Origin of the sequence: Blautia sp. AM42-2 (assembly GCF_003480245.1) — a bacterium.
Taxonomy (GTDB): domain Bacteria; phylum Bacillota; class Clostridia; order Lachnospirales; family Lachnospiraceae; genus Fusicatenibacter; species Fusicatenibacter saccharivorans.
In genome coordinates, this window is the sequence record NZ_QUIM01000002.1 from 313466 (window position 1) to 371136 (window position 57671).

Consider the following 57671-nt stretch of genomic DNA (forward strand, 5'->3'; position numbering starts at 1 on the left):
CTGGCATCCAACTATGCAAATGTATTATTTATGGTTTATTACGGACTGGGAACAGGAGCAACACTTCTGTGTGCCCAGTACTTTGGAAAAGGCAATATGCGAGCAATTCAGACTGTCGAGGGAATCGCACTTCGATTCTCCGTCATCATCTCCGTCGTTGTGGCAGGAATTGCTTTTACCATGCCACAGATGATGATGCGTCTGTTTACAGATAATGCGGAACTGATCCGGATCGGTGCTTCGTATCTGCGCGTCATGGGTGTGACCTACCTGTGCTGGGGCATTACGGAGATCTATCTTGCGGTGCTTCGAAGCCTCGGCCGTGTGACGATCAGCATGGCAATGAATATGATGGCATTCGCACTGAACGTATTTTTCAACGCATGCTTCATTTTTGGCCTCTTCGGATTTCCGAAGCTTGGAGCAACCGGTGTTGCAATCGCAACGGCAATGTCGCGTGTCATTGAATTGATCGGTTGTGTGATTGTGTCGATTATGAGTAAGGATATCAAGCTCGATCTGCGGTACATGTTCATCCGCAACAAGCTGCTGTTTTCCGATTTTGTGAAGCTGTCACTTCCGGCGCTTGGAAATGATCTTTCCTGGGGCGTTGCATTTTCGATGTATTCTGTGATCCTGGGCCATCTGGGAAGCGATGCGGTAGCGGCAAACTCGCTCGTTGTCGTTGTAAGAAATATCGGAACCGTGCTGTGCTTTGGTGTGGCAAGTGCGGGCGGTATTCTGCTTGGAAATGTTATGGGAGAAGGAAATCTGGGAAAGGCGAAGGAATATGCATCGAAACTGCTGAAGCTGACGGTTGTTACCGGAGCTGTGGGCGGACTGGTTGTACTGGGTATCACGCCGTTTGTACTGAAGTTTGCTTCTTTAAATGAGACCGCGATGCATTATCTGAAATATATGCTGCTGATTAACACCTATTATATTATGGGGACTGCCGTCAATACAACGCTGATTGCCGGAGTATTCCGTGCCGGAGGTGACACAAAGTTCGGACTGGTCTGCGATACGATTGATATGTGGTGCTACGCGGTGCCGCTTGGATTTATTGCAGCGTTTGTCTTCAAGCTTCCTGTCCTTGTGGTTTATTTCCTGCTGTGTACAGATGAGTTTGTAAAATGGCCGTGGGTTCTGAAACGGTATAAGAGCGGACTGTGGGCAAAAAACATTACGCGGGATCATCTGTTTGAGGATGAAGAAAAAGAATAGATGATATAGAAAAAGACATCTGCAGAGGTGAAAAATCACTTCGCCAGATGTCTTTTTTCGTGCTTTTCAAACATGCTCTAGAGAACGGTATATCCCTTGCTCTTTAAGCTTGCTTCTGTCTCGTATACATCCGGTACATGAAACACCATGATCGGGCAGCCGGACTCGCGGTTGAAAGAGAGATAGATATAGTCGATGTCGATATTTGTCTCAAGCAGTGTTTTCAGAAGGGAATTTAAGTTACCCGGCTGATCAACTACCTCGACACCGAGTACATCCGTCTGGCGTGTCATGTAACCGGCAGCCTGAAGCGCCTGCTCTGCTTTATCCGGATCGGAAACGACCATGCGGACAATGCCGTACTCTGCGCTGTCATTGTTGACGGAACCTAAAATGTTGACGTCATTTTCAAACAGAATCTGTGTGATCTGCTGCATCGTGCCTTTTTTATTTTCTGCGAAAATAGAAAGTTGTTTTAACATAATTGGGGCCTCCTAAAATTGATCTCTGATTCCATTATACTGCCAAAATCAAACGCGTCAACGAATTTTGTGAAAGAAGACGAAAAAAGGTGGAAAAAGCGTATCGTTTACAGAAAAATCAATAGAATAAAAGCATCAATATAAAAAATAAAAAAAGAAATCAATGAGCGAAAAAAAGACAGAAAAGTCGGATAATAAGAGAAAATGCACAAAATACAAATAAAATATGAGAAAACGGGTGAAAAAACTTTTGCATAATGACGAAAAATGCGTTACAATAAAAGCGCTATATGTGAATTTATTATTGGGAGGTATTAGAATTATGGCAACATTTTATGCATCAAAAACAGGAGAAGTATCTGCTAGAGAAAAAGAACATTCCGCGCTGGTACGTGAACTGGCCGGTGAGTGCATGACACTTCTTGAAAACGACGGAACCCTGCCGCTTGCCGGTGCAGGAAAAGTCGCAGTTTATGGTAACGGCGTCCGCCACACGGTAAAAGGGGGTACCGGTTCCGGAGACGTTAACACAAGAACGGTTGTCACGATCGAACAGGGCTTAAAAGAGGCCGGCTTTGAAATTCTGACCGGTAAATGGCTTGACGAATATGACAAAGTGCTTGCAGATGCGCAGGCTGCATATCAGGCAGAGCTGGCAAAAAAAGCAGAGGAGCTTCACATTCCGATTTTTGCTGTCATGTTCTCGGAAGCATTTGCGCAGCCTGATGTACCTGCGATTACCGAAAAAGAGGACACTGATACCGCTATCTACGTTCTGTCAAGAAACTCCGGTGAAGGTGCAGACCGCTATAACAGAGCATGCGATTATCTGCTCGGCGAAAACGAGCTCGCTAACATTGCCTATCTGGCAGAGCATTATGAGAAGACAGTTTTAATTTTGAATATTGCGAACCTTGTAGACACCACAGAGTTAAAGAAAATCAAAGGACTAAATGCAATTCTTCTTGCAGGACAGGCCGGAAATGCAACCGGAAACATCGTTGCAGACGTTGTTCTCGGAAAGAGCATCCCATCCGGAAAGCTGACCGATACATGGGCTGCTTCCTATGAAGACTATCCGTCCTCAAAAAATTTCAGCCACAACAACGGTGACACCAACGATGAGTATTACAGCGATGGCATTTATGTCGGCTACCGTTATTTTGACACCTTCAACGTAACCCCGAACTACTGCTTCGGCTACGGCAAAGGCTATACCGATTTTGAGATGGAAGTAAAGGACGTGGAGGCAGATGATAAGAACGTTACCGTTACTGCATCCGTAAAGAACATTGGTGATACATTCGCCGGAAAAGAAGTCGTACAGGTTTACTATTCCGCACCGGATGGAACGATTGAGAAACCGTATCAGGAGCTTGGCGGCTTCGGAAAATCCGATCTGCTCTCGCCGGGTGAGTCCCAGACGATTACCATTTCCTTCCCGACGAGATCTATGGCTTCCTACGATGAGAAAAAAGCAGCATGGGTACTCGAAGCAGGAACGTATTACATCCGTGTCGGTAACAGCTCCAGAACAACGAAAGTGGCAGCAGCCCTGAATCTCAAAGAGACCGTTGTTACGGTTCAGGGAAAGAATCTCTTCCCGGCAGATGACGCTCCGCAGGAACTCTCCAAAGCAGGCGTAACACCGTACAGCTATGAAGGTGAGGCAGAAGAAAAAGCAGCTGCAAAACAGATTGAGATTTGCAGTAAATGCATCAAGACAGAGACCGTTATCTACAGTGGAACACCGGAAGCATTCCCAGTTTATGAGGGAGAGAAGCTGACTGCGGCAGATGTAAAGAGCGGAAAAGCAACATTAAAAGATCTCGTATCGCAGCTGACCGTAGAGGAGATGGCTACCGTTTGCAATGGTACGGCAGACGGCCTCGGACAGGAAGGCTTTATCGGATCTTCTTCCGATATGGCGCCTGGAGCAGCGGGAGATACGACTTCCATTCTTCTTGCGGACAGAGGTATTTACAATACGATTCTTGCAGACGGTCCGGCCGGTCTTCGTCTGATTCCGCACTTTGTCGTTGATGCAGACGGAAAGATGGTATCCTCCGGAAATCCTCTGGAAGATGCGTTTAATAAAAATGAAATCGAAGTTCCGGAAGGCGGCACGGAGTATTTCCAGTACTGCACCGCAATCCCGGTAGCAGCACTCCTTGCACAATCGTGGAACATGGATCTGATCCAGAAATGCGGTGATATCGTCGGAAAAGAGATGGAAGAATTCCACATTTCCGTATGGCTGGCGCCTGGCATGAATATTCACAGAAATCCGCTTTGCGGAAGAAATTTCGAGTACTACTCGGAAGATCCGCTGGTGGCAGGTATGTGCGCCGCAGCCGATACCAGAGGAATCCAGTCCCATGCCGGAATCGGAACCAGCATTAAGCACTTTGCAGCCAACAACCAGGAAGACAACCGTATGTACGTCAATGAGCATATCAGCGAGCGTGCAATGCGTGAAATCTATCTGAAGGGCTTTGAAATCGCAGTCAAGACAGCACAGCCGATGACAATCATGTCCTCGTATAACCTGGTAAACGGTGTACATACTGCCAACAGCCACGACCTTCTGACAGCAGCAGCAAGAGATGAGTGGGGCTTCGCAGGCTATGTCATGACCGACTGGGGAACCTCAGAGGATATGAGCGGATTGTTCGCTTACAAATATAACCTGAAATACGGACATTCCACTTCAAGAGAATGTGTTCTTGCAGGAAACGATCTGCAGATGCCTGGCCAGAAAGGAAACCGCCAGGAAATTATAGCATCTGTTGCAGACGGAACTCTGCCGCTTGGACAGCTTCAGACCTGTGCATACCGTATTCTGAATGTTGTTCTGCAGTCCCTCGCCTATGATGACTGTAAACCGTACGGTGACCAGTTCGATCTCGCGGAGGCGGTTACCGTTACAAAAGCATAAAGAATCAAAGAGTATAGAAGCAGCCCCGCAGACCTTTACCCTAAGGTTTTGCGGGGCTGCTTTTTGTATCGTCAAATGAGGCCCCCTTTTTTGATCGGATTGAGTTTCCATGTCAGGTGCTGGCAGAAAATGTAAAAAGCTCACGAAAGAACTGTAAAACTGGAGAAAAACACAGAATAAAATCGGTAAAAAAATAAAAAATAGTGAAAAATGCACAAAAAGATTGTCCCTAGAGCACATAGTGTGCTATAATGAATGCATCTATTAAAACAGGGGGATAGATTATGGCAAAAGAAATGATAGCAATGCTTCTTGCCGGAGGTCAGGGATCTCGCCTTTATGCGCTGACCGAGAAGCTTGCAAAACCGGCAGTTCCATTTGGTGGAAAATATAGAATCATCGATTTCCCGCTTTCTAACTGCGTAAATTCCGGAATTGATACCGTAGGTATTCTGACACAGTATCAGCCAATGGTGTTAAATGAGTACATAGGAAACGGCCAGCCGTGGGATCTGGACCGCCTCCATGGAGGTGTTCACGTGCTGCCTCCTTATCAGAAAGCCTCAGGTTCTGACTGGTATAAAGGAACTGCGAATGCCATCTACCAGAACATTCCATTCATCGAGAGCTACGATCCGGAGTACGTCATCATCCTTTCCGGAGACCAGATCTGCAAACAGGACTACAGTGATTTCCTACGCTTCCATAAGGAAAAGGGCGCAGAATTCAGCGTTGCGGTTATGGAAGTGCCGTGGGAGGAGGCATCCCGTTTCGGACTTATGGTGGCAGATGAAAATGACAAAATCACCGAGTTCCAGGAAAAACCAAAACAGCCGAAATCCAATCTGGCATCCATGGGTATCTACATTTTCAACTGGGATATCCTGAAAAAATATCTGATTGAGGACGAGGCAGACCCGAATTCTTCGAACGATTTCGGAAACAACATCATCCCGAATCTTTTAAAAGACGGACGCAATATGTACGCTTATCACTTCAGCGGATACTGGAAAGATGTAGGAACCATCTCCTCTTTGTGGGAGGCAAATATGGAAATCCTCGATCCGGAACACAGCGGAATTAACCTGTTTGACAATGACTGGAAGATTTACAGCCGAAACAGCGGAAAAACAGGCCATAAGATCACCGAAACCGCCGTTGTGGAAAACTGTATGATCACCGATGGCTGCCGTATTGCAGGTCATGTCAAACGTTCGATTCTGTTCTCCGGTGTAAAGGTTGCAGAGGGCGCAGAAGTAGAAGATGCCGTTATCATGGGAGGAACCGTGATCGAATCCGGAGCAGTCGTGAAACACTGTATCGTTGCGGAAAACGTTGTGATTGGCCAGAACGCCGTGGTAGGAGAAATGCCGCATGACGGTGAAAAAGGTGTTGCCACCATCGGATCCGGAATCCATATCGGTGAGCGTGCCAAAGTAGGACCAAATGCAATGGTAAATGCAAATGTAAAGGATGGTGAAGAAGAATGGTAAACGCAAATGCAGATGCACTGGGCATCATTTTCCCAAACAGCTATGATGATCAGGTACCGGATCTGGTAAACGAGCGTCTGATGGCCTCCATTCCTTTTGCCAGCCGTTACCGCATGGTGGACTTTATTTTATCCAGCATGGTAAACTGCGGAATCGGAAATGTATCCATTATCGTCCGCAAAAATTACCATTCGCTGATGGATCATCTCGGCTCCGGACGTGAGTGGGATCTTGCCAGAAAAAAAGGCGGCTTAAACATTGTTCCGCCTTATTCCGAGAAGAAAATTCAAGTGTATTCCGGAAGAGTGGAAGCACTGGCAAATGTTCTCGATTTCCTGAAATGGCAGAAAGAAAAATACGTTGTTATGGCGGACACCAACATTGCCTGCAATTTTGATTTCAAAGAGATGCTGAATCAGCATATCGAAAGCGGCGCAGATGTTACTGCTGCTTATACCAAACAGCCGATTCCGGAAGGCGTCAGAAGCTCTTACGAGAAAACCAATTATCTGCACTACACCTTCTCCATGGCAGGACAGAAGATCAGCAAGATCTTTGTAAACTCGGAGGAAAACGGAGTACAGAATGTATCGATGAATATTTACGTGATGGAGCGTCAGCTTCTGATCGACGAAATCAAAAAAGGCTTTGTCCTTGGAAATAAATTCTTTGAGCGTGATGTTCTGGCACCGCAAACGGAGAAACTGAACATTCAGGGATATGAGTTTACCGGCTATCAGGCAAGAATTGACGATATGAAGAGTTATTTCGATGAGAACATGAAGCTCTTAAAGGATGAAAATCTGGATAGCCTCTTCTTGGGAAACCCGATCTATACCAAAGTCCGCGACGACAATCCGACCCGTTATATCAACGGATCAAAAGCGAAAAACGTGATGGTAGCAGACGGCTGTGTGATCGAAGGCGAAATCGAAAACAGCATTTTGTTCCGTGGTGTCAAGGTAGCCAAGGGAGCAAAAGTAAAGAACTGCATTCTGATGCAGGATACCGTGATTGAAGCAGGCGCTCAGATTGAGTACGTTGTTTCTGATAAATACGTTACGGTATCTGAGGGAAAACAGCTCAAAGGAACCGATTCCTTCCCGGTATTTATTGCGAAGGATCAGGTGGTATAAAGAAAAGAATAGAATGAAATAGAAATACCGACTGCCAATGTAGAATATATCAATATTGATGGGCAGTCGGTATTTTTTGGAAAAATTCAGAGAAAAATAGTAGATTGAGTAATGCATCTGTGATATGGTAATAAAACAAAACAGTGACAGCCTAAGGAAGGGAAGATTCTTACCATAAAAATTCCCGGTTGTACAGCTTATGGTTACAGTACAGTCTGTTTTTAGGCTTTCAGCGTTGGCAGCTGATACTGTTTTTTCAGTTCTTTGTACTCTGACTCAAACTCTTCTTCTTTCTTCAGCGCATGCAGATATTCGTGTGTATCAAACGATCCGCTGTGGATCTGGCTGACGCAGACGGCAATGTTGGAGCAGTGGTCGGAAATCCGTTCGAAGTCGGTCATCACATCGGAAAGGATAAAACCAAGCTCGATCGTGCATTTTCCACTCTGGAGCCGTTCGATGTGGTGATTCTTCAGGCTGGAATTCAGGCTGTCAATCACCTGCTCGAGCGGTTCCACTTCATTTGCTTTTTTCACATCTTCATTATTGAAAACGGAGAAGGTCAGGCTGACGATATCTTTGACTGCTTTTCCATAAACAGCAAGCTCTGCGGCTCCGTCAGCGGAGAACTGCAGGTTCTTGTCATGCATTTCTCTTGCAGCTTTCATGATGTTGACGGTGTGATCGGAAATTCGTTCGAAATCGCCGATGCAGTGCAGGATCATGGAAAGTGTCTGGCTGTCCTTCGGGGAAAGCTTTTCACTGGAAAGCTTCACCAGATATGTGCCGAGGGCATCTTCAAAATGATCCACCTTTTTCTCAAGAATATCTACATTTTCCGCATTCGCCTCGTTGTAGGAGGCCATCAGATCAACAGAAGTAACAAGACCGGTTTCGGTCAGTTCTGCCATTTTTGCGGCTGCAACTTTACACTGCTGCAGAGCAAAAGCCGGGCTGTCGAGGAAACGGGTATCGAGCATCTGAACAGCTTCGTCTGCTTTTTCTTCCGGTCCGTCCGGAATGGTCAGTTTCGCAAGTTTGACCAGTCCGTCTGCAAACGGGAACAGGATCAGTGTTGCAAAAATATTGAAACCGGAGTGAACGATTGCGATGCCGGCTGCATTTGCGGAGGTTTCCAGGAATGGAAAATGCACAAAGGCATTGATTCCATAGAAGAGAACCAGGAAAAGAACAGTACCGATGATATTAAAATAAAGGTGAACCATTGCGGTACGGCGTGCATTGCGGCTTGTACCGATGGAGGAGAGCAATGCGGTGATACATGTACCGATATTCTGTCCCATGATGATCGGGATCGCTACGGCGTAGCTGACGGAACCGGTTGCGCAGAGTGCCTGAAGAATACCGACAGAAGCAGAGGAACTCTGGATCACGGCGGTCAGAATGGTTCCGGCGAGAACACCGAGCACCGGCATGGAGAATTTTACGAGAAGTCCCGTGAATTCCGGTACATCTGCAAGCGGTGATACAGCGCTGCTCATGGTGTGCATACCAAACATCAGAATGGAAAAACCGGTTAACAGGGTACCGACATTTTTCTTTTTATCGCTCTTTGCCAGCATCAGCATAAAAACGCCGATGATTGCAAGAATAGGGGAAAAGGACGACGGGTTCAGCATTTTAATGAATACATTGTCGCCCTGAATGCCGGTAAGACTTAAGATCCAGGAAGTGATGGTGGTACCGATATTGGCGCCCATGATAATACCGACTGCCTGGTTCAGCTTCATGATGCCGGAGTTTACGAATCCGACAACCATAACAGTAGTTGCAGAAGAGGACTGGATAACTGCGGTAACACCGGCACCTAAAAGAACTGCCATAATCCGCTTTGAGGTCAGCTTTTCCAGCAGGTATTCCAGTTTACCGCCGGAAAGTTTGGTCAGGCCATCGCCCATGGCACTCATGCCGTATAAGAACATGGCAAGGCCACCGACAAAGGATAACACTCCAAAAATGTCCATAATTTCTCCCTTTACGTAATTTTCTTTTTCTTTTCGTGGTTTTAACAATAGATACACGTTTTGCAGGTCTTACTCGAGAAAAAACCTACATTTAGAAGATAACACATCTAAAAACAGTTTTGTGTTAAATGTATGTAAAGTTTGTAAAACGGTCAAAACAACTCAAAATCCGGTGCGGCACTGTTTTGTGCCGGTACCGGATCGTTTCTCGATTCCTTTGCATCCGAAAGAAGCTGCTACTAGAGCGTGTCTGCAGATGCGGGTAGTTTGGCTGAATATGATTTTCATAAGAAATCTTTTAATTTTTCCATGTTGTGTTCTTCAAATTTTCGCAGCTTATCCATCAGATCCCGGATTTTGGGATCCGCGTCCTCATACTGGCGGTACTTCTGGATTGCCTCGACGATGCCCATGCTGCTTCCGGTAATCAGCATGCTGGCAATGTGTGAGGCGGACGGATCCGTCATAGTCTGCAGGTTTATCATAAAATACGTGCGTGCTTTTTCCACTATACCAAGGCCTTTTTCATCGTAGCCGTGCTCATTCAGCAGCTCCTTTGCCGCCTGATGAAATTCTTCATAGCCCTGAAACTGGGTTTTCAGATGTTCTTTTAAGTCTTTGTCCTCAACGACTCCAATGAGCTGCCGGATCGTGTCGACACCCATCTGGGAGTTCTGGTAAATAAAGTTTAAAAGCTCTGCATCTCCACTCATCGTGCATCTTCCTTTCTTACTTTCTTTGGTGGTTTCATGAAAAAGTATTGCCGGAAATCGGGGCAAATATACCTGATTTGAATTGTAATTTTACCTGAAATCCATATTTCGTCAGCGACAGGAAAGGCGGCTGGCATTTGCTGACCACAAAAGATATGGTGCATTACGGGCCGGAGTCGGCGATTGGGATTCTGGGAGAAACGGGATCTGTCATCTGGGCAGATGGTCTCTTTTGAGAGAGTTATTCATTTGTGAACTTTTGCTTGCAGTTTTGCCGGAGTGTGGTAAAGTAGTAGAGGAGTTATATGAATTTCAGCGGGGGACAGAAAATCGGATCTGTCGTTCCGCGTTCAGAAAGAGGATAGAACATTATGCTGAAAAAAATTGGAAGAAATGATCCCTGCTGGTGCGGCAGCGGGAAGAAGTACAAAGACTGCCATCTGGCGCTGGATGAGAAAATCAATTCTTATAAATTAAAGGGATGGAAAATTCCGCCGAAGAAAATTATCAAAAGACCTGATCAGATCGATGGAATTCGTGAAAGCGGTCTTGTCAATATTGCAGTTCTGGATTATGTGGCCGAAAACATTCATGCAGGCATGAGTACGGAAGACATCGACCGTCTGGTCGCAGAAAAGACAAAAGAACTCGGCGGAATTGCAGCACCGCTGAATTATGAAGGATTTCCGAAGAGCGTGTGTACCTCCATCAACGATGCGGTATGCCATGGAATTCCGAATGAGGAGGAAATTCTGCAGGACGGAGACATCATCAACGTCGATGTTTCTACTATTTATAAGGGATATTTTTCCGACTCTTCCCGTATGTTCTGCATCGGTGAGGTAGACGATGTTTCAAAGAAGCTGGTGGAAGATACGTTAAAAGCCGTACAGCTTGGACTCTCAGAAGTACGTCCGTTTAACCGGCTTGGCAATGTCGGCGCGGTGATCAATGAATTTGCCCAGAGCCAGGGCTATAAAGTTGTCCGTGACATCGGCGGTCATGGCGTCGGTCTGGAGTTCCACGAGGATCCGTTCGTCAGCTATGTCACAAGACGAGATACCGGAATGCTGCTCGTACCGGGCATGGTATTCACCATTGAGCCTATGATCAATCTCGGAACCGATGAAATCTTCATCGACTCCGACAACGACTGGACCGTCTACACCGAAGACGGCGCACCGTCAGCCCAGTGGGAGGTTACGGTTGCGGTAACAGAAGATGGATATGAAATTCTGGCATATTAATTGACGCATAGAAATACAAAAGCTGTGTCTGTGGAAGAAACTATTCTCCGGAGACACGGCTTTTTTCTAAAGAGAAAAGGGAGAAATATTATGCTGGATTTGGAACAGGAGATGAGCCGGTGCCGGGTCTGTCCGCGGAAGTGCGGAGCGGACCGGGAGCATGGAAAGACGGGATATTGTAAGGCGCCCTCCGGGGTTGCGGCGGCGCGGGCGGCGCTGCATTTCTGGGAGGAGCCTTGTATTTCCGGGACGACGGGGTCAGGGACGGTTTTCTTTTCCGGGTGCAATCTGCGGTGTGTTTACTGTCAGAACCATCATATTGCGGAAATGGAGAGCGGAAAAGTGATTTCGATCGGGCGGCTTTCGGATATTTTTCTGGAGCTGCAGGCGCAGAATGCGAATAACATTAATCTCGTGACGCCGAGCCACTACGTGCTGCAGATCCGGGAAGCACTTCTTCTGGCGAAAGAGAAGGGACTTACCGTACCGGTTGTCTATAACTGCGGTGGGTATGAGAGCGTGGAAGCCCTGCAGGCTTTGGATGGGCTGATCGATATTTACCTGACGGATTTTAAATATATGGTTCCCTCCCTTGCAAAAGCGTACTCGCGGGCAGAAGATTACCCGGAAACAGCAAAACGGGCGCTGGCGGAAATGGTGCGCCAGACGGGCGAGGCTGTATTCGATGAGAATGGTCTGATGAAAAAAGGTGTGATTGTGCGCCATTTATTGCTGCCAGGTGCTGTAAAAAATGCAAAAGCTGTGGTAAAATACGTCTATGAGACGTACGGCGATACCGTCTGGCTGAGCCTCATGAGCCAGTACACGCCGCTTCCGCAGGTGGAAAACATAAGTCCGCTGAACCGGAAAACGACAAAGCGGGAGTATGAGCGACTGCTGGACTATACGTTTTCCCTCGGCGTCACCAACGCCTTTTTACAGGAAGGCCCGGTGGCTGAGGAGAGCTTCATTCCGGAGTTTGATGGAAGAGGAATCTGACGTTATAGTTCACTCGTGTGTTCTGGTGGACAGATTTCATACTTGCATGAAAATCTATCCATCAGAACACACGGAGGGAGCGTCGAAAGATGGGCAAAAAGGAGCTGCGCAGCAGCAAAAAGCGCTGGAAGCGCGGTTTTGAGAATGCAAGCAAAACACATTTGTCTATGATTAGATATGACTAACTATATTGTTTTTTAAGGAGGAAAAACTTTTGAGCAACGCAGTTGTAACACTGAAAAAAGGAGAGGGCCGCGCCTTAAAGCAGGGCGGAGCCTGGATTTTTGATAATGAGATCGCTTCAATTTTAGGAGCATATGAAAACGGAGACATCGTGCTGGTGCGCGACTTCGACGGATACCCGATGGGGCGCGGTTTCATCAACGAGCATTCCAAAATCCGTATCCGTATGATGACAAGAAACATCGACCAGGAAATCGATGAAACATTCCTGAAAAAAAGAGTGCAGGATGCCTGGGAGTACCGTAAAAAAGTGACGGACACATCGAGCTGTCGTCTGATTTTCGGTGAAGCAGACTTTCTGCCGGGACTCGTAGTGGATAAATTCTCCGATGTGCTGGTTGTCCAGTCGCTGGCACTCGGCATCGACAAAATGAAAATGACGATCATCCGTCTGCTGGAGGAGGTTCTGGCAGAAGACGGTGTTAAGATCCGCGGCGTGTTTGAGCGAAGCGATGCAAAAGTGCGTGAGCAGGAAGGCATGGAGCGTGTGAAAGGATTTCTCTCCGAGCCGTTTGACACCAGCGTGGAAATCGTCGAGAATGGTGTTCATTATCTCGTCGATGTCAAGGACGGCCAGAAAACAGGATTTTTCCTCGACCAGAAGTACAACAGACTGGCTGTGCAGAAGCTCTGCAAAGACGCGAGAGTGCTCGACTGCTTTACCCATACCGGATCGTTTGCACTGAATGCGGCATATGCAGGAGCAAAGGAAGTCATCGGCGTTGATGCATCGGAGCTCGGTGTAGAGCAGGCACGGAAAAACGCAGCCTTAAATGGCCTGGAAAACGTAGCATCTTTCGTGTGCGAGGATGTCTTTGAACTGTTGCCGCGTCTTGAAAAAGAAGGTGAAAAATTCGATGTTGTTATCCTTGATCCGCCGGCTTTCACAAAATCAAGAAACTCCATCAAAAACGCAATCAAGGGATATCGTGAAATCAATTTGCGCGGCATGAAACTGGTCAAAGACGGCGGCTATCTGTGCACCTGTTCGTGTTCCCACTTTATGGACTACGAACTCTTCACGAAAACCATCAATCAGGCGGCTCACAACGTCCACAAACGCCTTCGTCAGGTAGAATACCGCACCCAGGCCCCGGATCATCCAATTTTGTGGGCGGCGGATGAGTCCTATTACCTGAAATTTTATAGCTTCCAGGTTGTGGATGAAAAATAGAAATTCTTCCTCTGCCGGAAGCGCCGAAACGGAGAATCGAAGTGTAAGAAATGGGAGGAATTGCCATATGACAGAACCAATACCCCATGCACAAAAGAAAAAGCACTCCCGCCAGATGGCCACAAGCTGTGAGTCGTGCGGCAATTTTGTGTATGATGATGAGTATGAGTGCTACACCTGCGAGGTCGATCTCGATGAGGATGAGATGGCACGTTTTCTGCAGGATAAATTTTACGACTGTCCGTACTACCAGCTTGGCGACGAGTATCGGATTGTGCGGAAACAGATGTAGGCAGGCAATGCGTCCGGTATATAAGGCTGCGGCGTTTGCGATAAAAATAGAAAAAGAACAGGAGGCTTTTTACCATGAACAACGAAGTATTAAATGCAATCAAAACAAGAAGAAGCATCCGCAAATACAAAGCGGAGCAGATTACGGATGAGCAGCTTGATGCGATTCTGGAGGCCGGAACGTATGCGGCAACCGGCATGGGAAAACAGTCGCCGGTGATTGTTGTGGTACAGAAACCGGAGCTGATTGCAAAGCTTTCGAAAATGAATGCGGCTGTTATGGGTACAACATCCGATCCATTCTACGGCGCTCCGACCGTTCTGATCGTGCTTGCTGACCCGGAGCGCGGAACTTATGTGGAGGACGGCTCTCTTGTTATGGGAAATCTGATGCTGGCAGCACATGCCGTTGGTGTGGATTCCTGCTGGATCCATCGTGCAAAAGAAGAGTTCGCGAGCCCGGAGGGAAAAGCCCTCTTAAAAGAGTGGGGACTTTCCGAAAATTATGTTGGAATCGGCCACTGCATCCTCGGTTATCGCGACTGTGAGTACCCGGAGGCAAAAGAAAGAAAATCAGATTATATTGTAAGAGTATAATCATCTGCGAAAACGGCTCCGGGAGCGGCTGTGCGTTGAAAACACCCGCCCGGAGTCCATATTTTTAACCGAATCAAGCAAGTAGCGAAGCGGATTGCGAATATCCGCTTTGCTAGAGACAACAGAGGAACAGCCATGTATCGAATTATGATTGTAGAAGATGATGAAGTCATCGCCCGCGCCGTGCAGCAGAGCCTGGTTTCCTGGGGCATGGATGCGTTCTGCGTACAGGATTTTTCCGGTGTTCTCGCCGAATTTGCCGTGAAAAATCCGCAATTAGTGCTGATGGACATTCATCTTCCCTTTTTTAACGGATTTCACTGGTGCCAGGAGATTCGAAAGGTTTCGAAAGTGCCGGTAATTTTTCTTTCTTCTGCATCGGACAACATGAACATCATTATGGCCGTTAATATGGGCGGCGATGACTTTATCGCGAAGCCGTTTGATTTAAGTGTCCTGACCGCCAAAGTCCAGGCGATGCTCCGCCGCACCTACGAATTTGCCGGAGAAACGAATTTCCTCGAGCACCGCGGTGCCATGCTCGATACGGGAAGTGGTGTGCTGAATTACCGGGGAAAGCGGATTGAGCTGACAAAAAATGAGTGGCGCATTCTGCAGTCCCTTCTCGAAAATAAAGGAAAAGCCGTCAGCCGAGATATGCTGATGATGCATCTGTGGGAGTCGGACAGCTTTATAGATGACAACACGCTGACCGTCAACGTCACGCGCCTGCGGAAAAAACTGGAGGAGGCAGGACTTACAGACTTTATCCAGACGAAAAAGGGTGTCGGCTACCTGATCGCATGACGGAAGCAGAACAGGAGAAAAAGGATGGAACAACAGAAAGAGGGAATCCGGCAGGAGTTTATGCTTCTTAACTGGTATTTGAAAGAGCATCTTGCATCGGCCGTGCGGATTGCCGCTTTTATAGGAGTATTTTCACTCCTCTGTTTTCTGCGCAATGTGCCGCAGGATGTCACCGTTTATATGATCGTGCTGATGGCTGTTGCCGGAGCCGCAGGTTTTTGCTTTCATTATGGGAAGTACCGGAAACATCATCTGGTCTTAGCACTCCTTGCCGCCGAACCGCAGGGCAAAACAGAAGCGCTTCCGGAGGCGGACGGGCTTCTGGCGCGGGATTACCAGCAGATCATCGCATCCTACGAGCGGCAGTTTCAGGAAGAACAGATTAAGATGGAGCAGAAATACCGCGATATGATGGAGTATTACACGATGTGGACCCATCAGATCAAAACGCCGATTGCGGCGATGCGGCTGCTTCTGCAGGAGGAGGATACGCCGCTTTCGCGTGAAATGCAGAGCGAACTTTTCCAGACGGAGCAGTATGTGCAGATGGCGCTGCAGTACCTGCGCATGGAAAAAATGACATCGGATCTTGTCTTTACGAGGTGCGATTTAGATGCGCTGATCCGCCAGGCTGTGCGGAAATATGCCCCGCTTTTTATCCGCCGGAAGATTATCCTTTCCTACGAGCCGGTGCACTGCGAGGTGCTGACAGATGAAAAATGGCTCGTCTTTGTGCTGGAGCAGATTCTGTCAAATGCGCTGAAATACACGAAAAGTGGCAGCATTCACATCTATCTGTCACCGGATGCACCAAAAACGCTGGTGATTGAGGACACCGGCATCGGCATTGCGCCGGAGGATCTGCCGCGGATTTTCGAAAAAGGCTACACGGGCTGCAACGGCCGCGCAGACAAGCGGTCAACGGGCATCGGACTGTATCTGTGCCGCCAGATCATGGAGAAACTTTCGCATACCATCCGCATCGAGTCGGAGATGGGAGTGGGAACGAAGGTGTATCTTGGGCTGGATACCGTATCCCTGTAGTACATAGAGAGCTTCGCCGGGAATCTTACAGAAATGTAAGGTTGCCGGTCTTTTTGTAAGATGATCCTAAGGCAGAAGAGGGCGCGGACGGGTAGAATAAGCCTTGTCAATTAAGAAAACAGTTTAGACAGAAAGGAAAATGTGACATGGCAATTCTGGAAGTAGAACATCTGAAAAAAACATATACCACGCGCCTCGGCAGCAACCGGGTGGAAGCGTTGAAAGACGTTAATTTTACAGTGGAACGGGGCGAATTTGTTGCAATCATGGGCGAATCGGGAAGCGGAAAAACGACGCTTCTGAACCTGCTCGCGGCACTCGACAAGCCAACCGGCGGACAGGTGCGGTTAAATGGAAAAAATCTCGGCGAATTAAAAGAGAAGGAGATTGCCGGATTCCGCCGCGAAAACTTAGGTTTCGTGTTCCAGGACTTCAACCTGCTCGATACCTTTTCCCTGCGTGACAATATTTATCTGCCGCTCGTGCTGGAAGGAAAAAAATACGAGGAGATGAGTCTTCGGGCAGAGCCGATTGCGAAAAAACTCGGCATCACCCAGATCCTCAATAAATACCCATATGAGGTGTCCGGCGGACAGAAGCAGCGTGCAGCCGTTGCGCGTGCGCTGATTACCAATCCAGAGCTGGTTCTTGCGGATGAGCCTTCCGGCGCGCTCGATTCCCATGCAGCGGATGGCCTCATGAAACTGTTCGGGGAGATCAACGAGGAGGGCCAGACGATTGTTATGGTAACGCACAGTGTGAAGGCGGCCTGCTCGGCGAAGCGTGTGCTGTTCATCAAGGACGGCGAGGTCTTCCACCAGCTGTATCGCGGTTCTTTAGGGCGCGATGAGATGTATCAGAAGATCTCCGATACGCTGACAATTCTTGCGACGGGTGGTGAACGGGATGAATAATCTGCTGTATGCCAGACTGGCAAAAACAAATTTGAGTAAAAACCGTCAGAATATTCTTCCGTATCTGCTGTCATGCATCGGCACGGTGGTGATGTTTTTTATCATGGATACACTGGCGCAGGGAAGTGGCTTTGATTCCATGATCGGAAAAGATACGATTCTGACAGTGATGGGGATGGGAACCTATATCATTGGCCTGTTCGCGGTGATTTTTCTGATCTACAGCAACAGTTTTCTGGCAAAAAGAAGAAAAAAAGAGTTCGGTCTGTTCCAGATTCTCGGCATGGAGAAAAAGCATCTGGCGAAGATCCTCTTTTTTGAGAGTCTGTATCTGTGGGCGGCATCGCTTGGAATCGGTATTCTGCTCGGTGTGTTGCTGTACCGCCTGCTGTTTCTGGTGCTGATGAAGCTGACCGGACTGAACGGAACAATTGGTTTTGCGTTCAGTGCAAAAGCCGTGGGAAGTACGATGCTGCTGTTCGGCCTGACTTTTGTGATCAATTTTCTCTTAAGCCTTCGCCAGATCCACGTCTCACAGCCGGTCGAACTGCTGCACGGCGGCGCGCAGGGTGAGCGGGAACCGAAAACGAAGCTTTTGACGGCGGTTCTTGGATTCATGCTTCTTGGTGTTGGCTATTATCTGGCTCTGACCTGCCAATCCTCGATGGACGCACTTGATAAGTTTTTTAATGCAATCGCTTTGGTTATGGTGGGAACGTACTGCCTGTTTTCTGCTGGAAGTATTGCATTTTTGAAAATTCTGAAGAAAAACAAGAATTACTATTACCAGACACGCCATTTTACAAGCATTTCGGGCATGCTGTACCGCATGAAGCAAAATGCGGTCGGTCTTGCGAATATCTGTATTCTGTCAACGGGTGTGCTTCTGGTTATCTCCATCAGCACATGTCTGTGGACGGGGATTGAGGAGGTTACCTATACGCGGTTTCCACATCAGATTTCGATCGAAGCAAATACTGGCGTGAGCGGCATTATGAAGACGGTGGAGCCGGTCAGTCAGAAGATGATAGAGGAAGTGAAAACTGGGATTGATCAGCATCTGGAAGAAAAGCAGCTCAGAAAAAAGTATGAAAGTGATCAGAGATACTATGTTATGCTTGCTGATGTAGATAGAAACAAAGTAGAAAAAACACAGTCAGATGATGCTGCGGCGAGTACACTGATAAAGATTATGGAAGAGTCGGAGTACAAACAGGTAACCGGCGAACAGGTAGAGCTGGAACCAGGGCAGGCTCTGGTTTTTCAGGAAAAACAGAAAAATTATGGATATGACACGATTGAACTGGGAAATCAGACGTATGAAGTAAAAAAATGGAATACCGATAAGAAATCGTACGTTCTGGATGAGAAGACGCAAGTGTATGAGACAATGACGGTGGTGACGCGGAACCATGAAGCAAAGGAAGCGTATGCAGCTGTGCAGGGAAAGGAGCCAGAAGGATACAGTTGGGAATATGCTCTGGATCTTATCGGGGATGCCGGCGAACAGATCACTGTTGGAGATGAGATTGAGACGATACTGACGGAGTCATCTTTTAACGGATGGGTGGAAGTGCGCGAAAAAGAGCGCAATACGGTTTACAGTCTGTATGGTTCACTTCTGTTTTTAGGTGTTTTCGTCGGTGCGCTGTTTTTGATGGGTGCCGTTATGATTATCTATTATAAGCAGGTTTCAGAAGGCTTCGATGACCGAAAACGGTTCCAGATTATGCAGAAGGTCGGCATGAGCCGCAAAGAAATCCGTCAGACGATTCAGTCACAGGTGGTAACGGTCTTTTTCCTGCCGCTCGCGGTGGCCGTGGTGCATACAATGGTAGCGTTTCCATTGACCAGGCGTATCATGGCAATGCTGAATTTCCCGGACAGCAATCTGTTCCTGGTTGCAACAGCGATTACGATTGCGGCGTTTGCCGTGGTTTACCTGATCGTCTATGTGCTGACGGCGCGGGCGTATTACAAAATTGTGGAATAAGAAGATGTACTTTTTTTAATACATCGAAGCGTCTTTGAAAAAAACTTAACAAAAAAATAATAAGAAAAAGACATCCGGCGCAGACGGAAAATCTGCGTTGGATGTCTTTTTGGTTGTTCTATTTATAAATGCCGTTGATGGTAACTTTGAAAAGAGCTTCCTTTCCATTGAGTTCGTCTTTTCCATAGTCTTCCGGGAAAGTGACGGTTACATCTACGCTGTCGCCCGGGTGATGGCCGATGAGCTGTTCTTCAAAGTCATCGATGTAAGTGTGGGAGCCGATCACAAGATCAGCGCCGTTTCCTTTTGTGTTTCCACCTTCAAATTCCACGCCGTCAATGGAGCCGACATAGTCGATATTGACGGTATCACCGTCCTCGATGGTAAGGGAAGTGTCGGTCTGCAAAGAGGCAGAAGCCGAAGTGGAGGCTGATGAGGCTGTGGAGGTATCCTCCGAGGCACTTTTGACAGAGAGTCGTTTGGAATCGAGTACGCTGGCGATGATAAGGCCGACGATCACAACGACAATCAGAGCCGGTCCGGCCCAGCTCCAGATCTTTTTGTAATGCGCTACTTTCGCTTCGTGCTCCCGCTCTTTGGCACGCCGTTCTTTGGCAGCTTTTCTGTTTTCTTTGTTCATAAAATGGATCTCCTTTGCGCTTTTTACGACTGCAATCGTATTTTATAATATCAAGTATATTATAAAAATATGGTAAAAGTGTGAAAAAAATAACACGATCCAACATTGTCAATGCTCAAAAATGACGATATAATGAGTGCAAGTGAGCCAAATGAAAATTTATTTTCAGTTGGCGAACGACGAATGTCGCTTACGCGATAGCGTAAGATTGAGTGCAAGTGAGTCAAACGAAAATTTATTTTCAGTTGGCGAACGACGAATGTCGCTTACGCGGCAGCGTAAGATTGAGTGCAAGTGAGAAAACGCGGCGAGTAAGGGAGTGAATAAAATGGATGACTGGAGTAGTTTCAGAACGACGACATCCGAACAGCAGCGCCTCCGGGCTGCACTTTCCGGCTTTTGTGAATCGCAGGATCTTCCGGAAGAACAGCGAGCCGCATATACCGCATACCTGCGGAAACGCATCCGTTCCGCTGTCGAAATGCTGATTCGTGAGGATGATTTTTCAAAGCTGGAAAATATTCTGCAGACCGGATGGCTGTCCGATGCAGACCGAAAACGTTTTCTCAACCTTGCCGCCGACCAGCAGAAATGGCAGGCCTTCCGCATTCTCCTGAACCGGAGCTCACAGGATCCGATGCAGGAGAATACGGAAAGCAGAAAAACAGAAGCTGCGTTTCAAAAAGAAAAGCCCACAAAAGAAAAAGAAGCGCTGGCGCTCCGGCTTTTCGAAGAAGCCCGCAAAAACCTCTGCTGGCTGTACCCGGAACTTGGTGAAGCGATTCTTTTCTTTCAGCATCAGCCATCCGACAGGACAAAAGCCATCACATCCGACGGTCATACGATATATTTTAACTCCGATTTTGTACTCCGCATGTGTGCCGAAAATTCATCGTTCCTCAAGGAAGGCTATCAGCACCTGCTGCTGGAATGCATCCGCCGGTTTGGGAAAGAAACACCGGAGCCGGAAAAAAGAGAACAGCCCCCGGTTTCATGGCTGATGCCGGAAAAAGAAAAACAGTCTCCGGTTTCATGGCTGGTGCCGGGAAAAGAGCCGGAACTTATCGAGTCTTTTCAATCAGTCTGGAAACGTGCTTCCCGCAAGTTGGCGGAAAACTACGGCACCGGCGGCCTGCGGCGAGGCCAGAACCGTGGTGGAAAAAAAGAAACCCTGTCCGAGATCGAAAAAAGAGCGTACAATTACCGCAGCTTTTTAAAACAATTCACCGTCACCCGTGAGGAGATGGAACTGGATCTCGACAGTTTTGACCCAGTCGCCTACCATTACGGCCTGGAGCACTACGGCAGTCTCCCTTTCATCGAGCCGTCGGAGACGCGAGAGGGAAACCGTCTCGAAGAGCTGGTTATCGCGATCGACACATCCGGTTCGTGCAAAAAAGAAATCGTAGCAAAATTTCTCGGTGAGACGCGCAGCATTCTTGAAGAAAAAGAAAACTTCTTTTCCCGATGGAACGTCTGCCTGATCCAGTGCGACAGCTTCGTACAGGATGTCACGATGATCCATTCACCGAAAGAATGGGAAGCTTACCGTGAAACAATTACCATCAAGGGCCGGGGCGGAACCGATTTCCGTCCTGTCTTTCAGAAAGTGGAAGAGTTGCGGAAACAGCATGTATTCCGAAACTTAAAAGCGTTGATCTATTTTACCGACGGAGACGGAATTTATCCCGAACAAAAGCCCGATTACGAGACGGCATTTGTCTTTGTCAGACAGACCGAAAAAATGAATCTTGTCCCAAAATGGGCAAAAAAACTGCTGACAGAAGAATGTACTCTTTGAACATAACTGACAAAAAAGCATATCGCAAAATCAAACACAGAAAGATTTCGAGAGTACATAAAGAGTGCACAAGATAAGAGAGAACATATGAACATACAAGAAGCAAAAGAGACAATTGAAAAAGCCCTGCGCGCATACTTTGCAAGAGACGAAGCCGGTAATCTGCTGGTTCCCCTCCGGCAGCAGCGTCCCATTCTCCTGATCGGCCCGCCGGGCATCGGAAAAACGGCAATTATGGAGCAGATCGCAGAAGAGTGCGGTGTGGGGCTTGTTGCCTACACGATGACACACCATACGCGTCAGAGTGCCATGGGCCTTCCGGAGATCTGCACACGTGAAATCGAAGGGAAAACGGTACATACAACGGAATACACGATGAGCGAGATCATTGCCTCGATCTATGACTGCATGGAGCAGACCGGAAAGAAGCGGGGTATCCTCTTTCTCGATGAAATTAACTGCGTCTCCGAGACCCTCGCTCCGGTAATGCTGCAGCTTTTGCAGGACAAAAAATTCGGCAATCAGCACATCCCGGATGACTGGCTGATCGTGGCCGCCGGAAATCCGCCGGAATATAATAAATCTGTGCGGGAATTTGATGTGGCAACGCTTGACCGTGTGCGGAAGATCGAGGTGCTTCCCGAGCTTTCCGTCTGGCTCCCCTACGCAGAGAAAAATCAGATCCACAGCGCCGTGACAACGTACCTTATGGCACACAGTGACCATTTTTATTCTGTTTCGCAGGAAGCGGATGAGAAGCGTTTTGTGACAGCACGCGGCTGGGAGGATTTGTCGGCCGTGCTGAAAAGTTATGAAATCCTGCATTTTCCGGTCGACGAAGCACTGATCGGACAATATTTGCAGGAAGAAAAGACGGCGGAGGAATTCAGCTCGTACTACCGGATTTACGAAAAATATGGACAGGATTACGGCGTGGAGGAGATTCTGGCCGGTGCACTTTCCGGAAAAATCATGGCAGAAAAACAGCAGATGGCGGTAAATGGTTCCGCAGAAGAGCGATCTGTACTGTTGTCTCTGCTTCATGCGGCACTTCGGAAAGAGGCATCCGCCTGTCAGAAGCAGGAGCGCACGGCAAAGGAGCTTTCCGAGTGCTTGCGCCAGTTTACCGGACTTTGCAGGCAGAAAAAAGAAGAAACGTATCGTTCCTGGCTGCGGCAGAAAGAGCAGGGATTTGCAGTGTGTAAAAAACAGGGACTGCTGAAAAAGGACGAGGAAGAAACGAATGCGCGGATCTTGAAAAAGTTAAAAAAACTCGAGGAGACCGCTAAAAAATGTCGCAAAAACGATCCGGATCAGATGAAAGAGCTTTTTGAAACGGTATGTGAACTGGAACAGGAAAAAGCGGAGAAGGAAGTAAAAGATGTGAAGCTGCAGATCCGCCGTGCCGCTGAATTTTTACAGAACAGCTTTCCGGGCGGAGCAGAAGTGGTGCTGTTTGAAGCAAATCTGGCGCGAAGTCCTGCGCTGCGGGCTTTTTTGATTGAGAAAAGCATGGATGCCGAATGATAAGCGGCCACTTTGGAAAGGAGAAAAAGATGAATTATAAAATGATCCTGCAGTACGACGGCACGCGCTATAACGGCTGGCAGAAGCAGGGAAATACGGACAACACGATTCAGGGCAAGCTCGAAACGCTGTTGTCCAGGATTGCAGGAGAGCCGGTGGAGATTCACGGCGCGGGCAGAACCGATGCCGGCGTCCATGCGGCGGGACAGGTCGCAAATGCAAAGTTCCATACCGATCTATCCGATGAAGAACTTCTGCAGACAATCAACCATTATCTGCCGGAAGACATCGAAGTCACCAGCCTCGCGCGGATGCCGGAGCGCTTCCACAGCCGTCTGAATGCGGCGGACAAAACATACGAATACCGTATCGTGATCGATGGCAGAAAGCATGTTTTCGAGCGGAAATACGTGTATTTTCCGGAAGCACCGCTCGATGTGGAAAAAATGAAAGAAGCATCGAAAGCGTTTATCGGAACGTATGATTTCAGGAGCTTCTGTGCCAACAAACGTATGAAAAAATCGACGGTGCGGACGATTACCGGAATTGATTTCTGCGAGAAAGACGGGATTCTTACCATTTCCTATACCGGAACCGGTTTCCTGTACCACATGGTGCGGATCCTGACAGGAACGCTTGTGGAGGCCGGGATGGGAAAACGGGATATCGCATCAATGACGGAGCTTCTCAAAGCAAAAAATCGCGAAAGTGCGGGTTTTCTTGCACCGGCATGCGGACTCCTGTTAAAAGAAGTCCGATATGAATAACCGAAATAATCAGGGCAATGCACCAGCCTTTTTTGCATAAAAAACCGAAAAAAGGCTGTGAATTGATAAATGCAGCATAGAAAAGAGAAAGGATGAGGTGAAAAGCATGTTTCAGAAGAAAAGAAATACTTTTCATGGCGGCGTTCACCCGTACGAGGGAAAAGAGCTCTCCAAGGACAAACCGATTGTCAAAGCGCAGCCGGGCAACTTATTGTATTACGCAGTGTCACAGCACATCGGAGCGCCTGCTGTGCCGATCGTACAAAAGGGCGACCATGTAAAAGCGGGACAGAAAATCGCAGAAGCGGGAGGATTTGTTTCGGCTCCTGTTTACGCATCGGTTTCCGGCACGGTAAAAGGAATTGAGAAAAAAGTTTCCGCAGCCGGTTCCCCGGTAGACTGTATCGTTGTGGAGAACGACGGGTTGTATGAAAAAGAAACATTTGAGGAGTGCCCGCACTGGGAAAAACTCGACGCAGATACGATCCGGAACAAGATCAAAGAGGCCGGAATCGTGGGAATGGGAGGTGCAGGCTTCCCGACACACGTCAAAGTATCCCCGAAAGATCCATCAGCGATTGACCACATTCTCGTCAATGGAGCAGAGTGTGAGCCGTATCTGACGAGCGACTACCGCAGAATGCTCGAAGATCCGGAAAAGGTGATCGGAGGCTTAAAAATCATGCTGCATATGTTCCCGAAAGCAAAGGGAATCATCTGCATTGAGGACAACAAACCGGACTGTATCGCGAAGTTCCGTGAGCTGGTGCTTCCGGAGGATAACATTGAGGTTCTGGAGCTTAAAACGAAATACCCGCAGGGTGCCGAGCGTATGCTGATCTATGCAGCAACGGGACGAAAGGTAAATTCTTCCATGCTGCCGGCGGACGCGGGCTGTATCGTGGATAACATTGATACTGTGACCGCTATTTACCAGGCAGTCCGCTTCGGCGAACCGCTGATGAGCCGTATCGTTACCGTGACGGGAGATGCAGTACAGAATCCATGCAACTTTGAAGTGCCGGTCGGCATGCTCTTGTCCGAACTTTTAGAGCAGGCAGGCAGTCTGAAACATGAGGCAGCTAAGATCATCTGCGGAGGCCCGATGATGGGAAAAGCATTGTTTACAATGGATGTTCCTGTTACCAAGACAACATCTGCACTGACCTGCCTTACGGAGGATGAAGTATCTGCGCTGGCACCATCTGCCTGCATCAACTGCGGACGCTGCGTTTCCGTCTGTCCGGGTCAGATTCTTCCGGCCCGCCTTTCCGTTTTTGCGGAGCACGGCGAGAAAGAGAAGTTCCTGAAATACGGCGGAATGGAGTGCTGTGAATGTGGCTGTTGTTCCTTTATCTGCCCGGCAAGACGTCCGCTGACGCAGGAAATCAGCTCGATGCGTAAAGTGCTTCTGGCAAAGAGAAAGAAGAAATAGGGGGATCTTACATATGAATGGATTATTACACGTATCATCTTCCCCACACGCGCGGTCCAAGGTGACGACAGACAAAATCATGTTTGCCGTCCTGCTTGCCCTTGCCCCGGCAGCCTGCGTGGGAGTCTGGAATTTCGGCCTTCGGGCACTGCTTTTGATTGCGATTTCGATGGCAGTCTGTCCCCTGACGGAATATCTGTATGAAAAAGGAATGAAGAAACCGGTGACGATTGCCGACGGCAGTGCACTGGTAACCGGCCTTCTGCTGGCCATGAACATGCCGGTGCAGGCGCCTCTTTGGATGCCGGTGATCGGCGGTGTGTTTGCAATTCTCGTCGTAAAACAGCTTTTCGGCGGTCTTGGACAGAACATTATGAACCCGGCGCTTGCAGGAAGATGCTTCCTTTTGATTTCCTTCCCGGGTCATATGACCAATTTCGCCGCTCCGGCAGCCGCACACCTCGTGGATACCGTATCCGGTGCAACACCGCTTGCCGCAGCAAAAGCAGGAGAGCAGGTGAATCTGCTGTCCATGTTCCTTGGAAATACGGCCGGAACGATCGGTGAGACTTCCGCACTGGCCCTTCTGATTGGCGGAATTTTCCTTGTCTGCATCCATGTGATTGACCTCAACATTCCGCTCATTTACATCGGAACCGAGCTTTTATTCGCCCTGATTTTCGGCGGCCACGGCTTTGACATCAATTTTCTTGGTGCGCATCTCTTCGGCGGCGGTCTGATGCTCGGCGCATGGTTCATGGCAACCGATTACGTTACCCGCCCGATCACAAAGAAGGGACAGTATATCTATGCGGTCATTTTAGGTCTTCTGACCGGCGTATTCCGTATCTTTGGAAATTCGGCAGAGGGCGTTTCCTATGCTATCATCTTTACCAACCTTCTGGTTCCGCTCATTGAGCGTGTGACCGTGCCGGTTGGATTCGGAAGAGGAGGCAAGAAAAAAGCATGAACAAAATTATAAAAAACGCACTGATTCTTGCGGCGATCACGCTGATTGCCGGCCTGCTTCTCGGTGCGGCCCACCAGGTAACCTTAGAGCCGATCCAGAAACAGCAGGAAAAAGAAAAACAGGAATCCTGCCAGAACGTATTCCCGGAGGCAGCTTCCTTTGAAGAAGTAACAATGAGCGATGCAGAACAGGCAGAGCTTACGGCAGCACTGATCGGCCACGGTTTTGAAGCGCAGACGATTGACGAACTGCTGCTTGCAAAAGACGCATCCGGCGCGACGATCGGCCTGGTTGAGATCATCTCCACAACCGAAGGCTATGGCGGCGGCATGCAGTTCTCAATGGGAATTGCATCGGACGGAACGACAAAAGGAATCTCTTTCCTGTCACTTTCCGAGACGGCCGGCCTTGGTATGCGTGCCGACACAGACGATTTCAAGAATCAGTTCAAGGATAAAAACGTAGAAGCATTCTCCTACACAAAATCCGGCGCATCCGCGGATGATGAAATCGATGCGCTGAGCGGAGCAACTCTGACAACGAACGCTGTAACAAACGGTGTCAATGCAGGAATCTGCTGTTTTAACTACTGCAACGAATCCGGTCTGCTTTCCGGAGAGGGAGGGAACTCATGAGAAAAGATACGCCGCTGGAACGGCTTTATAATGGTATCATAAAAGAAAACCCGACCTTCGTCATGATGCTGGGTATGTGTCCGACGCTTGCGGTTACCACTTCTGCAAAGAACGGTATCGGCATGGGCCTTGCGACGATGGTCATCCTGACCGCCTCCAACCTGATGATTTCCCTGCTTCGGAAAATCATCCCGGACGGCGTGCGTATGCCAGCATACATCGTTGTTGTGGCATCGTTTGTAACCATCGTGGAATTTTTGATGGAAGGTTTTATTCCGGCACTCTATTCCGCCCTTGGCATCTACATCCCGCTGATCGTTGTAAACTGTATCATCCTGGGACGCGCCGAGGCATATGCTGGAAAACATGGTCCGATCCCGTCTTTATTTGATGGTATCGGCATGGGCCTTGGATTTACCGTCGGCCTGACCCTGATCGGTATGTTCCGTGAGCTGATCGGAGCCGGAACCCTGTTCGGTATCCAGGTAATGCCGAGTGCTTACGAGCCGGTCAACATCTTCATCATGGCGCCGGGTGCATTCCTTGTGCTGGCAATGCTCGTTGCGGTGCAGAACCGCATCAAACGCCAGAAGTCAGAGAAAACCGGAAAACCGGCAGTCCCGGCAGAAGAGACCGGCTGTATGGCATGCGCCAATAAGGCATACTGCCAGGCTGTGAAAGGAAAGGAGGAAGCGAAATGAAAGAACTGATTTTAATTGCGATCGGTGCGGCGCTGGTGAACAACGTTGTCTTAAGCCAGTTCCTCGGCATCTGTGCTTTCCTCGGTGTTTCCAAAAAGATGGATACGGCGGCCGGCATGGGCGGAGCGGTTATTTTTGTCCTCACGATTTCTTCATTTGTGACAAGTCTGATTTACAAATTTATCCTGGCACCGGCAGAACTTGATTATCTGAAAACGATCGTTTTCATTCTTGTCATCGCGGCGCTGGTACAGCTCGTTGAGATGTTTCTGAAAAAGACGATTCCGTCTCTGTACCGAGCGCTCGGCGTTTACCTTCCGCTGATTACAACAAACTGCGCGGTACTCGGTGTGGCACTCATCAACGTACAGAAGGATTACACGATTCTGCAGGGTACGGTTTACGGTCTGGCAACCGCAATCGGCTTTACGATTGCCATGGTGCTGATGGCCGGCCTGCGGGAAAAGATGGAGTACAACGATATCCCGGAGTCATTCAAAGGAATGCCGATCGTTCTTCTTACGGCTATGCTGATGTCAATGGCATTTATGGGATTTTCCGGAATGATCTAGGAGGGATGAAGAGATGAATGGTATTTTAGCAGCCACCCTGATGGTGGGTGGAACCGGCCTTTTGATTGGTATTCTCCTTGGAATTGCCGGAAAGAAGTTTTATGTGGAAGTGGACGAGCGCGAGACGAAGGTCCGTGAAGCGCTGCCGGGCAACAACTGCGGCGGCTGCGGTTACCCGGGCTGTGACGGAGCGGCGGCTGCAGTGGTAAAGGGTGAAGCCCCGATTTCGGTCTGTCCGGTCGGCGGTTCTCCGGTTGCGGCAGCGATCGGTGCCATTATGGGACAGGAAGCCGGAGCACAGGAGCGCAGAAAAGCAGTGGTACGGTGCGCCGGTACGTGTGACGTGGCAAAGAACAAGTATGAATACACGGGTGCAAGGGACTGCTCCTACGCCGGTTTTGTACCGGGCGGCGGTCCGAAGAGCTGCGGAAACGGATGTCTTGGTTTTGGAAACTGCGTGAAGGCATGTAAGTTTGATGCGATCCATATTGAAAACGGCATTGCCGTTGTGGACGGCGAAGCGTGCAAGGCATGCGGTGCCTGCGTGAAGGCCTGTCCGAGAAATCTGATCGACCTGATTCCGTATGAGCAGAAGATCACGGTGAAATGCCGCTCAACCGAGAAGGGCAAGGCGGTGATGGCAGCGTGTGAGATCGGCTGTATCGGATGTAAGAAGTGCGAGAAGAACTGCCCGTCGGATGCAATTCACGTTGTGGACCAGCGCGCGGAGATCGACCCGGCAAAATGTACAGGCTGCGGCCTCTGCGCGGAGAACTGCCCGCGGAAGTGTATTATGATAGAAAAATAAAAATGAGAAATTCCATGCTGTGGGAGGGAACTTCTGCGGCGTGGAATTTTTGCTTTTCGGTGATATCGTGTTAGCCAATGCCGGGGGTGGCTGGCTTGACTTGAATTTGGGAAAATGATAAACTGAAAGTCAGAAAACGAGGGGTGAAAAGCTAAAAAAATATAAAATGGCAGAAAGGACGGGGCAAAAGTATGACAATGACAATGGATGAACTGATGAAAGTGCTCGATATGCAGGAGGATATTCTGCAGTTTACGCATTTTACAAATGCAGACGCATGGGAACTGGGAACGATGATCCTGATGGAGGCAAGACGGCGCGGAGCACAGGTTGGCATCATGATCCGCAGAAGCAACGGGGAAGTTGTATTCCAGTATTGCGATAACGGCATTACGCCGCATAATGTGGAGCTGATGAGACGGAAGAGCAATTCGGTGCTTCTGACGGAGCGGAGTTCGCTGCAGCTTTACATGGCAGCGACGAATGCGCCGGAGAGCGTAAAACAGATGGTACTGGACCCGAAGGAATACGCAATGCTGGGCGGAGGTTTTCCGATCTGCGTGGAAGAAGTCGGCGTTGTGGCAACCGTAGCAGTGTCCGGCATGGGACAGGTTTCGGATCATGATGTGATTGTGAAATGCATCAGCAAATATTTGCATATCGATGAAGTACCGAGAATCAGAACTGTATGAAAATGATGATTGAAACTAAATTTTGTGTATGATACAATGTCACCGGCAAAAAGACATGACAGTTCCATCAGGGACAACAAAACCCCCGTGAGCGGCAACTCACGGGGGTTGGTTTATGTCAGCAGGTTTTGCATATCTTCCGGCAGTGGTGCGTGGAAGTTTAAGGGTTCTCCGGTGATCGGATGGACGAAGGAGAGCGATGCAGAGTGAAGTGCCTGGCGGGGGAAAGTGCCGGGAGTTTTGTTGTAGAGGGTATCGCCGAGCAGCGGATGGCCGATGTAAGCCATGTGGACGCGGATCTGGTGGGTGCGGCCGGTTTCGAGGTTGAGTTCGAGGTGGGAGAAAACGGAGCAGTGCGCGAGGGTGCGGTAATGGGTTACGGAGCGCTCGCCGGAGGCAAAGTCGACGGTGCGCTGGATGAGGGAGCCGTTGAGGCGGGCGATCGGGGCGTCGATGGTGCCGGATGCAGCGGTTTCGCCGAGGGCGAAGGCCTGATACGTGCGGTGGATTTCGCGGGAGCGCATGGCCTGGGAGAGGACGGCGGCGCTTAAGGCGTGCTTGGCAAGCACGATAAGGCCGGTGGTGTCGCGGTCGAGGCGGTTGATACAGCGGTAGACGAAGGGTTCATCTTTCTGTTCAAAATACCATGCAATGCCGTTTGCCAGTGTATTTTCATAATTTCCAATCGACGGATGAATCGGCGTATCAGCGGGTTTATCCACAACGAGGATGTCGTCATCCTCATACACAACCGAAAACGGAACCGGCCGCGGCAGAATTCCGTCGGAGGGTTCTGTTTCGACAAGGTGCGTTTCGATCACATCCCCGGCGTGCACGGCCTGGCTCGTCCAGGCGCGGACGCCGTTTCGGAAAATGCCGTCCTCTGTGCGTTTTAAGCCCGTAATAATATGGCGCGAATATCCATGCCGGCGGAGAAACCATTCCACAGTCAGATTTTCCCGTTCCTCCTCCGGCGAAACCACATATGTAAACCTGTGTCCCATACACAAAACCTCCGTTTCTATAGCTTTTTTATCGAATGAACCCCGTCATTTCGGGGCAAAATTTCAAAAAGAGACTTTCCCAGTCTTTCGCAAGTATAGCCGAAAACAGATGGAAAAGCAAGAAACTTACCTTTTTATAGCGAAAATATAAAAAAGTATAAAAGTTTCATGAAATGTCAGAATTTGATTGATTTTAGCGAAAGAAAAGTTTATGCTACTAAAAAAGAAAGAAAATCAAGAAACAGGAGGGGATACAGATGAAGCAGGTGCAGAAACCGAAAAAACCCATAATTTTTTATTATGTGATTGCGCTGATCGTCATTCTGCTGTTAAATCTTCTGCTTTTCCCGAGACTTCTCGAGCCCAAAGTAACAGAAGTTGATTACGGAAAATTTTTGCAGATGGTAGATAACAACGAAATCAGCGAAGTCCAGATCCAGTCAAATGAGATTATTTTCAGCGACAAATCAAGCCCGGCGAATTATTATAAGACGGGTGTGATGAATGATTACAAGCTGGTAGACCGTTTATATGAGGCAGGTATTACCGAATTTGGAACGCCGATCATAGAGCAGATGTCGCCGCTCATGGAATTTCTTTTAACATGGGTAATACCGATCGTTGTGATGGTTGCGCTCGGACAGTGGCTGATGAAACGCATGACGAGCAAGATGATGGGCGGCATGGGAAATGCGATGAGCTTTGGAAAGAGCAACGCCAAGGTTTATGTACAGTCCGAAACCGGCATTAAATTTGCAGATGTTGCCGGAGAGGATGAGGCAAAAGAAATTTTACAGGAGATTGTTGACTTCCTGCATAATCCCAAAAAATATGAAGAAATTGGTGCAAAAATGCCGAAAGGAGCACTGCTTGTCGGCCCTCCAGGAACCGGTAAAACGCTGCTTGCAAAGGCAGTAGCCGGAGAGGCAAATGTTCCGTTCTTCTCCATTTCCGGTTCTGAGTTTGTCGAGATGTTCGTCGGCATGGGAGCTGCGAAGGTGCGTGACCTGTTCCAGCAGGCAAATGAGAAAGCACCGTGTATCGTCTTTATCGATGAGATCGATACCGTCGGCAAAAAACGTGACGGCGGCGGATTCTCCGGAAACGACGAGCGTGAGCAGACCCTGAACCAGCTGCTTGCCGAGATGGATGGATTCGATGGAAAGAAAGGCGTTGTCATTCTGGCAGCGACGAACCGTCCGGATTCCCTGGACCCGGCACTTCTTCGTCCGGGCCGTTTCGACCGCCGTGTGCCGGTTGAACTGCCTGACTTAAAAGGCCGTGAGGAAATCCTGAAAGTCCATGCGAAAAACATCCGCGTGGGCGACAATGTCGATTACAATGCGATCGCACGTATGGCATCCGGTGCTTCTGGTGCAGAACTTGCCAATATGATCAACGAGGCAGCACTCCGTGCCGTCCGTGATGGAAGAAAATTCGTCACCCAGGCGGATCTGGAGGAGAGCGTTGAGGTTGTCATCGCCGGATACCAGAAGAAGAATAAGATCATGACCGACAAAGAGAAACTGATCGTTTCCTACCACGAGGTCGGCCATGCACTCGTCGCAGCACTGCAGAGCCATTCCGCTCCGGTTACGAAGATCACCATTATCCCGCGTACGTCCGGCGCCCTCGGCTATACGATGCAGGTGGATGAAGATGAGCACAACCTGATGAGCCGCGAAGAGCTGGAAAACAAGATTGCAACGCTGACCGGCGGCCGTGTGGCAGAGGATCTGGTGTTCCATTCCATCACGACAGGTGCTTCGAACGATATCGAGCAGGCAACGAAGGTGGCAAGATCCATGATCACCCGCTTCGGTATGAACGAGGAATTTGGTATGGTTGCATTTGAGACGGTAACGAACCAGTACCTCGGCGGCGACACTTCCCTGGCATGCTCCGAATCGACAGCAGCACAGATTGATGAGAAGGTTGTTGCAGCAGTCAGAAAACAGTACGACAAAGCAGAGCAGCTCTTAAAAGATAACATGCCGAAACTCCACGAGCTGGCAAAATATCTGTATGAGAAAGAGACGATCACAGGTGATGAGTTTATGGAAATCCTGAATTTATCCCCGGATCAGCTTACGACAACGAGAATGGAAACAAATTAAAAAGCGATAAAAGCAGATGAGAATCCCGCGTTACTGTTCACCCAGCAGTGAAACACTTGCTGTTTCACTGCGTAAGAAAGTGATTCAGGTGTGAGCAGCCCTCCTTTTGCGAAGCAAAACTTTCAATGAGGGCTGCGAATGTTACAGTTCGCAGGGAACCTGTGAACTGTAACGAATCCCGCGTTTCAAGGCGACTTCAGCCTTGCGCGGGATTCTTTCTTGTGCTATAATGCTGTAATGCGAAATTATGACACAAAAAGACAGATTTTTTTAGGATAGACCAAGAGAACATAAGGAGAAACGCAATGAAGAAAAAACAGGCATGGAAAGTGATGGGTGCTGTCCTTGCGGGCACACTGGTATTTTCCGATGCAGTTCCGCTCCATGCCAGCGCATCGGCAGGAACGGAAAAAAGCGCAGTACAGAACGAAACTGTCTCCGGAACGGAGAACGGTACAGAGACAAAGACAAAACGGGCAGCCGTTTATGTGAATCTGAAAACCGGCGATGATACGGCAGACGGTACAACGGCAGAGACAGCAGTAAAAACCGTGGAAAAAGCACAGGAGCTTCTTGCAGTTGCAGCGGCAGAACTGCAGGCGGACGGGAAAACAACCGAAAAAAACACTGCTGCAGATACCAGCAAAACGGCAGCGGAGGAAGCAGCAGAAAAATATCTGGTATTCGTCGGCATGGATGAAAAAGAGCTGGAAACGTATCGAAAGAAACAGCAGAAAACAGACTTCTGGGGAAGAGTAACAGATACCGTTTTTGCGGCAGATGAAATCGTGGTGACAGAAGCCGGATATGAGGCTGTTCTGGCAGCAGAAAAAGCAAAAGAAACGGTTTCGGAAACACCAACGCTTGCGCCAGGCGAGTCTCCGGCACCGGATGCGGCAGAAGATACCGTAACACCAACTCCGGGTCCGACGGAAACGCCGGATGCAGAGCCGACCGCAGAACCAACGGTGATCCCGGACGCAGAACCGACGGAAACGCCGGACGCAGAGCCGACCGTAACGCCGGCGGAGGAACCAACGGCAACTCCGACACCGGATGCGGACAACGGAGAAGATACAGGGGATACACCAACGGCAGCTCCGACACCGGATGCGGAACCGACCGTAACGCCGGAAGTAACTCCGACGACAGCACCGGGCGAGAATACCGATGACAGTGAAAATCCGGAGAATCCGGAAACTCCGGCAGAAGATCCAACCGTGACACCTGCCCCGGATGATACAGCAAAAGACGATCCTGCAGCAGATGATACAAACCAGGATAACCAGAACGGAACGGGAAATGATGCATCATCGGACCAGTGGAAACAGGATGAAAATCTGGATGATCTTGTAAAAGATGAAATTCAGAAAGAAAACGAAACCGTAAAAAATTTCGATGAAATTTCCAATCCATCCGGTACGGACAGCACAGAAGAAGGCTATCTGGTCTCCGATGTCTCTCTTTTGATCCAGCCGATGGCAGTAAGTCTGTCCAGAAGCCTTGTATCAGAGGAGCAGACGGAAACAGCAGAAGCTGAGACGGCGGACGAAGGCGAGCATGAACTGCTTGCAGCTGCAGAGCAGAAATCCAACCTGAGTGCCGGTGAAATGACAGCAAGTGCAGCCGATGACGTAAGTACGCTGCGTGCCGCAGGAACGATCCTTGTAGGACCGGACAACTACGGAACGAATAAGACATCTACTCCGGCTCCGACAGCCACACCGTCGAAGAGCAGCAGTAACAACAGCTCTTCCAATTCCAATACCGGAAGCACAAAGATTCCGCAGAAGAAGACACAGACCACTGCAAGCATCCGCAGCATCCCGGTCAACACCGGCGATGAGACGATGGTGCTTCCGCTGGCGATCAGCTCCGCACTTTCTGCAGCCGTTATGTTCTGCATGGCATTCCTTCAGATGCAGGCGAAACGCGCAAAGAGCATGGCCGCATGGCTGGAATTCAAAAAGAATCATCCGTTTGACGAAGAATAAAGAAACAGGCATATCCGAAAAAGCCATTCCATACATTTACAGTATGGGAGGGCTTTTTCTTATGGAAGAAAAGAAAACATGGGCGGTGAGTGCGGGCAGCGGGATCGGCTGGCTGAAGGCTCTTCTCGTTTCCTATCTGATCTCGGTGCTTCTTCTTTTGCTGCTGTCTTTCCTGCTCTGGAAATTTTCCTGGAAGGAAAGCTGGGTGCAGGCGGGCATTGTGGTGATCTATCTGGCATCAAGCTTTTCCGGCGGAAGAATGGCAGGAAACATGGCGGGAAAACGGCGGTTTCTCTGGGGCATCTGCTTTGGAATCGTGTATTTTGCCATTCTGATCATCGTCTCCGCAGTCTTCCTGCCGGGCGGATTTGCCGGAGCCGGAAGACTTCTGTGGGCGGCAGCAGTCTGTGCCGTCGGCGGAATGGCAGGCGGAATGACGGCACACGGCAGATAAAAGCGGACAAAACAGAACATTTTTTCAAAAAACAGACTTTTAAATTTGAAAAACCTATGCTATAATGGGAAGAGCTAATGGCCGAAGACTATAAAAAAGTCGCGCGTCAACTACAATGAAGGAGGAATGTGCCATGAAACACATCAAAACTTTAAATACAAAAAGCTTACAGAACACTGTAAAAAAAGGTGGATGCGGTGAGTGCCAGACATCCTGCCAGTCCGCATGTAAGACTTCTTGCACCGTAGGCAACCAGAGCTGCGAGCATAAGTAAAAGTAATCCATAAGGACGAGTAAAAGGTGTTCCCAGAACCGGTTTCGCCGGATTTGGGAACATTCTTTTTGCCAGGCACATCAAAAAAAGAGAGAGTTATAGAAAGGAATACCACAGTGATACATTTATATAAAAGCAATGGCTTCAACATGGTGCTGGACGTCAACAGCGGCTCCGTCCATGTTGTGGATGACTGCGTATACGATGTCCTTTCCTGCATGAACGAAGGAAAAAATGCAGAAGAGGCAGCAGAGGCGCTTAGCAGTAAATATGCCGAGCAGGACATCACCGAAGCCAGAGAAGAAATTCAGGAACTTACAGACAACGGCATGCTCTTTACAAAAGACATCTACGAAAACGCAATTGATCAGTTTTCCAACCGTCCGACCGTCGTAAAAGCACTCTGCCTCCACATTGCACACGACTGCAACCTTGCCTGTCGTTACTGCTTCGCAGAAGAGGGCGAGTATCACGGAAGACGTGCACTGATGTCCCTGGAAGTCGGCAAAAAAGCGCTTGATTTCCTGATCGCGAACTCCGGCAGCAGAAGAAACCTCGAGGTAGATTTCTTCGGCGGTGAACCGCTGATGAACTGGGATGTTGTAAAACAGCTCGTAGCCTACGGAAGAGAACAGGAGAAGTTACATAACAAGAACTTCCGTTTCACACTGACCACCAACGGTGTTCTCTTAAACGACGAGGTCATGGAGTTCTGCAATAAAGAGATGGGCAACGTCGTGTTAAGTATCGACGGAAGAAAAGAAGTTCACGATCACATGCGTCCGTTCCGCAAAGGTGCCGGAAGCTACGATCTGATCGTGCCGAAATTCCAGAAATTCGCTGAGCTTCGTCATCAGGATAAATACTATGTGCGCGGAACTTTCACGCATTACAACACAGACTTTGCAGCTGATGTTCTCCATCTGGCAGACCTCGGCTTCAAGCAGATCTCGGTTGAGCCTGTTGTAGCGCCTCCGACCGAGGACTATGCGATCCGTGAGGAAGACCTTCCGGTGATCTTCGAACAGTACGACATTCTGGCAAGAGAGATGATCAAGAGGGAAAAAGAGGGAAGAGGCTTCAATTTCTTCCACTTTATGATCGATCTGACCGGCGGACCATGTGTTTATAAACGTCTTTCCGGCTGCGGTTCCGGAACCGAGTACCTTGCGGTAACACCGTGGGGCGATTTCTATCCGTGCCACCAGTTCGTAGGACAGGAAGATTTCTGCCTCGGAAATGTTTACGAAGGCGTGAAAAAGACAGAAACTGTCAACGAATTCAAAAAATGCAACGTTTATTCCAAGAAGGAGTGCAGCCAGTGCTTTGCACGGTTCTACTGCAGCGGCGGATGCGCGGCAAACTCCTACAATTTCACAGGTAAGATCAACGATGTTTACGAGATCGGATGCAAGATGCAGCAGAAACGGATCGAGTGTGCATTGATGATAAAGGCAGCTCTGGCCGAAGATTAAAGAAAAGAGGAAAATCGCGACATGATGAAGAAGAAACAGAGTATCATCGCACTCGTCCTGGCAGCCATTGTAACAGTGCTTCTTGGATGGACGATGATCAAAGGATGGGGTCCTACCGGAACCGGTTCGATGAAGAACATCAACCTGGGTCTGGATCTGTCCGGCGGTGTCAGCATTACCTATCAGGCCGTAAAGGACAACCCGACAGACGAAGAAATGTCAGATACCCGCTACAAGCTGGAACAGCGTGCGCAGCAGTACAGCGAAGAGGCACAGGTATATCTGCAGGGCGACAACCGTATCACCATTGAAATCCCGGGTGCAACCGATGCAACCACCATTCTGGAAGAGATGGGTAAACCGGGAAGCCTGTATTTCATCAAACAGACCAACGATGACGGAACAGAAAACTACACCTACGACAGCTCGACCGGCGAGTACGTTCTGAACGGAAAAACTATCGAAGAGCTCGAGGAGGACGGCTCCGTCGTTCTGACCGGTAAAGATGTGGAGAGCGCAGAAGCCATGCATCAGCAGAACTCCACCACAAAAGCAACCGAGAGCGTCGTTCAGCTGAAAATGACCGACGAAGGAAAACAGAAATTTGCAGACGCAACCCAGGAAGCCTACAGCGCAGGAAAGAGCATCGGTATCTACTATGATGAGAAATTCGTCAGTGTACCGAGTGTAAACGCTGTGATTTCCGATGGTACTGCAGTCATCTCCGGCGGAAACATGGACTGGGATGAAGCAACCAGCCTGGCATCCACCCTCCGTATCGGTTCCCTTTCCCTGAAACTTGAGGAGATCAACTCCAGCGTCGTTGGAGCACAGCTTGGATCTGCAGCTGTTTCCACCAGCGTGAAAGCAGGAGCGATCGGCATTATCCTGATCATCATTTTCCTTGCAGTTGTATACCGCCTGCCTGGTATTGCAGCCGGATGGGCACTGCTCATTTACGTTGAGCTGAACCTGATTTCTTTAAATGCATTTGACCTGACCCTGACTCTGCCTGGTATCGCCGGTGTTATCCTGTCGATCGGTATGGCAGTCGATGCGAACGTTATCATCTACGCCCGTATCGAGGAGGAGATCGGTGCCGGAAAGACAGTTCATGCAGCAATCCGCGACGGATTCAAGAAGGCAACTTCCGCCATCCTGGACGGAAACGTAACGACTCTGATTGCAGCAGCCGTTCTGTATGCACTCGCAAGCGGAAGTGTCCGCGGATTCGCCATGACACTTGCTCTTGGTATTGTTCTTTCCATGTTCAGCGCCATGGTTGTTTCCAGACTGCTGGTCAACAGCCTGTACGGTATGGGACTGAAGGATGCGAAATACTACGGAACCAAGAAAGAACGCAAGGGATTTCCATTTGTGGAAAAGAGAAAGATCTTCTTCACGATCTCCTGCATTCTGCTGCTTGCCGTTCCGGCCAGCATGATTTTCATGCATCAGACAAAGGGAAGCGCACTGAACTTCGGCCTTGACTTCAAGGGCGGTACTTCCATCAACGTTCCGTTCAACGAGGATTACTCCATCGAAGAGCTGGACAAAGAGGTAGAGCCGGTTGTGGAAGGCGTGACAAAAGATTCCAATATTCAGATGACAAAGGTTGTCGGAGGCAACAATGTCATCATCAAAACACGTTCTCTGACTCTGGAAGAGCGTGAGCAGGTTTACCAGGCAATGGCAGACAATTTCGGTGTCGATACTTCTGAAATCACTTTCGACAACATTTCTTCTACTGTAAGTAAAGAGATGAGCCAGAATGCGATGAAAGCAGTTATCATCGCTGTAGTCTGCATGCTGCTGTACATCTGGATCCGTTTCCGCGACATCCGTTTCGCATCGAGTGCCATCCTTGCACTGATGCACGATATCGCCATTGTATTCGGATTCTATGTGGTATCCCGTATTTCGGTCGGCAGCACCTTTATCGCGTGTATGCTGACGATCCTCGGCTATTCCATCAACAGTACGATCGTCATCTTCGACCGTATCCGTGAGAATCTGCCGGAGTTAAAGAGAGAGCCGATTGAGTCCCTGGTTGACCGCTGCATCACGGACACCCTGACCCGAAGCATTTACAGTTCCCTCACCACCTTTATCACCATCTTTGTTCTGTTCGTGATGGGAGTTTCTTCCATCCGCGACTTTGCAGCACCTCTGATGGTTGGTATCGTATGCGGAGCTTACACTTCTGTCTGCATCACAGGTGCCCTGTGGTATGTGATGAAGCACGTTGGAAAAAACAAATATGTGCCGTCCAAAGCAGTACAGAATAAGACAAAAAATAAATAAAAGCAGCAAAACCATAAAAAGAGAAACGCCGGACCGGAAAAGTCCGGCGTTTCCTGCTAACAGGAAAGAGGAGAACATATGAAGAAAGAACGCTGGGTAGTTTCGGCAAAACGCGCCGATTTCCAGGCAATTGCGGACCGGTTCGGCATCGATCCCGTCATCGCCCGCCTGATCCGGAACCGGGATGTGACCGGGGAGAAAGAGATCGAAGAGTATCTCTTCGGTGATCTGGAGCAGCTCCATGATCCGCTGCTGATGAAGGATATGGAGCGCGCGGCAGATCTGATCGCAGAAAAAATCCGGGAGAAAAAGCCGATCCGCATCATCGGGGACTACGACATCGACGGTGTTACGGCAACGTATATTCTGCTGACCGGATTAAAAGATCTCGGTGCCGATGTGGATGTGCGTATCCCGGACCGGATTGCAGACGGATACGGCTTAAATGAGCATCTTGTGCAGTTTGCCGCGGATGAGGGGCGGGACACGATCGTCACCTGTGACAACGGCATCGCGGCGGGCAGTCAGATCCGTCTGGCAAAAGAGCTTGGCATGACGGTTGTTGTGACGGACCACCACGAGGTTCCGTTTGAGGAGGATGAAAACGGAGAACGCCGCTACATCCTGCCGCCGGCGGACGCGGTTGTCAATCCGAAACAGAAAGACTGTTCCTATCCGTTTCCGGGCCTCTGCGGTGCGGCCGTCGCATGGAAACTGATCCAGACGATGGAGGCAAAAGCAGGTATTCCAAAGGAGCACAGCTTCCGCTTTCTGGAATTTGTCGCCATTGCGACGATCGGTGATGTGATGGATCTGCAGGGAGAAAACCGGATTTTTGTAAAAGCCGGCCTTCGGGCGCTCCATAAAACGCAGAACCTCGGCCTGCAGGAGCTGATCCGTGTGCAGGGCATCGAGGCGGAAAACGTGACACCGTATCACATCGGCTTCGTTCTCGGCCCGTGCATCAACGCATCGGGACGGCTTGACACGGCGGAGCATTCGTTAAAACTGCTCTGCGCAAAGACACGTGAGGAGGCCGCAAAGCTTGCCGGGGACTTGAAAGACCTGAATGAAAGCCGCAAAGAGCTGACGCGCCAGGGTGAGGCGAAAGCAATCGAGCTCGTGGAAACCTCCCCGCTGCAGAACGACAAAGTCCTCGTCGTCTATCTGCCGGACTGCCACGAGAGCCTTGCCGGAATCATCGCAGGTCGCCTGCGGGAGCACTTCCACAAACCATCCTTCGTACTCACCAGAAGTGAGGAGGGCGTCAAGGGCTCCGGCCGCTCGATCGAAGCGTATTCGATGTATGAGGAGCTCTGCAAATGCAAAGAACTGATGACGAAATTCGGCGGCCACCCGATGGCTGCGGGCCTTTCCCTCGCAGGAGAGGAGATGATCGAACCGTTCCGCCGGGCACTGAACGATAATTCCACGCTGACGGAAGAGGATTTCGTCGAAAAAGTCGTGATCGATGTGCCGATGCCGATCACCTACATCACCAAAAATCTGATCCGCCAGTTAAGTCTCTTGGAGCCGTTCGGAAAAGGCAACACGAAACCGCTGTTCGCACAGAAAGGACTGACTGTATTAAATTACCGCATTTTTGGAAAGAATAGAAACGTGGTGAAAGTACAGCTTGCCGATGCGGGCGGATACCAGATGGATGGTGTCTATTTCGGCGAGGGAGAAGCGTTCGCCGCATACGTGGATGCACATCCGGCCCTCTCGGTAGCGTACTATCCGTCGATCGATACGTGGAACGGACGCGACAAATTACAGATCAATATCCAGAGTTATTTTTAAAGATGCAGAAAAGCCGCAAATACCTGATTTTTCTGCCCTGTTTTCTATCGGAAACGAAATTGACGCAGAAGAATATTGATGCTATACTGTAAGGTGAATTGTCAAACCTTGACGAAACGGAGGAATATTTTATGAAAAAAGTAGAGGATTACGTAAGAAGTATTCCGGATTTCCCGGAACCGGGTATTATTTTCAGAGATGTAACGAGTATCCTGCAGGACGCAGACGGACTGCAGCTTGCCATAGATGAGATGCAGCATTTTGTAGAAGAAGTAGACTGTGATGTAATCTGCGGAACCGAGTCCCGCGGCTTCATTTTCGGTATGCCGATTGCTTACAATCTGCACAAACCGTTCGTGCCGATCCGTAAAAAAGGAAAACTTCCTCTGGAGACCGTCGAGGAGAGCTATGACCTGGAGTACGGCAGCGCAACGATCGAGATGCACAAAGACTCCATCAAACCGGGCCAGAAGGTAGTCATCATCGACGACCTGATTGCAACCGGCGGTACCGTGGAAGCCTGTGCAAAAATGATCGAGCGCCTCGGCGGCGAAGTAACCAGAATCGTGTTCCTGATGGAGCTTGCCGGCTTAAAAGGACGCGAAAAACTGGCAAAATATGATGTAAAATCTGTCATCCGTTACGATGGCAAATAACGTATCCAACGAAACGCAGGGGTTAATCATGAGAGCGGAGGATACATATGGAAGAAGAGAAAAGAATCAGTGAAGAAGAATTAAAGAAGGATGTGGCGGCGGCAGAAGCCAGAATCCGCAAGACGGACGATTTTACAAGTCCGGAGGAATTATACGGGGAATTGATCGCTTCTGTGAAAAAATATCATCCATCGGACGATATTTCCCTGATCGAAAAAGCATACCGCGTGGCAGCGGATGCACATAAGGACCAGAAAAGAAAGAGCGGGGAACCGTACATCATCCATCCGCTCTGTGTGGCAATTATCCTGGCAGATCTGGAGCTCGACAAGGAGTCGATCGCGGCAGGCCTTCTGCACGACGTTGTCGAAGATACCGTCATGACCGAAGAAGAGCTGACCGAGGAGTTCGGCCCGGAGGTGTCCCTGATTGTAAGCGGTGTCACGAAGCTGGCACAGCTGAAATATTCTGCGGATAAGGTCGAGGAGCAGGCAGAAAACCTGAGAAAGATGTTCCTTGCGATGGCAAAGGATATCCGCGTTATTCTGGTAAAACTGGCGGACCGTCTGCACAACATGCGGACCGCACAGTACTGGTCGCCGGAGACGCAGAAGAAAAAAGCGCGTGAGACGATGGATATCTATGCCCCGATCGCACAGCGCCTCGGTATTTCCAAGATCAAGGTCGAACTCGATGACCTTTCTCTGAAATATCTGGAGCCGGATGCGTACTATGAACTGGTGCAGAAGGTCAGCATGAAGCGGGAGCAGCGGCAGGAGTTTGTCGATGCGATCGTAAAAGAGGTGACCCGTCATATCCACCAGGCCGGCATTGAGGCAGATGTCAACGGACGAATCAAGCACTTTTTCAGCATCTACAAAAAGATGGTCAACCAGCACAAGACGCTGGATCAGATCTATGACCTCTTTGCGGTCCGCATCATCGTGGAATCCGTCAAAGACTGCTATGCAGCGCTCGGTGTCATCCATGAAATGTACACGCCGATCCCGGGCCGTTTCAAAGATTACATTGCGATGCCGAAGCCAAACCGTTACCAGTCCCTGCATACAACCCTGATCGGACCGAACGGACAGCCGTTTGAGATTCAGATCCGTACTTATGAGATGCACCGGATTGCAGAATACGGTATCGCTGCACACTGGAAATACAAAGAGGCCTCCGACGGCAAGAAACCGGGACCGGAGCAGGAAGAGGAAAAACTGACCTGGCTGCGCCAGATTCTGGAGTGGCAGCAGGACATGGCGGACAACCATGAGTTCATGAACCTCTTAAAGAGCGATCTCGACCTGTTTGCCGACAATGTTTACTGTTTCAGCCCGGCGGGCGATGTCAAAACGCTTCCGGTCGGCTCCTGTGCCATCGACTTTGCTTACTCCGTCCACAGTGCGGTCGGCAACAAGATGGTCGGAGCGAGGGTCAACGGAAAACTCGTGCCGATCGAGACGGAACTTCACAACGGAGACCGCGTCGAGATCATCACCTCGCAGAACTCCAAGGGACCGAGCCGCGACTGGCTGAAAATTGCGAAGAGTTCCCAGGCAAAGAGCCGCATCAACCAGTGGTTCCGCCAGCAGAACAAGACGGACAACATCGTCAAAGGCAAGGAAATGCTCACCAACTATGCAAAGCTGAAGGGCAAAAACCTTGGAATCTATACGAAACCGATGTACGAAGAGGCTGTCATGAGAAAGTACGGCTTCCGCGACTGGGATTCCGTTCTTGCGGCCATCGGCCACGGCGGCTTAAAAGAGGGCCAGGTCCTCAACAAGCTGATTGAGACGTACGAAAAGCAGCATAAAAAAGAGATCACCGACGAGCAGGTGCTCGAGGCGGCATCCGGAGAGAAAGTTCTGCCGGTTGGAAAGAGCAAGGGCGGCATCGTCGTGCGCGGTATCCACGATGTGGCAGTTCGCTTCTCAAAATGCTGCAATCCGATCCCGGGCGATGAGATCGTGGGCTTTGTCACAAGAGGACGCGGCGTGACCATTCACCGCACCGACTGTGTCAATGTCCTGAATCTGCCGGAATCTGAGCGGGTGCGCCTCATTGATGCTGAATGGCAGGCAGAGGACAACGGCGGCTCTCTCTATACCGTGGAGATCAGCGTTTACGCAAACAACCGTACCGGTCTTCTGGTGGATATCTCCAAGATCTTTACCGAGCGGAAGATCGACCTTGCGGCGATGAACGTGAGAACGAGCAAGCAGGGAACGGCTTCCATCGATGTGACGTTCGACGTGCACAACAACGAAGAGCTGAACAGCATCATCGAGAAGGTGCGCCAGGTGGAGAGCGTGATTGATATTCAGAGATCGAGAGGATAAAAAGGAGAAAAGCGTATGATAAAGGTAAATTACCGGGCACTTGGAATGCTCTCGACAAACTGCTACGTTGTGGAAAATCCGGACAGCCAGAAGGTGCTGATCGTGGACCCGGGCGATTCGCCGCTGGAGATTGAACGCCAGATCGACGAGATCGACGGCGACCCGGAGGCCATTCTGCTGACCCATGGCCATTTCGACCATATGCTGGCAGCGGATGCGCTGCGGAAAAAGTACCATATCCCGGTCTATGTCCATGAAAAAGAGCAGCACCTGCTGGGGGATCCAAAGGAAAATCTTTCCGGGCTCTGGAGCAAACCGTACACGATGCAGGCGGACAAAACCGTAAAAGAGGGCGATGTGCTGCATCTCGCAGATTTTGAAATCCACGTTCTTGCGACACCGGGGCACACGGCAGGCGGTGTCTGCTACTATATTCCGGCAGAGAAAACACTTTTTTCCGGTGATACGCTGTTCTGCGAGTCCTACGGAAGATACGACTTCCCGACATCCTCCGGCAGAGAGCTGACCGCGTCGGTCAAGCGCCTGTTAAAAGAGCTTCCCGGGGATGTGACCGTGTATCCGGGCCACAACGATGAAACTACGATTGAACATGAAAAGAGGTACAATCCCCTTGCTTAATATCAGCCTTTGTTTTAACAGAAAAGATTTTGAATACGATGTGTATTCCCTGATCAAGGCATTCTATCCGGGCTGTGAGATTACCTCATGGTACGAAGAGGATGGGGCGCTGGACGGGAAATTTGCATATTATGATACGATCACATACGAGGCGGATCAGATCTGTTTTTCGATTGCAGACGAGAAACATGAGACGCTCGCTTCGCAGTGTGAGGCGGTGGAATATGAAAAAGACCGCCATGAAACGAAAAATGTCCTGAAACGGATGGTATACCGCACGCTTTCCGAAGTGAGCGGCAAAGAACTTCCATGGGGCGATCTCACCGGCATCCGTCCGACGAAAATTCCGATGAAGATGCTTGAAGAGGGTAAAAAAAATGTAGAGATTGCGAAATACATGCGCGAAACTTACTACACCAGCCCGGAAAAGACGGCACTTGCGATCACGATTGCCAACCGGGAAAAGGACATTTTAAAGACGATCGACTACGAACACGGTTACAGCCTGTACATCGGCATCCCGTTCTGTCCGAGCATCTGCCTGTACTGTTCCTTCGGCTCCCATGTGTTAAGCCGCTGGGAGCATATGGTAGATCCGTATCTCGATGCACTGATCAAAGAACTGATCTTTATCAGTGAGAACATGAAGGGTTACACCCTTGATACGATCTACATCGGAGGCGGTACGCCGACCACGCTGAATGCGGCACAGATGGAGCGCCTGCTCACGAAAGTGACAGAGCTCTTCCCGATGGAGCAGGTGCAGGAGTTCACCGTGGAGGCAGGACGGCCGGATACGATCAATGAGGAGGTCTTAAAGGCCATCCGCAAATTCCCGGTCACCCGTATTTCGATCAATCCACAGACCATGAACCAGGAAACGCTGGATCTGATCGGACGCCACCATACCGTGGAGGAGATCGAGGAGAAGTTCCGTATGGCGCGTTCCCTTGGATTTGACAACATCAACATGGATCTGATTGTCGGTCTGCCGGGCGAGGACAAGGAAAAAGTGGCGCATACGTTGGAAAAAGTGGAAGCGCTGAATCCGGATTCCCTGACCGTCCATTCCCTTGCGTTAAAGCGTGCAACGAGACTCAACCTGTTCAAAGACAAATATCAGGAAATCTCGTTTGAAAACTCTGCCGAGATCATGAAAATGACGATGGACAGCGCACATCGCATGGAGATGGGACCGTATTACATGTACCGCCAGAAAAATATGGCGGGTAACTTTGAGAATGTCGGCTACTCCCGCGAAGGAAAAGCAGGTATCTACAACATCCTCATTATGGAGGAAAAACAGTCCATTCTGGCCGCGGGAGCCGGAGCGTCCACGAAATTCGTGTTTGAACACGGAGAGCGCATTGAGCGGGTGGAGAACGTGAAGGATCTGAAAAACTACGTGGAGCGTATCGATGAAATGATCGAGAGAAAACGTATCGGAATGGAGAAGTATCTGCCAAAATGAAAGAAAATTCCAGTCAGCAGCTTCACATGCTGCGCTATACCCTGACCGAGCAGCTCATCCATGGCATGGAAGTGAGCAATTTAGCTTACGATCTTGCGCGGGAACTTGGGTATGAGAAAGAAATCTGCTATGAGCTTGCAAAAGCGGGCGTTCTCCACGATATCGGAAAGATTGTACTGGAGAATTACGTAGAAGAACAGGATACGCTCGTCGTTGAGGAGATGCGCTTTGTGCGGACCCATTCCACACTGGGCTATGAACTCCTGCAGGGACGCGGCTACTCCGATTTTGTGCTGGAGAGTATTCTGTATCACCATGAAAATTATGACGGAACCGGGTATCCGGCCAATCTGGCGGGAGAAAAGATTCCGTTTGGGGCGCGTATCTTACGCATCTGTGATGTGTACTGCGCGCTGACCTCCGACCGCCCGTACCGGAGTGCGTTTACGCGGGAACAGGCGATGGAGCTTATGACAGAAGAAGTCAAAAATTTCGATCTGAAAATGTTCCTGGCATTTCAGAGAGTGATCCACAGCGGCAGCCGGAAAGCGATCGAGCTTTCTGATGTCGATGAATTGATACGGGAAATCATAAAGGAGAAAACAGAAAATGGCATTAAAAAAGAAACCGGTTACCGGAATGAAAGATATTTTACCGAAAGAAATGGCAATCCGTGACTACGTGATCCGTCTGATCAAGGAAACTTACGGAACCTTCGGCTTTACCTCCATGGAGACCCCATGCGTGGAGCACATCGAAAACCTGAACAGCAAACAGGGCGGCGAGAATGAGAAACTGATTTTCAAGATCTTAAAAAGAGGAGAGAAGCTGAAACTCGAGACCGCTGAGAAAGAAAACGATCTCGTAGACAGCGGCCTGCGTTATGACCTGACCGTTCCGCTCTGCCGTTACTATTCCAACAACGCAAACGAGCTTCCGTCCCCGTTCAAAGCACTTCAGATGGGAAATGTATGGCGTGCAGACCGTCCGCAGAGAGGAAGATACCGCCAGTTCATGCAGTGCGATATCGATATCCTCGGCGAGCCGACCAACCTCGCAGAGATTGAGCTGATCCTTGCTACCACCACACTGCTTGGAAAACTGGACTTCAAGAACTTTACGATCCGTATCAATGACCGCCGTATCTTAAAAGCAATGGCAGCCTACAGCGGATTCCCGGAGGAGTCCTATGACACCGTATTTATTATCCTCGATAAGATGGATAAAATCGGTTTTGAGGGCGTTGCCAAAGAGCTCGAGGAAGCCGGCTTTGCAAAAGAGTCCGTAGAGAAATACCTGAAAATGTTCGAGGAAATCACCCCGGATACCGCAGGCGTAGAGTACTGCCGTGAGAAACTCGAGGGATTCCTTGACAAAGAGTACGCAGACGGCCTGAAGACCATCATCGACAGTGTCAATGCCGTGAAGACCGCAGAATTCAAGATCGCTTTCGATCCGACTCTGGTGCGCGGAATGTCCTACTACACCGGACCGATCTTCGAGATCGCTATGGATGAGTACGGCGGATCTGTCGGAGGCGGCGGACGCTACGATGAAATGATCGGAAAATTCACCGGAAACCAGACCTGCGCATGCGGATTCTCCATCGGATTTGAGCGTATCGTTATGCTTCTGCTTGAGAGAGATTACCAGATCCCGGGCGCACAGAAGAAAAAAGCGTACCTGATCGAGAAAAACATGCCGGCAGAGGGAATGCAGAAGATCATTCAGCAGGCGACAAAAGAGAGAAGTGAAGGCACGGCCATCAACATCGCCGTGATGAAGAAGAACAAGAAATTCCAGAAAGAGCAGCTTGCCAGCGAGGGCTACACTGAGATCGAAGAATTTTTTGTTGACAAAATGTAAGGAATATCCAATAATAGTAATCGCATGAAAAAACGATGTGCTGCGGATGCAGATTCTTTGTGTCCGCAGTTCCAAATAGGAGGAACAAGAAAATGGCTGAATCCATGAAAGGCCTGAAGAGAACCTGCCGCTGTGCGGAAGTCACAAAAGCAGATATCGGAAAAAAAGTAACCCTGATGGGCTGGGTACAGAAGAGCCGTAATAAAGGCGGAATTATTTTCGTCGATCTGCGCGACAGAAGCGGTATTATGCAGATCATCTTTGAGAACGGCCCGATCAGTGAGGAAGGTTTTGAAAAAGCAGCAAAACTGCGCAGCGAGTTTGTGATCGCCGTAGAAGGCGAAGTCATGGCCCGCTCCGGTGCGGTAAACGAGAATCTGGCAACAGGAGAACTTGAAGTAAAGGCTGAGTCCTTACGCATCCTTTCCGAGGCAGAAACCCCGCCGTTCCCGATCGAGGAGGATTCTAAGACGAGAGAAGAGCTCCGTCTGAAATACCGTTACCTGGATCTGCGCCGCCCGGATATCCAGAGAAACCTGATTATGAGAAGCAAGGTGGCAATGCTCACCCGTGAGTTCATGTCAAAAGAAGGTTTCCTTGAGATCGAAACCCCGATGCTGACCAAATCCACACCGGAAGGCGCCAGAGACTATCTGGTACCGAGCCGTGTTCATCCGGGCAGCTTCTATGCACTGCCGCAGTCTCCGCAGCTGTTCAAACAGCTTCTGATGTGCTCCGGCTATGACCGCTATATCCAGATTGTAAAATGTTTCCGTGACGAGGACCTGCGTGCTGACCGTCAGCCGGAGTTCACCCAGATCGATATGGAGCTTGCTTTCGTTGATGTAGATGATGTTATCGATGTCAATGAGAGACTGCTGGCACACCTGTTCAAAGAGGTGCTCGGCGTTGAGGTACAGCTCCCGATCCAGAGAATGACCTGGAAAGAGGCTATGAACCGTTTCGGTTCCGACAAACCGGATCTGCGTTTCGGTATGGAGCTGGTTGATGTTTCCGAGACCGTAAAAGATACCGAGTTCGTTGTATTTAAGGGCGCACTTGAAAACGGCGGTTCTGTCCGCGGTATTAACGCAAAGGGACAGGGCGCAATGCCGAGAAAGAAAATCGACAAGCTCGTTGAGTTTGCGAAAGGTTACGGTGCAAAAGGTCTTGCATACATTGCAATCCATGAGGATGGAAGCTGGAAATCTTCCTTCTCCAAATTTATGACAGAGGAGCAGATGGAAGCCCTCATCAAAGCCATGGACGGACAGGCTGGAGACCTTCTTCTCTTCGCAGCAGACCGCAACAAGATTGTTTGGAACGTTCTTGGCGCACTTCGTCTGGAACTGGCAGAGCAGATGGGACTTCTCGACAAGAACGAATACCGTTTCGTATGGATTACCGAGTTCCCGCTTCTGGAGTGGTCCGATGAGGAGAACCGTTTCACCGCAATGCATCACCCGTTCACCATGCCGATGGACGAGGATCTGCCGCTTCTGGATACCGATCCGGGCGCAGTTCGTGCAAAAGCTTACGATATCGTCCTGAACGGCACTGAGATCGGAGGAGGAAGCGTTCGTATTCACCAGAACGATGTGCAGGAGAAGATGTTTGAGATGCTTGGTTTCACAAAGGAACAGGCACATGAGCGATTTGGTTTCCTTCTGGATGCTTTCAAATACGGAGTTCCGCCTCACGCCGGACTGGCTTACGGACTGGACCGTCTCGTTATGCTGATGGCAAAAGAGGACAGCATCCGCGACGTCATCGCATTCCCGAAGGTAAAAGATGCTTCCTGTCTGATGACCGAGGCTCCGTCACCGGTTGACGCAGCACAGCTGGAAGAGCTTGGTCTTGAGGTTGAGCCGCAGGCTGAGGAAGAGACAACAGAAGAGTAAAGAAAATTTTGTAATTTACAGGACAGACAATTTTGCAGAAGTGCAGCGTTGTCTGTCCTTTTTTAGGTTTCACTCGATCGGTGTAAAGAAAAACTTAAGAAATTCTTCCACGTCTTCCCCGTTGTTTTGCTGGAAAAAAGTGCTACAATATGGTTTGTAAGAAAGATACGGAAACATCCACAGCAAGTGGAACACATAGAGAAAAGGACAAGGAGGAATCACGATGTTAGTTACATTAGTCATGCTGGCAACCTGTTTTGGTCTGCTCTGCGGAATTGGAATTCTATTTGGGATCGTTGGACTGCTGCTGAAATTTGGAGGAAAAGTCCTCGGCGCATGCGCCACTATTCTTCTCCCGATCGGCGTGATCTGGCTTGGATTTAAAATCGTGTTCGCCGTCGTTCCGCTTCTGTTCAAACTGGTCTGTGCAGCGCTGGTCTGTTATCTCGTATACCGCATTCTGCGGGAGATGAAACTTGTAGCATAAAAAATAAAATCTAACAGATTCGAAAGAAAACCTGCTTTCCGTCATAAACACGGAGGCAGGTTTTTAATGACAAAAACAAAAATCTATTTTCAGAAAAAGCCAGTATTTGCTAAAAAAAGAGTAAGGAAAAAGTAAGAAAACAAAAAACAAAATGTGATACGATAGAACTAACTTGGGAAAGCAGAAAATTAATTTGTAAAATAGAAAAGTGGGAGGAAGCATATGAAGAAAAAAGTAATCGCGATTGTGTGTGCAGTCGCAGTGCTGGCGGCAGCCGGAGGGGGAGTGACATGGCATTTCCTTGGAAACGGTACAAAAGAGGACGATAACGTCGTCTATGTCAATACTGTAAAAGCCCTGACCAATCTGGGAACCGGAAATGGAATGGAAAACCGCTATGCCGGTGTTGTGGAGTCGGAAAATACCTGGAAGGTAGAGAAAAACAGCGAGAAAAAGGTAAAGGAAGTTTATGTGGAAGTCGGTCAGGAGGTTCAGGTCGGAACACCGCTGTTCTCCTACGATACCGAGAAATTCCAGAGTGACCTCGAGCAGGCGCAGCTGGATCTGGAACGTATAAACAATGAACTTTCAAGTATGAATACCAATATCGACCAGCTTTACAAAGACAAAAAGCAGGCATCAAAAGACCAGCAGGCAAGCATCACACTGGAAATTCAGGAAGCGGAGCTGGATTTAAAGAAAAAAGAATATGAAGGAAAATCAAAACAGGCGGAGATTGATAAATTAAACGATAACATCACCAATGCGACCGTGATCAGCGAAATCGCAGGTGTTGTAAAATCAATCAACAACGATGACAGCAGCGCCGGCGCTTACTCCGGTGACAACTCCGACAATTCCTTCCTGACCGTTCTTGCAACGGGAGATTTCCGTGTAAAAGGCCAGATCAATGAACAGAATATGAGCGACGGTTCGATTACCGAAGGAAGCCAGGTGATCGTGCATTCTCGTGTAGATGAGAATCAGACCTGGACCGGAACCGTGACAAAGATTGATCGGGAAAATGCACGGACAGGAAGCAATAACGTTTACAGCAGTTCGGGAGACGGTATGACGCAGTCAAGCAACTATCCGTTTTATGTACAGCTCGATGGAACAAATGGCCTGATGCTCGGTCAGCACGTTTACGTAGAGCCGGATGTCGGCCAGCAGGAAGTCAAAACAGGAATCTGGCTGTCTGACTCCTTTATCAACGATGTCGACAGCAATCCTTACGTCTGGGCCGATAATGGAAAAGGCAAACTGGAAAAACGAAGCGTAACCCTTGGAACACACGATGAAAATATGATGGAATATCAGATCACCGACGGCCTTGCAGAAGATGATGCAATCACCTTCCCGGAGGACGGTCTGGAAGAAGGGATGAAGACCGTAGTCAGCACCGACGGATCACTGGGACAGAGCAATCCGGCCGGCGGCGAGGATGACGGAATGGTGGATGACGGTATGCTTGACAACGACGATGGAATGGTCGACGACGGTATGACGCAGGATGAAAACGGCATGGTTGACAATACCATGGACGGCGCAGAGTACAGCGGTGAGGAAGATACAACGAACGTGATCGGCGGCGCCGACAATGGTAAGGCAGAACCGGCAGACACACAGGAAGCCGGATCAGCAGATGACGGGGAGGTGCAGCCGTGATTCTGGAATTAGAGAATATCTGTAAAGAATATATGCAGGGCAAAATCCCGGTTCCGGTTCTGAAAAACATCAACTTCTCCATGGAAGAAGGCGAGTACGTTGCGATCATGGGTCCTTCCGGTTCCGGAAAAACAACACTGATGAATATTGTCGGCTGTCTCGACCAGGCGACGAGCGGACGGCTGATCCTCGACGGACAGGACATCAGCAAATGCAGTGACAATCAGATGTCGGACATCCGCCTGCAGAAAATCGGCTTTGTCTTCCAGAACTTCCAACTCCTTGCAAGACAGAGCGCAATGGAAAATGTATGCCTGCCGTTGACGTACGCGGGCGTGCCGAAAAAAGAGAGAAGAGAGCGGGCAGCGATTGCCCTCGAGCGGGTGGGGCTCGGCGACCGTATGAGTTTCAAACCGACCCAGCTCTCCGGCGGACAGAAACAGCGTGTGGCGATTGCAAGAGCGATCGTCAACCATCCGAAAATTCTGCTGGCTGATGAGCCGACCGGAGCGCTCGACTCCCATTCCGGCGAGCAGGTCATGGAGCTGTTCCAGAGCCTGAACGACGAGGGAGTCAGCATCTTGATGATTACGCATGACGCGGAGATCGCATCGATGGCACAGCGCACCGTGGAGATCCGCGACGGAATGATGAAATCGAAGGAGGTGGCCGAAGCATGAAAAAAGGAAAAGCCGCAAAGAAAGCAGCGATTGCAGTCGTGACAGCGGTTGCCGTGGGTGGCGTAAGTGTCGGCGGCTATTATGGGATTCGCCAGGCGCAGAAGACAACCGTAAAAGTGTATCCGGTCAGTGACTTTACGAGTGGATACTGGGGAGACAGCATGAACATGGAAGGCCAGATCACCTCGACGGCTTCCCAGAACATCTATCTTTCCGACAGCCAGACCATTTCCCAGGTTCTCGTCAAAGAGGGCGATGTGGTAAATGCCGGAGACACGCTGATGACATACGATACCAGCATGATTGAGCTGGATCTGGAAACGCAGCAGTTACAGCTTGCACAGACAAAGCTGAAAATCCAGCAGAGTGAAAAAGAACTGGAAAAGCTGAAAAAGACAAAACCGGTATCGGATACGCCGCTGAATCCGGTGGAGCCGGATTTCCCGGATTTCCCGGATTTTCCAGATGAACCCATCGATCCGGATTTCCCGGACGAACCGATTCCGACCCCAGAACCGGAGCCGACGTACGAGGATGCTGTTCTGTATAGCAGTACGAATAAGCTTGTATTTGGTTCCAAACCATACAAAGGAGAAGGAACGCAGGAAGACCCATACACCTATCTCTGCGCACCGGGAACAGTCCTGACAGGCGGATTCCTGAATCAGATGGCAGGATACGCGGATGAAAAGGGAACGAAAAAAGAAGAGGACAGCGAAGGATACTGGTTTCGCCTGGAGATTCATGAGGAAAACAAAGCCGCAGAGGCGCTGGAAACCGTGTGGGAGCAGGATGGAACGAAAATTGCGAAAGCATACGAGACTTCGTATGAAGCAGTCCTGAGTCTGAAAGAATCCGAATCGGCGGATGCACCGGAAATAAAAATCACCACGCCGCTTGCCAACACAGAGGTGGCAGAGGGCGGCGAGCTGAAGCTGAAAATCGGAATCAATGAGAAGAAAGATACCGAAGAGAAGCCGGATGAGAAAGCCGACGATAAAACGGATGATAGAACCGAGAGTCCGTCCGAGGACGATGTGACACAGCCGGGTGAAGCCGGAAATGGAAGCGGTGAGGCAGACGATTCCACGGAAAACACCGAAACGGATGTCACTTACACATACGTCTGGAAACACAACGGAAAGACAATCGACGGAGATTTTAAGGATACTTACACAAAAGAAAACATCACAAAAGAGGATGCCGGAATCTATACAGTAGAAGTGACAGCGAAAAATGACAAGGGTACTTCCATGGCAGTCAGCACTGCAAATGTGGCGGTAAAAGAAGGAACGATTACCCCGACACCAAGTGTAACTCCGACCCCGAGCGTTACGCCGGGACCGAGTGTAACTCCAGAGCCGACCGTCAGCCCGGAACCAAGTACAACACCGATTCCGACCACAGAGCCGGTTCCAACAGAAATTCCGGTGCCGAGCGAGACCCCAGTTCCGACGGAAACGCCGACGCCAACCGAAGCCCCGGCAGAACCGGAAGCGGAACCGCAGAGCGAAGATGTGCCGGAAGCAGTGCAGACGACAGCAAAAACCGTATTCTACGGTGAAAAAGCATCGGTACAGTCCCTCTTTACATCATCCACAGGAAGCAGCGCAAATAACAATACTTCTTCCGGTGATGATACCCAGATGACCTACACAAAAGATGAGTTGAAAAAAGCCATCAGCGAAAAAGAAAGCCAGATCCGTAATCTGAAGCTGGATCAGAAGGAAGAGGAACTCAAAGTCAAAAATACGCAGAAATCCCTGGATTCCCAGACCGTAAAAGCGACGATCAGCGGTGTGGTAAAGAAGGTTGGAAATGCAGAAAACCCGTCCAACGACGGAAGCGCCTTTATCCAGGTCAGTGGAAACGAAGGTCTGTACGTGCGCGGCTACTTAAGCGAGACGTATCTCGATCAGGTAAAAGTCGGCGATGAACTCAACGTGACTTCTTGGTCTTCGGGTGCTTTTGCAGCGGCAACCGTAACCGAGATTTCTCCGTACCCGACAACAAGCTACATGTCGTACAGCGAGACACCAGCCTCCTTCTATCCGTTCACAGCCGTTATCCCGGAAGGCGGAGAAGGTTTTGAAAACGGTGACTGGATCGAGATTGCAATCACTGTCGGAAACGATGTAGAAAACGGCAACGGCCTGTACGTCAGCAAAGAATTCATCCGCGAGGAAAACGGACAGAAATTCGTTTATATCCGGGATGAAAATGATAAATTAAAGAAACAGAATGTGGTAACCGGAAAACTTCTGTGGGGCAGTTATTACGAAGTGAAGAGCGGTCTTTCCGAAGAGGATTACATTGCATTTCCGTACGGCAAAACCGTGGTGGAAGGCGCAGACACGAAGGAATCCAGTTCATCGGATTATTACAACAGTTAAGGAGGCGCATTATGTTAGAAAATGTAAGACTTTCCTTTCAGGGAATCTGGTCACACAAAATGCGTTCCTTCCTGACGATGCTGGGCATTATCATCGGAATTGCGTCGATCATCTCAATTGTCTCCACGATCAAGGGAACGAATGAGCAGATCAAACAGAACCTGATCGGAGCCGGAAACAACAACGTGACCGTCAGTTTAAAGCAGGGCGACGGCGATTACTGGATGGACAACGGACTGCCAAGCGGCGTGTCGAAACTGTCCGATGATCAGAAAAAGCGGATCCGTGAGCAGGATCAGGTGGAAAATGCATCGTTTTACACCGAAAGAACGTATGTGAGCGGCATCGCAAAAGGAAACACAACACTGGACAGTGCGAAGGCGCTTGGCGTGGATGAAAATTATCTGTCGACGTGCGGATATCAGATTTATCAGGGACGCGGCTTTGTGGAGAGCGATTTCTCGAAGATCCACAAAGTTGTCCTCCTCGACGATACCGCAGTGCTGACACTCTTCCCGGATGAGTCGCCGGTCGGCAAAACGATCGAGATCATGGGAGAGCCGTTCACGGTGATCGGCGTGATCAAAAAAGCCGATTCGTTCCAGCCGGTCATCAATTCCAGAGATGACTACTATACGTACAATCAGGAATCCTATCCGCTGGTGCTGATGCCGGATGTCTGCTGGCCGATCGTATTCCAGTATGATGAACCGGAAAATGCCGTTGTGATGGCAAAAACGACCGAGGATATGAGCACGGTGGGAAAGACAACAGCGGATATCATGAACGAATCCGTGACCAATACAACTGATTCTCTTTCCTATCAGGCAGAGGATCTGCTGGAGAAAGCAAAGAGTCTGCAGGAGTTAGGCCAGAGCACGAACCAGCAGCTGATCTGGATCGCGAGCATTTCGCTTCTGGTCGGCGGTATCGGTGTTATGAATATTATGCTGGTATCTGTAACGGAACGTACAAGCGAGATCGGCCTGAAAAAGGCGATCGGAGCAAGAAAACGCAGAATTCTGTTCCAGTTCCTGACCGAGGCGGCAGTGCTTACCAGCATCGGCGGACTGCTCGGTGTACTGGGCGGCATCATCATGGCGCAGGTGATCTCGAGAGTATCACAGACGCCTGTGGCAATCAGCATTCCGGCGATCATCTTCTCCGTGGTATTCTCCATGGTGATCGGTATCGTATTCGGACTGCTGCCGTCGGTAAAAGCAGCAAATCTGAATCCGATCGATGCGCTGCGAAGAGAATAGAACAAAAAAGAGTTGAAAAATCCGTGCGGGCACAGCGTAGGTGCTGGATCCGTGCGGATTTTTTGTGCGGCGTGTGCGGATGAAACTTAAGATCTTTACTTTTTGCGGAAAGTCGGTTATACTGGAAAATAAGCGCAATTTGCGGCACAGCAAAGAGGCATTCGAGTTTCGGATTCGGTATGTTTATGAAAATATAAGAAAGATTCAAAGACATTTCACATTCGTTTATGGTATAATCAAACAAGAGTATGACCAACGAAAAGGAGTATACGCGAATGAATATTTTGTTTTTTATCACACCGAAAAGTGAAACGGCTTATCTGTATGACGACTGCTCACTTCGGCAGGCCATCGAGAAGATCGAATATCATAAATACACGGCGGTTCCGGTACTGAACAAAAAGGGCTGCTATGTGGGAACACTGACGGAAGGAGATCTGCTCCGCATCATAAAAGAACGGTATCTGCTGAATTACCATGAAGCAGAGGATATCCCGCTCTGGCAGGTTCCGAAACGGTGGAATTATGAGTCCGTCAACATCAACAGCAACATCGAGGACCTGATCGAGATGTCCATGCGGCAGAATTTTGTTCCAGTTGTGGATGACGAGGGAATCTTCATCGGCATCATCCGAAGAAGAGATATCATCCAGTACTGTTATCAGAAAAGCGGCATCAAAGAAGAGGAAGAAGCCCGGCGCAGCGCGCGGAAACAAAACGCAGAACAGATGATTCTGCAGTAAAGAAGAAAATGAGGGAAACATTATGAAAAAACTGATCGATCTTATCCAGGAAGAGCTGGTAAAAGCCTTTACCGCTGCGGAGATGGACCCGTCCTATGCAAGGGTTTCCGTTTCCAACCGCCCGGATCTGTGCGAATACCAGTGCAACGGCGCAATGGCAGCTGCAAAAGCATACCACAAAGCACCGATCCAGCTGGCTGAAGCAGTTGTAGAAAAAGTGACCGATCACAGCGTGATCGGTGAAATTGAAGCCGTAAAACCGGGATTCATCAACCTGAAAATCAACCCGGAATTTCTGGCAGAT

The 57671-nt window shown here is 49.4% G+C and carries 49 protein-coding genes (2 of these 49 running past the window's edge); 44 read left to right on the plus strand and 5 right to left on the minus strand.

Annotated elements, in window-relative coordinates; translation table 11 throughout:
* Positions 1-1227: the 3' portion of an MATE family efflux transporter gene (locus tag DW915_RS04575; protein ID WP_118741673.1), read on the plus strand. The gene continues 153 nt to the left of window position 1, outside the view; only the last 1227 of its 1380 coding nucleotides appear in the window; its start codon lies beyond the left edge, outside the window; its stop codon occupies positions 1225-1227.
* 77 nt (positions 1228-1304) lie between these two features.
* On the opposite strand, the gene DW915_RS04580 is transcribed toward DW915_RS04575, so the two are convergent.
* Positions 1305-1709 carry an ACT domain-containing protein gene (locus tag DW915_RS04580; protein WP_022461391.1) on the minus strand — a complete coding sequence of 135 codons (405 nt, stop codon included), beginning with the start codon at positions 1707-1709 and terminating at the stop codon, positions 1305-1307.
* Positions 1710-2031: 322 nt separating this feature from the next.
* Between DW915_RS04580 and DW915_RS04585 the strand changes: the two genes are divergently transcribed.
* The 3 genes from DW915_RS04585 (at position 2032) to glgD (ending at position 7276) form a co-directional block, all read left to right on the plus strand.
* Positions 2032-4647 (plus strand): glycoside hydrolase family 3 protein, encoded by a 2616-nt coding sequence (locus tag DW915_RS04585; protein WP_118741674.1) that lies wholly within the window; start codon positions 2032-2034, stop codon positions 4645-4647.
* A 284-nt stretch (positions 4648-4931) separates the two neighbouring features.
* Positions 4932-6140, plus strand: a complete 1209-nt coding sequence (locus DW915_RS04590) for a glucose-1-phosphate adenylyltransferase (RefSeq protein WP_022461389.1) — start codon at positions 4932-4934, stop codon at positions 6138-6140.
* A complete protein-coding gene (gene glgD / locus DW915_RS04595) occupies positions 6134-7276 on the plus strand; it encodes a glucose-1-phosphate adenylyltransferase subunit GlgD (protein WP_118741675.1) in 1143 nt (380 codons plus the stop codon). Before DW915_RS04590 ends, glgD begins: the two co-directional genes overlap by 7 nt.
* Positions 7277-7497: 221 nt before the next feature.
* Here the strand turns inward: glgD and DW915_RS04600 are convergent, their stop codons facing one another.
* Positions 7498-9261, minus strand: a complete 1764-nt coding sequence (locus DW915_RS04600; RefSeq protein WP_118741676.1) for a Na/Pi cotransporter family protein — start codon at positions 9259-9261, stop codon at positions 7498-7500.
* A 284-nt stretch (positions 9262-9545) separates the two neighbouring features.
* The gene (locus DW915_RS04605) at positions 9546-9974 is read right to left on the minus strand and encodes a hypothetical protein (RefSeq protein WP_055265297.1); all 429 of its coding nucleotides are present in this window, start codon (positions 9972-9974) and stop codon (positions 9546-9548) included.
* A gap of 371 nt (positions 9975-10345) precedes the next feature.
* Between DW915_RS04605 and DW915_RS04610 the strand changes: the two genes are divergently transcribed.
* The 9 genes from DW915_RS04610 to DW915_RS04650 all read left to right on the plus strand — a co-directional run bounded on the left by DW915_RS04610 (position 10346) and on the right by DW915_RS04650 (position 19283).
* A complete protein-coding gene (locus DW915_RS04610; RefSeq protein ID WP_022461385.1) occupies positions 10346-11221 on the plus strand; it encodes a methionyl aminopeptidase in 876 nt (291 codons plus the stop codon).
* A 90-nt stretch (positions 11222-11311) separates the two neighbouring features.
* Positions 11312-12220: a radical SAM protein gene (locus tag DW915_RS04615; RefSeq protein WP_242856695.1), complete on the plus strand. Its 909-nt coding sequence runs from the start codon at positions 11312-11314 to the stop codon at positions 12218-12220.
* 214 nt (positions 12221-12434) lie between these two features.
* Complete coding sequence (locus DW915_RS04620) at positions 12435-13637, plus strand: class I SAM-dependent rRNA methyltransferase (RefSeq protein ID WP_118741677.1); 1203 nt, start codon at positions 12435-12437, stop codon at positions 13635-13637.
* A 115-nt stretch (positions 13638-13752) separates the two neighbouring features.
* Positions 13753-13929, plus strand: a complete 177-nt coding sequence (locus tag DW915_RS04625; protein ID WP_243033793.1) for a DUF6472 family protein — start codon at positions 13753-13755, stop codon at positions 13927-13929.
* 74 nt (positions 13930-14003) lie between these two features.
* The gene (locus DW915_RS04630; protein ID WP_118595159.1) at positions 14004-14525 is read left to right on the plus strand and encodes a nitroreductase family protein; all 522 of its coding nucleotides are present in this window, start codon (positions 14004-14006) and stop codon (positions 14523-14525) included.
* A gap of 135 nt (positions 14526-14660) precedes the next feature.
* Complete coding sequence (locus DW915_RS04635) at positions 14661-15332, plus strand: response regulator transcription factor (RefSeq protein WP_022461380.1); 672 nt, start codon at positions 14661-14663, stop codon at positions 15330-15332.
* A 24-nt stretch (positions 15333-15356) separates the two neighbouring features.
* Positions 15357-16376 (plus strand): sensor histidine kinase, encoded by a 1020-nt coding sequence (locus DW915_RS04640; RefSeq protein ID WP_243033788.1) that lies wholly within the window; start codon positions 15357-15359, stop codon positions 16374-16376.
* Between the two features lie 146 nt (positions 16377-16522).
* Positions 16523-17290: an ABC transporter ATP-binding protein gene (locus tag DW915_RS04645; protein WP_055219485.1), complete on the plus strand. Its 768-nt coding sequence runs from the start codon at positions 16523-16525 to the stop codon at positions 17288-17290.
* Positions 17283-19283, plus strand: coding sequence for an ABC transporter permease (locus tag DW915_RS04650; protein ID WP_118741679.1), 2001 nt, complete (start codon positions 17283-17285; stop codon positions 19281-19283). The genes DW915_RS04645 and DW915_RS04650 overlap by 8 nt, the downstream gene beginning before the upstream one ends.
* 118 nt (positions 19284-19401) lie before the next feature.
* On the opposite strand, the gene DW915_RS16320 is transcribed toward DW915_RS04650, so the two are convergent.
* The gene (locus DW915_RS16320; RefSeq protein WP_118741680.1) at positions 19402-19923 is read right to left on the minus strand and encodes an FKBP-type peptidyl-prolyl cis-trans isomerase; all 522 of its coding nucleotides are present in this window, start codon (positions 19921-19923) and stop codon (positions 19402-19404) included.
* 328 nt (positions 19924-20251) lie between these two features.
* On the opposite strand from DW915_RS16320, the gene DW915_RS04660 reads away from it, so the two are divergent.
* The 10 genes from DW915_RS04660 to DW915_RS04705 all read left to right on the plus strand — a co-directional run bounded on the left by DW915_RS04660 (position 20252) and on the right by DW915_RS04705 (position 29831).
* Complete coding sequence (locus DW915_RS04660) at positions 20252-21724, plus strand: vWA domain-containing protein (RefSeq protein ID WP_022461375.1); 1473 nt, start codon at positions 20252-20254, stop codon at positions 21722-21724.
* An 87-nt stretch (positions 21725-21811) separates the two neighbouring features.
* On the plus strand, positions 21812-23251 hold the full coding sequence (locus tag DW915_RS04665; RefSeq protein WP_118741681.1) for an ATP-binding protein: 1440 nt from the start codon (positions 21812-21814) through the stop codon (positions 23249-23251).
* Positions 23252-23280: 29 nt separating this feature from the next.
* Positions 23281-24018: a tRNA pseudouridine(38-40) synthase TruA gene (gene truA / locus DW915_RS04670; protein ID WP_118595191.1), complete on the plus strand. Its 738-nt coding sequence runs from the start codon at positions 23281-23283 to the stop codon at positions 24016-24018.
* A 106-nt stretch (positions 24019-24124) separates the two neighbouring features.
* On the plus strand, positions 24125-25453 hold the full coding sequence (gene rsxC, locus DW915_RS04675; RefSeq protein WP_118741682.1) for an electron transport complex subunit RsxC: 1329 nt from the start codon (positions 24125-24127) through the stop codon (positions 25451-25453).
* A gap of 13 nt (positions 25454-25466) precedes the next feature.
* The gene (locus DW915_RS04680) at positions 25467-26423 is read left to right on the plus strand and encodes an RnfABCDGE type electron transport complex subunit D (RefSeq protein WP_117509260.1); all 957 of its coding nucleotides are present in this window, start codon (positions 25467-25469) and stop codon (positions 26421-26423) included.
* Positions 26420-27058 carry an FMN-binding protein gene (locus DW915_RS04685; protein WP_022461370.1) on the plus strand — a complete coding sequence of 213 codons (639 nt, stop codon included), beginning with the start codon at positions 26420-26422 and terminating at the stop codon, positions 27056-27058. Before DW915_RS04680 ends, DW915_RS04685 begins: the two co-directional genes overlap by 4 nt.
* Complete coding sequence (gene rsxE / locus DW915_RS04690; protein ID WP_022461369.1) at positions 27055-27759, plus strand: electron transport complex subunit RsxE; 705 nt, start codon at positions 27055-27057, stop codon at positions 27757-27759. Before DW915_RS04685 ends, rsxE begins: the two co-directional genes overlap by 4 nt.
* Complete coding sequence (gene rsxA, locus DW915_RS04695; protein ID WP_022461368.1) at positions 27756-28331, plus strand: electron transport complex subunit RsxA; 576 nt, start codon at positions 27756-27758, stop codon at positions 28329-28331. The genes rsxE and rsxA overlap by 4 nt, the downstream gene beginning before the upstream one ends.
* 13 nt (positions 28332-28344) lie before the next feature.
* A complete protein-coding gene (locus DW915_RS04700; RefSeq protein ID WP_118741683.1) occupies positions 28345-29139 on the plus strand; it encodes an RnfABCDGE type electron transport complex subunit B in 795 nt (264 codons plus the stop codon).
* Between the two features lie 191 nt (positions 29140-29330).
* A complete protein-coding gene (locus DW915_RS04705) occupies positions 29331-29831 on the plus strand; it encodes a heme-degrading domain-containing protein (protein WP_022461366.1) in 501 nt (166 codons plus the stop codon).
* 113 nt (positions 29832-29944) lie between these two features.
* On the opposite strand, the gene DW915_RS04710 is transcribed toward DW915_RS04705, so the two are convergent.
* Complete coding sequence (locus tag DW915_RS04710; RefSeq protein WP_118741684.1) at positions 29945-30835, minus strand: RluA family pseudouridine synthase; 891 nt, start codon at positions 30833-30835, stop codon at positions 29945-29947.
* Between the two features lie 257 nt (positions 30836-31092).
* On the opposite strand from DW915_RS04710, the gene ftsH reads away from it, so the two are divergent.
* The 21 genes from ftsH to argS all read left to right on the plus strand — a co-directional run.
* Positions 31093-32952 carry an ATP-dependent zinc metalloprotease FtsH gene (gene ftsH, locus DW915_RS04715; protein WP_055219468.1) on the plus strand — a complete coding sequence of 620 codons (1860 nt, stop codon included), beginning with the start codon at positions 31093-31095 and terminating at the stop codon, positions 32950-32952.
* Between the two features lie 305 nt (positions 32953-33257).
* On the plus strand, positions 33258-34946 hold the full coding sequence (locus DW915_RS15695) for a hypothetical protein (RefSeq protein WP_158581018.1): 1689 nt from the start codon (positions 33258-33260) through the stop codon (positions 34944-34946).
* Positions 34947-35007: 61 nt separating this feature from the next.
* Positions 35008-35400 (plus strand): TIGR04086 family membrane protein, encoded by a 393-nt coding sequence (locus tag DW915_RS15700; RefSeq protein WP_158581019.1) that lies wholly within the window; start codon positions 35008-35010, stop codon positions 35398-35400.
* A gap of 133 nt (positions 35401-35533) precedes the next feature.
* The gene (gene scfA, locus DW915_RS04725; RefSeq protein WP_022461131.1) at positions 35534-35674 is read left to right on the plus strand and encodes a six-cysteine ranthipeptide SCIFF; all 141 of its coding nucleotides are present in this window, start codon (positions 35534-35536) and stop codon (positions 35672-35674) included.
* Between the two features lie 116 nt (positions 35675-35790).
* A complete protein-coding gene (gene scfB / locus DW915_RS04730; RefSeq protein ID WP_117509255.1) occupies positions 35791-37149 on the plus strand; it encodes a thioether cross-link-forming SCIFF peptide maturase in 1359 nt (452 codons plus the stop codon).
* A 24-nt stretch (positions 37150-37173) separates the two neighbouring features.
* Entirely contained in the window at positions 37174-39453 is a 2280-nt protein-coding gene (secD, locus tag DW915_RS04735) for a protein translocase subunit SecD (RefSeq protein ID WP_118741726.1), read from the plus strand.
* A 78-nt stretch (positions 39454-39531) separates the two neighbouring features.
* The gene (gene recJ / locus DW915_RS04740) at positions 39532-41256 is read left to right on the plus strand and encodes a single-stranded-DNA-specific exonuclease RecJ (protein WP_055265313.1); all 1725 of its coding nucleotides are present in this window, start codon (positions 39532-39534) and stop codon (positions 41254-41256) included.
* A 131-nt stretch (positions 41257-41387) separates the two neighbouring features.
* The gene (locus DW915_RS04745) at positions 41388-41912 is read left to right on the plus strand and encodes an adenine phosphoribosyltransferase (protein WP_022461135.1); all 525 of its coding nucleotides are present in this window, start codon (positions 41388-41390) and stop codon (positions 41910-41912) included.
* A gap of 47 nt (positions 41913-41959) precedes the next feature.
* Positions 41960-44257, plus strand: coding sequence for a RelA/SpoT family protein (locus DW915_RS04750; RefSeq protein WP_117801734.1), 2298 nt, complete (start codon positions 41960-41962; stop codon positions 44255-44257).
* A gap of 15 nt (positions 44258-44272) precedes the next feature.
* Positions 44273-44896 (plus strand): MBL fold metallo-hydrolase, encoded by a 624-nt coding sequence (locus DW915_RS04755; protein WP_117801733.1) that lies wholly within the window; start codon positions 44273-44275, stop codon positions 44894-44896.
* The gene (gene hemZ, locus DW915_RS04760) at positions 44868-46367 is read left to right on the plus strand and encodes a coproporphyrinogen dehydrogenase HemZ (RefSeq protein WP_118741686.1); all 1500 of its coding nucleotides are present in this window, start codon (positions 44868-44870) and stop codon (positions 46365-46367) included. Before DW915_RS04755 ends, hemZ begins: the two co-directional genes overlap by 29 nt.
* Entirely contained in the window at positions 46364-47044 is a 681-nt protein-coding gene (locus DW915_RS04765) for an HD-GYP domain-containing protein (protein WP_117509249.1), read from the plus strand. Before hemZ ends, DW915_RS04765 begins: the two co-directional genes overlap by 4 nt.
* Entirely contained in the window at positions 46977-48233 is a 1257-nt protein-coding gene (hisS, locus tag DW915_RS04770) for a histidine--tRNA ligase (protein ID WP_055227609.1), read from the plus strand. The genes DW915_RS04765 and hisS overlap by 68 nt, the downstream gene beginning before the upstream one ends.
* Positions 48234-48325: 92 nt before the next feature.
* Positions 48326-50134, plus strand: a complete 1809-nt coding sequence (gene aspS, locus DW915_RS04775; RefSeq protein WP_022461141.1) for an aspartate--tRNA ligase — start codon at positions 48326-48328, stop codon at positions 50132-50134.
* A gap of 223 nt (positions 50135-50357) precedes the next feature.
* Positions 50358-50621: a hypothetical protein gene (locus tag DW915_RS04780; RefSeq protein WP_147398416.1), complete on the plus strand. Its 264-nt coding sequence runs from the start codon at positions 50358-50360 to the stop codon at positions 50619-50621.
* Between the two features lie 222 nt (positions 50622-50843).
* Entirely contained in the window at positions 50844-52289 is a 1446-nt protein-coding gene (locus DW915_RS04785; protein ID WP_118741687.1) for an efflux RND transporter periplasmic adaptor subunit, read from the plus strand.
* Entirely contained in the window at positions 52286-52969 is a 684-nt protein-coding gene (locus tag DW915_RS04790; protein WP_117801729.1) for an ABC transporter ATP-binding protein, read from the plus strand. Before DW915_RS04785 ends, DW915_RS04790 begins: the two co-directional genes overlap by 4 nt.
* The gene (locus DW915_RS04795) at positions 52966-55362 is read left to right on the plus strand and encodes an efflux RND transporter periplasmic adaptor subunit (RefSeq protein WP_118741688.1); all 2397 of its coding nucleotides are present in this window, start codon (positions 52966-52968) and stop codon (positions 55360-55362) included. The genes DW915_RS04790 and DW915_RS04795 overlap by 4 nt, the downstream gene beginning before the upstream one ends.
* Before the next feature lie 11 nt (positions 55363-55373).
* Positions 55374-56624 (plus strand): ABC transporter permease, encoded by a 1251-nt coding sequence (locus DW915_RS04800; RefSeq protein WP_022461146.1) that lies wholly within the window; start codon positions 55374-55376, stop codon positions 56622-56624.
* Between the two features lie 275 nt (positions 56625-56899).
* Entirely contained in the window at positions 56900-57367 is a 468-nt protein-coding gene (locus tag DW915_RS04805) for a CBS domain-containing protein (protein ID WP_022461147.1), read from the plus strand.
* A 22-nt stretch (positions 57368-57389) separates the two neighbouring features.
* Positions 57390-57671, plus strand: the 5' end (the start) of a protein-coding gene (gene argS / locus DW915_RS04810) for an arginine--tRNA ligase (RefSeq protein ID WP_117509243.1). The gene runs 1485 nt beyond the window's last position; the window shows 282 of its 1767 coding nt (coding positions 1-282); it begins with the start codon at positions 57390-57392; the stop codon falls past the right edge of the window.

Coding starts and splice junctions, on each gene's coding strand:
- DW915_RS04580 (WP_022461391.1), bottom strand. CDS start 1,709: ATGTTAAAACAACTTTCTATTTTCGCAGAAAATAAAAAAGGCACGATG.
- DW915_RS04585 (WP_118741674.1), top strand. CDS start 2,032: ATGGCAACATTTTATGCATCAAAAACAGGAGAAGTATCTGCTAGAGAA.
- DW915_RS04590 (WP_022461389.1), top strand. CDS start 4,932: ATGGCAAAAGAAATGATAGCAATGCTTCTTGCCGGAGGTCAGGGATCT.
- glgD (WP_118741675.1), top strand. CDS start 6,134: ATGGTAAACGCAAATGCAGATGCACTGGGCATCATTTTCCCAAACAGC.
- DW915_RS04600 (WP_118741676.1), bottom strand. CDS start 9,261: ATGGACATTTTTGGAGTGTTATCCTTTGTCGGTGGCCTTGCCATGTTC.
- DW915_RS04605 (WP_055265297.1), bottom strand. CDS start 9,974: ATGAGTGGAGATGCAGAGCTTTTAAACTTTATTTACCAGAACTCCCAG.
- DW915_RS04610 (WP_022461385.1), top strand. CDS start 10,346: ATGCTGAAAAAAATTGGAAGAAATGATCCCTGCTGGTGCGGCAGCGGG.
- DW915_RS04615 (WP_242856695.1), top strand. CDS start 11,312: ATGCTGGATTTGGAACAGGAGATGAGCCGGTGCCGGGTCTGTCCGCGG.
- DW915_RS04625 (WP_243033793.1), top strand. CDS start 13,753: ATGGCCACAAGCTGTGAGTCGTGCGGCAATTTTGTGTATGATGATGAG.
- DW915_RS04630 (WP_118595159.1), top strand. CDS start 14,004: ATGAACAACGAAGTATTAAATGCAATCAAAACAAGAAGAAGCATCCGC.
- DW915_RS04635 (WP_022461380.1), top strand. CDS start 14,661: ATGTATCGAATTATGATTGTAGAAGATGATGAAGTCATCGCCCGCGCC.
- DW915_RS04640 (WP_243033788.1), top strand. CDS start 15,357: ATGGAACAACAGAAAGAGGGAATCCGGCAGGAGTTTATGCTTCTTAAC.
- DW915_RS04645 (WP_055219485.1), top strand. CDS start 16,523: ATGGCAATTCTGGAAGTAGAACATCTGAAAAAAACATATACCACGCGC.
- DW915_RS04650 (WP_118741679.1), top strand. CDS start 17,283: ATGAATAATCTGCTGTATGCCAGACTGGCAAAAACAAATTTGAGTAAA.
- DW915_RS16320 (WP_118741680.1), bottom strand. CDS start 19,923: ATGAACAAAGAAAACAGAAAAGCTGCCAAAGAACGGCGTGCCAAAGAG.
- DW915_RS04660 (WP_022461375.1), top strand. CDS start 20,252: ATGGATGACTGGAGTAGTTTCAGAACGACGACATCCGAACAGCAGCGC.
- DW915_RS04665 (WP_118741681.1), top strand. CDS start 21,812: ATGAACATACAAGAAGCAAAAGAGACAATTGAAAAAGCCCTGCGCGCA.
- truA (WP_118595191.1), top strand. CDS start 23,281: ATGAATTATAAAATGATCCTGCAGTACGACGGCACGCGCTATAACGGC.
- rsxC (WP_118741682.1), top strand. CDS start 24,125: ATGTTTCAGAAGAAAAGAAATACTTTTCATGGCGGCGTTCACCCGTAC.
- DW915_RS04680 (WP_117509260.1), top strand. CDS start 25,467: ATGAATGGATTATTACACGTATCATCTTCCCCACACGCGCGGTCCAAG.
- DW915_RS04685 (WP_022461370.1), top strand. CDS start 26,420: ATGAACAAAATTATAAAAAACGCACTGATTCTTGCGGCGATCACGCTG.
- rsxE (WP_022461369.1), top strand. CDS start 27,055: ATGAGAAAAGATACGCCGCTGGAACGGCTTTATAATGGTATCATAAAA.
- rsxA (WP_022461368.1), top strand. CDS start 27,756: ATGAAAGAACTGATTTTAATTGCGATCGGTGCGGCGCTGGTGAACAAC.
- DW915_RS04700 (WP_118741683.1), top strand. CDS start 28,345: ATGAATGGTATTTTAGCAGCCACCCTGATGGTGGGTGGAACCGGCCTT.
- DW915_RS04705 (WP_022461366.1), top strand. CDS start 29,331: ATGACAATGACAATGGATGAACTGATGAAAGTGCTCGATATGCAGGAG.
- DW915_RS04710 (WP_118741684.1), bottom strand. CDS start 30,835: ATGGGACACAGGTTTACATATGTGGTTTCGCCGGAGGAGGAACGGGAA.
- ftsH (WP_055219468.1), top strand. CDS start 31,093: ATGAAGCAGGTGCAGAAACCGAAAAAACCCATAATTTTTTATTATGTG.
- DW915_RS15695 (WP_158581018.1), top strand. CDS start 33,258: ATGAAGAAAAAACAGGCATGGAAAGTGATGGGTGCTGTCCTTGCGGGC.
- DW915_RS15700 (WP_158581019.1), top strand. CDS start 35,008: ATGGAAGAAAAGAAAACATGGGCGGTGAGTGCGGGCAGCGGGATCGGC.
- scfA (WP_022461131.1), top strand. CDS start 35,534: ATGAAACACATCAAAACTTTAAATACAAAAAGCTTACAGAACACTGTA.
- secD (WP_118741726.1), top strand. CDS start 37,174: ATGAAGAAGAAACAGAGTATCATCGCACTCGTCCTGGCAGCCATTGTA.
- recJ (WP_055265313.1), top strand. CDS start 39,532: ATGAAGAAAGAACGCTGGGTAGTTTCGGCAAAACGCGCCGATTTCCAG.
- DW915_RS04745 (WP_022461135.1), top strand. CDS start 41,388: ATGAAAAAAGTAGAGGATTACGTAAGAAGTATTCCGGATTTCCCGGAA.
- DW915_RS04750 (WP_117801734.1), top strand. CDS start 41,960: ATGGAAGAAGAGAAAAGAATCAGTGAAGAAGAATTAAAGAAGGATGTG.
- DW915_RS04755 (WP_117801733.1), top strand. CDS start 44,273: ATGATAAAGGTAAATTACCGGGCACTTGGAATGCTCTCGACAAACTGC.
- hemZ (WP_118741686.1), top strand. CDS start 44,868: ATGAAAAGAGGTACAATCCCCTTGCTTAATATCAGCCTTTGTTTTAAC.
- DW915_RS04765 (WP_117509249.1), top strand. CDS start 46,364: ATGAAAGAAAATTCCAGTCAGCAGCTTCACATGCTGCGCTATACCCTG.
- hisS (WP_055227609.1), top strand. CDS start 46,977: ATGGCATTAAAAAAGAAACCGGTTACCGGAATGAAAGATATTTTACCG.
- aspS (WP_022461141.1), top strand. CDS start 48,326: ATGGCTGAATCCATGAAAGGCCTGAAGAGAACCTGCCGCTGTGCGGAA.
- DW915_RS04780 (WP_147398416.1), top strand. CDS start 50,358: ATGTTAGTTACATTAGTCATGCTGGCAACCTGTTTTGGTCTGCTCTGC.
- DW915_RS04785 (WP_118741687.1), top strand. CDS start 50,844: ATGAAGAAAAAAGTAATCGCGATTGTGTGTGCAGTCGCAGTGCTGGCG.
- DW915_RS04795 (WP_118741688.1), top strand. CDS start 52,966: ATGAAAAAAGGAAAAGCCGCAAAGAAAGCAGCGATTGCAGTCGTGACA.
- DW915_RS04800 (WP_022461146.1), top strand. CDS start 55,374: ATGTTAGAAAATGTAAGACTTTCCTTTCAGGGAATCTGGTCACACAAA.
- DW915_RS04805 (WP_022461147.1), top strand. CDS start 56,900: ATGAATATTTTGTTTTTTATCACACCGAAAAGTGAAACGGCTTATCTG.